The organism is Hoylesella marshii DSM 16973 = JCM 13450 (assembly GCF_000146675.1).
Classification (GTDB): Bacteria; Bacteroidota; Bacteroidia; order Bacteroidales; family Bacteroidaceae; genus Prevotella; species Prevotella marshii.
Genome location: NZ_GL397214.1, coordinates 2373783 through 2431453 on the forward strand (window position 1 = coordinate 2373783; position 57671 = coordinate 2431453).

Genomic DNA, 57671 nt, shown 5'->3' on the forward strand with positions numbered 1-57671 from the left:
TGTTAAAGGACCGGGTAACGGACGTGAATCAGCGATTCGTGCAGTGCACTCTTCGGGTATTGAAGTAACTGAGATTATTGATGTTACACCGCTGCCCCACAATGGTTGTCGTCCTCCTAAGCGTCGTCGTGTATAATTATCAACATCAATCAATAAGCACATTTAAATATTATGGCAAGATATATAGGTCCGAAATCTAAAATTGCACGTCGTTTTGGTGAACCCATCTTCGGTGCAGACAAAGTTTTGTCCAAGAGAAACTTCCCTCCTGGACAGCATGGCAACAATCGTCGCAGGAAGACTTCCGAGTACGGTGTCATGTTGGCAGAGAAGCAGAAAGCTAAGTACACGTATGGTGTGCTTGAGCGTCAGTTCCGTAATATGTTTGAGAAAGCAGCCAAGGCCGATGGTATTACCGGTGAAGTATTGTTGCAGAATTTGGAAAGCCGTCTCGATAACGTCGTTTTCCGTATGGGCATTGCCCCCACACGTGCTGCGGCTCGTCAGCTCGTAGGACATAAGCACATTGTTGTCGACGGACAAGTGGTAAACATTCCTTCTTACGCTGTAAAGCCTGGGCAGGTCATCGGTGTTCGTGAGAAATCGAAATCTCTCGAAGTCATAGAAGAGGCTTTGGCCGGCTTTAACCATAGCAAGTACCCGTGGATAGAATGGGATAACAACTCCAAGAGTGGCAAGTTCCTGCATAAGCCCGAACGCGCCGATATCCCTGAAAGCATTAAGGAACAGTTAATCGTTGAGTTGTACTCTAAATAAATCATTGAATTAATGGCGATATTAGCATTTCAAAAACCTGATAAAGTAGTAATGCTGGAGGCTAATGACAAGTTCGGCAAGTTCGAGTTTCGTCCTCTTGAGCCTGGTTTTGGGGTTACCATAGGTAATGCCCTGCGCCGCATTCTTCTTTCATCGCTGGAAGGTTATGCCATCAACACCATGCGTATCGGTAGTGTTGAGCATGAATTTTCTTCCATTCCCGGTGTGAAGGAGGATGTTACCAACATAATCTTGAATTTGAAGCAAGTAAGATTCAAGCAAGTAGTAGAAGAATTCGAGAATGAGAAAGTCAGCATTACCGTAGAGAATTCCACGGAATTTAAAGCCGGTGATATTGGCAAGTATTTGACTGGATTTGAAGTGTTAAACCCTGATTTGGTGATTTGTCATTTAGATGCCAAAGCCTCCATGCAGATTGACCTCACTATTAACAAAGGCCGCGGTTATGTAACGGCCGATGAAAATCGTGAGTTCTGCACTGATGTGAATGTCATTCCCATCGATTCTATCTACACCCCTATCCGTAACGTCAAATACACAGTAGAGCCATATCGTGTTGAACAGAAGACAGACTATGACAAACTCGTGATAGAAGTCGATACGGACGGTTCCATTCAGCCGAAGGATGCGCTGAAAGAAGCAGCAAAGATTCTCATCTATCATTTCATGTTGTTCTCCGATGAAAAGATTGCACTCGAAAGTCCTGATGTCGAAGGCAATCAGGAGTTTGATGAAGAAGTCTTGCACATGCGTCAACTGTTGAAGACACGCCTTGTGGATATGAACCTCAGTGTGCGCGCCCTCAACTGCCTGAAAGCCGCCGATGTCGAAACATTGGGCGACTTGGTGCAGTACAACAAGACCGACCTGCTCAAGTTCCGCAACTTCGGTAAGAAATCGCTTTCAGAGCTTGATGATTTGCTCGAGAGTCTGAATCTTACGTTTGGAACAGATATATCCAAATATAAATTAAACCAAGATTAAATGGAGTAGAGTAGGGCAGTAGGCAGGCAATCCTACCTTTCCATGAGGGTGGAGTGGGGCGATTCCTCCGCTGCTTTGACTACCTAAAATTGTAGACAAACAATGAGACACAATAAGAAATTCAACCATCTGGGTCGTACTGCATCTCATCGTGATGCCATGCTCGCAAACATGGCTATCTCGCTGATTATGCACAAAAGAATCACTACGACCCTTGCCAAAGCCAAGGCTTTGAAGAAATATGTGGAACCGCTTATCACGCGTTCAAAGGATGATACCACAAATTCGCGCCGTGTAGTATTCCGCTATTTGCAAAACAAGTATGCTATCACCGAACTCTTTAAGGAGGTGGCAGCCAAGGTCGGTGACCGTCCGGGCGGATATACACGTATCATTAAGCTCGGTACACGCCAAGGAGATGCCGCTCAAATTGCGTTTATCGAGCTGGTAGACTTCGACGAGAATATGGCGAAGACTCCTAAAGCAGAGGCTAAGAAGACACGCCGCAGTCGCCGCAGCAAGGCAACAGCTGAGCCAGCAGCCGTAGCAGAATCCAAAGCTGAGGCACCTGTCGAAGAAGCACCTGCAACAGAACGGGCCGAAGCACCTAAGGCAGAATAAATCGCTGTAGAGAAAGCTCATTATTATAAAATCCCTCAAGGACATTAGTTCTTGAGGGATTTTTTGTCCTTCCAACTCTCACGGAAGACCCTACTTTTCATATCTACACGAGTTCGGGATAAGAGAATTTCATCCAATAGCCTCTTTGGGACTTACAGTTTGGATAACCTTATCCCGAATTCGCGTAAGTGATGGAGGATTGAAGAGTACCCCACCTCCGTCGCCCTGTCGGGAACTATTGCGCTTCGCTGGATGGCAGCGGTTGAAAACAAAGGCTTGTAGGCTTCGCATCAATTGCATGGTGCCGGCAGAGGCTCAATCCGTTCCGTAGAGTGCGCGACTTACTCTGCCCACAAGTCGTATCCCGTTCCGGTGGTCTGCTCGCCGTCTTCCCAATCGTCGTCATCGAAGTCGTCGGGCTTGGCCAGAACTTCGTCCTCGCCAACGGAGTGCGATGCGATACATCCTTATTAATCATGCATATGGAAATGAAATAAAATAAAATAAAATGGTCGTCCGCATCTACAAAAGATATGATTTGTGACGAGAAAGATTGCCGACCTTTCCACGGACGAACTGTGTCTGTACCACGGACAAATGCCATCTGTATAGGGTACGGATGCCGACATCAGCGTTTGAGTATCAACATGCCCAAGCGATGGGTAACGTGTTTCCGGTCGAGCGTGCGAACGGTGTACACGCCATTTTTAAGCATCGACACGTGGATGATGCCCGCTTGAATGGGGCGCGTGGCTACGATCGTTCCTGTCATACTTTCTATGACGACGTATTCGGCATCGACCAGCTTCACATCGTCGGGCAGACGGAGCGTCCGGCCATCGGTTGGCAAAAATGTCAACGTCGGCGAAAGTCGTTTCTCGCTCATCTGCAAGGGCTCGCTTTCGTTTCCGTATCTGTCCATGGCCGTCACTGCAAAATAACGGTTGGCTGCCGAGGGAATCTGCAAATACGGTGTCGTCAGCCGCGGGGCTATTAGGTTTCGCGCATCGACAACATCCACGGGGTAGACCGACGAGGCATACACATTATATAATAGATAGGGCGCGCCGCTGTGGTCGGTTGCCCCGCTCCATCGCAACGTGATGCTGCCTGCGGATTCCACCGTCTGAAACCGAGTGGGCGCAGCTGGTCTGCGGGCATAGAGCCATGGCATCGACGGTACGAGAGCAGGATAGAGGTCGAAACGGTCGGCAGTGAAATCGTATATTCCTTTCACGTTGTCGGTGAGGAATTTCCCGCGGAAGAAAGCATGCCCCAGACCATTTTGCCGCAGCACAGCCATCTCGCGCGTGATGACATCCGGTGCCCAATTCTTTTCTTTCGGATGCAGGAAGTAAATACCCAAACCGGGGGCTACTATCTTGCCTGCGGCCGACTCTGCCCAGTCAATAGCGAAAGGATAGAACTGCTCGTCCTTGAAATACATCATGGGGAAGACCTCGTCCATCCAGCCCTCACGCATCCAGCCTTGCACGTCTTGGCAAACCGTGGTGTAGGCATTCCACCCGTGACTCCAAAAGCGGGTTAAGTCATCGCGCTTGCCAATAGGTGCACAGCTGAGCTTAACCCAAGGCTTCAATGCCTTCACACGCTCATGCACGGCGCGCACGATATGGGTGATATGCGCCCTCCCCTGCGCTTTGTTCACTTTCGCCGGCCATGTCTCCGGGTAGCGGATGTAGTCGAGATGAATGCCGTCTACATCATAATTCCTTGTCACTTCCGCGCAAAGGTCGGCAAGGTAGTCGGCGGTCTCGGGAAGTTCGGGGTTCATGAATCCCTCTGCGCCTGCTTTGCGAAGCATCTTGTGACGATGGCGACGCAGTTGCCGACACCCGTAAGCATCCCACTTTCCAATGGGGATTGTCACTATCCACGCATGTAGTTCCATGCCGCGTTTGTGGCATTCATCAATAGCAAACTGCAGGGCATCATACCCCGGCGATTTGCCCGGGAGTCCCGATAGGCATCCATCCCACGGCTCTATCTGAGAGGGGTATATCACCGTTGCGCGGATGCGTGTCTGCAAAAGTACGGTGTTGATGTTGGCGCGTCGGTATCGGTCGAGCAACTGTCGCAGTTCCTGCTTCTGCCGCTCGGCCGAAGTGGAAGATTGGGCATAGGAATGCGGCCAATCCAAACCACCGATGGTTGTCAGCCATACGGCGCGAACCTCCCTTTTGGGATATGAAGATTGAGAGAAAAGACTGAGGAAAAAGAAAAGAGATGCGAGGGTTGCTGATAAACGCTTCATGCTGGAAAAAGAGAACGAGATGTGATTATTGCATGCAAAGTTATGAATAAATTCCGGTATCTCAAATTAATTATGTACTTTTGTGCTGGCTTCAAAAACGTCTTAGACGCAAGAGCCATCCACATGAAAATTAATTTGAAAACGCATCATGAACAGAAAAATCTTATTGCTCTCGGCCTTGTTAGCCCTTACGCTGACAGCCAACGCACAGTTTGAAGAAGGACGGAAGTATGCCGGAGCCTCGCTCTCGGGCTTTGACCTGAGTTATAACAGTTCGGAAAAGATGAATCTCGGCGTGGAAGCTCTGGCCGGCTATTTCTTCACAGACGACTGGATGGTGTTGGGTAAAGCCTCGATACAACATTCGGGTAACAAAGACGTGCCGACTTATTTAGCTGCCGGTATCGGTGCGCGCTATTATATCATACAAAACGGCCTCTATCTCGGTGCCAATTGTAAACTTGTGCATGCCCGGCATAACTACAACGACGTGATGCCCGGCGTAGAAGTCGGATATGCTTTCTATATCAGCAAAACGGTAACGATTGAGCCGGCTCTTTATTATGATATGTCGCTGAAAAGTCAGAAAGACTATTCCACCGTTGGCGTGCGAGTAGGCTTCGGCATTTATATCTGACCTATTAAAAGAGAACGCCTTGAGTCTCTCTATCGGTATGTTGTTGTCGTCACTGACTTTGTTTTCTTCGCCCGTGCACTATTCTATCGCTCTGGCGGGTAACTTCGGCGAGCCACGTCTGAACCATTTCCACGGCGGTATCGACATAAAGACCGGACAGGTGGAGGGGAAAGCTGTCTATGCCATCGGCAACGGTTATGTGAGCAAAGCCATTGTGGGGCTCTATGGATTGGGCTTGGCCGTTTACGTGAAGCATCCGCAAGGGCAGACCAGCGTTTATTGTCATCTGAACCGTTTTGCCACTCCCATCGCGGCATGCGTGAAGCAGTGGCAATACCGGCATCATTCCGATAAAGGAGAAATGCAGTTCCGACCTACAGATTTACCGGTGGCGGAAGGGCAGTTGATTGCTTTCAGTGGCAACTCGGGTGCTAGCCAAGCTCCGCATCTTCATTTTGAGATACACGATTCTCAAAGTTGGGATATGTTAGACCCGTTAGACTTTATCGGCGCATCCGTAGTCGATTCCATGGCACCGCTTGCTCATGCGTTCATAGCCTATCCCATGGGTGGCACCTTTTGCGGGTCGACTAAGAAACAGAGCTTTGGCTTCTCTTCCCAGCATCTTACGCGTAAATTCACGGCATGGGGAAAGGTGGGTTTCGGCCTTTGGGGCAACGACTACATGGAAGCAACTTACAATAGATACGGGTTGCGCGAGATAAAGCTGTTGATGGATGGCCGGCAGGTGTTTCATAGCAATCTTAGCAGGATTCCCGTTGGTGTTAGTAGGCAGGTAAACGCTTGGGGAGATTACGACCATTTCCTACGTTACAAGATATGGTATCTGCGTGCTTTCGTGCCGGAGGGCATTACGTTGCCAGCCCTTTCCACCGATAAGGATAGAGGTATCTGCAACTTCAACGAAGCGCGCGACTATCACATGACATTCCTTGTGGCCGATGCAAAGGGAAACAGTCGTGAATATACATTCACAGTAACAGGGAAGGAAACACCTGCGCCTGCAGCGAAGACCTTCGATACATTCCGGCAATTGCGATACAACGTGACGAATCTTATCCAACAGCAAGGTGCCTATCTCATCGTTTCACCGCATCGTCTACCACACGACGTAGAGTTATCTCCCACACGTTTGCCTCAGCCCCATTCGCTCTCAGATGCTTACCGCTTCCATAACGTTTCGCTGCCACTGTTCGGACGGAGTTCTATTTGCATACGACTCAACCGAAAAGTACCCGACAAGTCTAAACTCTACATCCGCAGCAAATTCATGCCTACCCGTTTCTTGGGTGGTATATACAAAGACGGTTGGGTAACGACCGGCGTGCGAGAATTGGGCGACAGCTACGAGATTGCCTACGACGATGTTCCGCCTCTTATCCATCCTGTTGCCATGCATACATGGAATGGCAGCCATATCCTAAAGTTCGGTATCACCGACACGGGTAGCGGCCTCAAGCATTACGAGGGATACATAGACAACCGCTTTATACTCTTCGAGCAAGTTCCTAAAAGCTCGTGGGTGAAATGCAATCTCAGCGATACTCCAATTACACCCACCGGAGGGTTGCATACTTTAAAGTTCATAGCTACAGACAATAGAAACAACAAACAAACGTTTATAACAAAAGTCATCTATTAAAAACAATACTAATCCATCAAAACATGAAAAAACTTTTATTATCCGCTTGCATGCTCGCAGCGTTCACAGCTGCCAATGCGTGCACGAACTTCATCGTAGGTAAGAAGGCCTCAACCGATGGTTCCGTTATCTGTTCCTACAATGCCGACGACTACGGCCTCTTCATAGGCCTCTGCCATTTCCCCGCCGGTAAACATGCCAAGGGCGAGATGCGTAAGATTTACGATTGGGACAACAAGAAGTATCACGGAGAGATACCCGAAGCTCCTGAGACCTACAACGTGATTGGCAATATCAACGAGTATCAGGTAACCATTGGCGAGACTACCTATGGAGGCCGAGAAGAAATGAGAGACTCCACCGGTATTCTCGATTACGGTTCGCTTATCTACGTGGCACTCCAGCGCTCGAAGACAGCTCGTGAAGCCATTAAGGTAATGACCAGCTTGGTAGAGAAATACGGTTACAACTCCGGCGGTGAGACTTTCACCATTTGCGACCCCAACGAGGCGTGGATAATGGAGATGATGGGCAAAGGCCCGGGCAGTCGTGGTGCCGTATGGGTAGCCATTCGCATTCCCGACAATGCTATCTGCGGACATGCCAACCAAAGCCGTATCCGCACATTCAACCAAAAAGACAAAGAAAATGTGATGTTCTCCAAAGACTGCATCTCCTTCGCACGCTCTAAAGGTTGGTTTACCGGAAAGGACAAAGACTTCTCTTGGAACGAAACCTATGCAGCCCCCGACTTCGGCGGCCGTCGCTTCTGCGATGCACGCGTGTGGAGTTTCTTCCGTCACTTCGACAAAGGTTTCGACCGCTATCTCCCGTGGGCAGAAGGCAAAGACCCCAACGCCGAACCGATGCCCCTGTGGATTGTTCCCGACAGAAAAGTGAGTGTGCAAGACATCGAAGCCTGCATGCGCGACCACTACGAGGGAACAGCCCTCAGTCTCGACCGTGACCTCGGACAAGGCGTGTGGGAAATGCCCTATCGACCCACTCCGCTGCAATATGAAGTGGACGGGAAGAAGTATTTCAACGAACGTCCTACCTCTACCCAGCAGACCGGCTTCTCATACGTTAGTCAGATGCGTTCGTGGCTGCCCCGCCAGATTGGAGGCGTGCTGTGGTTTGGTAACGACGATGGCAACATGGTTGCCTACACGCCCATTTACTGCGGTAACACCATTCAACCCGAATGCTACAATACCCCGGGAGCCGATGCCGTTACTTTCTCAGACAAGAATGCTTTCTGGGTATGCAACTGGGTGAGCAACATGACCTACCCCAGATACTCCCAACTCTTCCCCTCTCTCAAAGCCGTACGCGACAGCCTTGAGCAGAGCTACTTCGCACAGCAAGCCGGCATAGAGGAAAAGGCACAGGCTCTCTACCGCCAAAGCCCCGCGCAAGCTGTTGCATATCTCAACAACTACAGCAATACCAAGGCACAGCAGATGCTTGACAGATGGAAAAAACTCGCTACGTATCTCATCGTGAAATACAACGATATGGCCGTGAAGCCTGAGAAGAACGGCGTGTTTGAACGCACACCCGAAGGACTCGGAGCACGCGTATCACGTCCCGGCATCCCTGAGAATGTAGCAAGACAGCTCGTGCGCCAAACCGGCGACCGCTATGCCGTGCCCGAAGCAAAGAAATAAGAAAACAAACGTTCGACCCTCAACGCTGCTATCAACGACCTCAAACACGAGGCAGCAGTTTCCAAGGCTCTTCTTCCAACAATCAGTCGCAAAGCAGCAATGCAGACGGCACCGTCCAAGACGCCGACGTTGAGGAAGTGAAGTAAGAATAAGTTTAACTCATCCAACTCGCTTAGCCCTATACCATGGGCTAAGCGAATTCTTTCGATATTCAGGTTATGGAGCAAGCAAACACAGCAAATCCCCTCCTCGCCACCCTCCGCGAACAGAAGGCGATGCAGTTGAAAGGTGGCATCTACCACAAAACGCAAATCGACTTAACCTACAATTCCAACCACATCGAGGGCAGCAGGCTAAGTCACGAGCAAACGCGCTATATCTTCGAGACCAACACTGTCGGCATTGCCGAAGATGCCATCAATGTCGACGACATCGTCGAAACGATGAACCACTTCCGTTGCATCGACCTCATCATCGACACGGCCGAACAGCCCCTCTCCGAAGCCAACATCAAACAGCTCCACGCCACGCTCAAATCCGCCACTTCCGACAGTCGTAAGCCCTGGTTTGCCGTAGGCGAATACAAGCAGCTGCCCAACGAAGTAGGCGGCACCGAAACCTGTGCACCCGAAGATGTTCACAACGCCATGGCAGGCCTCCTGACCGAGTATAACGCCAAGCCCACCAAAACGCTCGACGACCTGCTCGATTTCCATGTGCGTTTCGAGCGCATTCATCCTTTTCAAGATAGTAACGGTCGCGTCGGTCGCCTCCTCCTGTTCAAAGAATGCCTGGCCAACAACATCGTGCCGTTTATCATCACCGACGAACTCAAGATGTTCTATTATCGCGGACTGCGCGAATGGCACCACATCAACGGCTACCTCCTCGACACCTGCCTCACCGCGCAAGACAACTACAAAGCCACGTTGGACTATTTCAGAATTCCTCACAACTAACATCACGAATATGAACAACATCGAAAAGCTCTACAAGCAGTGGCAGGCACTTCAGCCCATCAGCCAGCAAGCCCAAGAGCGGCTCAACCAGAAGTTGATGTTGGAGTTCAACTACAACTCCAACCACATCGAAGGCAACACGCTCACCTATGGGCAAACCGAACTACTGTTGCTGTTCGGAAGAGTTGCCGAACCCGCCATCATGCGCGACTTGGAAGAGATGAAGGCGCACAATGTGGCGTTGCGAATGATAGGAGCAGAAGCCCGTGAGGAGGGCAGACCGCTTACCGAAACCTTTATCCGCACATTGCATCAAACCCTTTTGCGCGAAGACTATCAGGTAACAAATCCAGATGGTACTACCTACACCATACATGCCGGGCAATACAAAACGCGCCCCAACTCGGTACGAACCATCACAGGCGAACTCTTTGAATACGCTTCGCCCGAAGAGACGCCGGCACTGATGGCCGACCTCATCGCGTGGTATAACCGCGAAGAAGTCGCTGCCACGCTATCACCCATCCAACTGGCTTCGCTCTTCCACTATCGTTACATCCGCATCCATCCCTTTGAAGACGGCAACGGTCGCATGGCCCGCCTGCTGGTTAATTACATCCTCTGCAAACACGGCTATCCGATGATTGTAGTCAAGAGCACCGACAAAAATCAATATCTCTCCGTGCTCAATCAGTGCGACGTCGCAGTAGGCCTCATCCCGTCCGACGGAGCCAATGCCCAGCTCAACCAAATCACCCCCTTAACCAACTATCTTTCCCATTGCCTCGAGCAATCCCTCACGCTCAGTATCACAACCGTTACTTCGGAAACGAAGCAGCAAAAATAGCGAAATTTATTGTAACTTTCGGGTGTTAATATTCAGATAATTAACGTGAATTCGTCGAACTCACGTTACAGTTATATCTGCTTCGACCGTTCTTACAGAATTTTGCACACAAAATTGCTTCCCGACAATCCGCTGACAGAATTTTGTACACGAAATTGCTTCCCGACAACCCGCGGAACAAAAATCGTAAACAAAACAAGACCTCTACATTGAAAATGAGATACCCTCGGTGTCGTACTGAGGTATCTTGAGGGTAAACATAAAGAAAGGGAATGGCTGGAGGTTATTCCAGACTGATATGCTCCACTTGCACGTCTTCATGAAGAAACATGCGGGCGGTTTCTTGGAAACGTTCGGGACTTTCGGTGGTGAGATACCGGCATGTGCCTCCTTGGGTGCATCGCGAAGCTATCTCGGGATGGCGGTGCAGATAGTCGTCGAGACTGCGGGCGACGTAGCAGCCTTGGGGAATGATATGCACGGAGGCGGGCAGATGTTTGCGTATCTTGGAGAGGAGCAGGGGATAGTGGGTGCAACCAAGTATCAGGCTGTCGATGTGCGGGTCTTTGCTCATCAGTTCGTCGAGGCGCTTTTTGACGAAGTAATCGGCACCCTTGCTATCGGCTTCATTGGCCTCTACAATGGCAGCCCAAAGGGGACATGCCTGCCCCGTGACGATGATGTCGGGATAGAGTTTGCCGATTTCCATCTCGTAACTCCTGCTCTTGATGGTGCCCGGTGTGGCCACAATGCCTACGTGTCGGGTAGTGGTGATGTCGCCGATGACCTCCGCTGTGGGACGAATTACGCCCAATACGCGTCGCGAAGGATAGGTGGTGGGTAAATCGTGCTGCTGAATGGTGCGCAATGCCTTGGCTGATGCCGTGTTGCAAGCTAAGATGACGAGACGGCAACCTTGTGCAAAGAGCTTCATGACGGCCTGTCGCGTAAACTCATAGACCACATCGAACGAGCGAGAACCATAGGGGGCACGGGCATTGTCGCCAATGTAAATGTAATCGTACATGGGCAGTTGCTGCCTGATTTCATGCAGAATGGTGAGTCCGCCATAACCGGAATCGAATACACCGATGGCTCCTGCGCCGGATGAATGGGTCATTTCAATGCTTCTCTGACGAGGTTGTTGATGTCTTCCGCAAAACTTTGGTCGATATAGGGGCATGCGTTGCTGTCGGTATTGATAATCAGCACGTAGCCTCGCTCTGCTGCAATGCGTTTCAACAGGGCATTGAGCTTGTCGCGTAAGGGTCGGTAAGCGTCTTGCTCGGCTTGGGAAAGGAGGCGCGCGGCCTCTTTTTTAAAGGCGACGTTCTTGTCCATCAATTCCTGCAACTCTGCCTGTCGCTTCTGCAAAATGGTGGAAACGAAAGTGCGTTGGCCGTCTAAGAAGGCCTCGTATTTGGCGTTAAACTCGTCTTCTGCCCGCTTTGTCTCGGCATCGTATTTTGCTTTCAGGGTTTCGAGGTTCTGCTGCACGGTGGCATATTCGGGCATGGAACGGAATGCGCCGTCGTAGCTGAAACAGGCAATTTTCGTCTGTGCGACAGCCAAGAGCGGCAGTGCAAGAAACAGAAGGGGAAGGATTGATTTTTTCATATCGTGTGGCGGTGTAATGAAAAAGGGCAGACCCTCGAGTCTGCCCTTATGGTTATCGTTTTGTTATTTCAGTTTCAGCAGCTCGGCCTTTACCTCAGCGGTAACGTCTTTGCTAAGGGTGTCGCTGATATAAGGTATTCCGCTGGCTTGGTCCATGATGTAAACGTAGCCTCCGGCTTTGCCTACATTCTTAATGGCTTTGACCAATTTCTCGGTAATGGGCTGCATTTTCTCTTGCGAAGCCTTGCTGAGTGCCTGCTGATTGTCCTGATAGGTCTGCTGAATCTTTTGATACATTTGCTGCAAAGCAGTCTCTGTTTCTTGCTGCTTGGTAGCATTCATCGTGCTCTTTGTTTTGTCGTATTCCTCCGATTTGCGCTGTAGTTCGTCCTGCATCAGCTTTAAATCGTTCTCATACTGCTTCTGTTGAGCATCTATATCGCCCTTTGCTTTGATGAATTCGGGCATTCCTTGCATAATGCTCTGTGCGTCGATATGTCCGAATTTCTGTGCAAATATTGACAGAGGAGCGAACAGCATCAACATCAAAATAAGTTTCTTCATTTCTATTCTCTTTTTAAATTAACTGTATTCTTTACGTTTTCGTGTCATTGCTTCCCGCTTTCTTACCTGCGGAAAGCGAGTTTGCAAATATACGCATTTTAGTTGGAATAACCTAACTTTTGCAAGATTTCGTTGCTAATATCTATCCTCGGCGATGCGAAGATGATGCCATTATCGCTGGCTCTGTCGAGCACGAGAGCATAGCCGCGCTGTTCCGAGATTTCTTTCACGGCGTTGTAAATCTCGTCTTGGATAGGGGAAATCAGACTTTCGCGCTTCTTAAAGAGTTCGCCCTCTGGTCCGAAATACTTCTTTTTCAGGTCGCTGGCCTCCTTTTCTTTCTTCATAATGGCCTCCTGACGCGTCTTTTTCTGCTCTTGAGAGAGGAAGACGACTTCATTCTGGTAATTCTTATACAAGGCGCTTGCTTCGTTGTTGAGGGCTTCGACCTCTGCCTGCCACCTTTTCGACACTTGATTCAACTGCTCGTTGGCACGTTCATAGGCAGGGATATTCTTCAGAATATACTCCATGTCCATCAATGCGAACTTCTGTGCACTGGCCGTCAGCGATATGAGAGCTACGGCCATCATCATCAATCGTTTTTTCATCGTTTCTGCTTTTAAGTGATTTTATCTGTAGATGAGTGAGTATTCTCCTCTTCCGAGATTAGAATTCCTGTCCCAGATAGAAGTGGATATGCCCGCCGCCTTTGGTTCCAAACACTTTGTCGAATCCGTAAGCCCAGTCTATACCCATAAGTCCCACCATAGGAAGGAAGATACGTATACCCAAACCAGCACTGCGTTTCATGTCAAACGGGTTGAAATGCTTGGTATCGTTCCACGCATTACCGGCCTCGGTAAATGCCAAACCGTAGATGGTTGTATTGCCGAGCATAAACGGATAGCGCAGTTCCAATGTGAAGCGGTCATAGGCATAGCCTGCATATCCATTGGGAGTGAGCGAACCGTTTTCATATCCTCGCAAGCCGATAATTTCTTCTGCATAGCCTGTAGAGTAGCCGCTCATGCCATCACCACCCATGTAATAGGTCTCGAAAGGCGATTTCTTATATTTATTATAACTGCCTAAAAGACCCATTTCCACACGTGTCACGAGTACAAAGCACTTCTGTGCGCCCGAGAGTGCCGTGAAAGTCTTCGATTTGAACTTCCATTTATGGTATTCCACCCAGCGGTATTTCTCCTGCTGTTCTTGCAGATAGGTGGCCGATTGAGGGTTGTTAGCCAGATTTCTATAATCCTTTCTGTCCCATTTCGACCAAGGCGGAGTGAGCGTAACCGAAGCTGTAAACTCCGACCCGCGGCGGGGAAAGAGTTGGTTGTCTGTGGAAATGCGCGACAGAGAGATACCCACGTTCAAACTGTTGGAATTTCCTGTGGACAGCAAGAAGTATCTCCAATTCTTCAGCATATAACGGGTGTACGACAGCTGGAGCGACAATGTGAAGTAGTCATCAGGCCAACGAAGTCGCTTTCCCCATCCTATCGAGGCACCAAGCAGCTTCACATACTTATCGGGGTCATAGTAATTCTCATAATTGTTGTAGTAACTGTTGCCATAACCATACATATAGTTATAGTAGTTATTCATGTAGCCATTGTTATAATAGTTACTTGAAACATCCGTCTGCTTGGAATAATACACGCTGAAACTAAACTGAATCGGGCGTTTCCCACCAAACCAATTGGTGGAATATGCAGCATTATACGACTGATAATACTGGGCATTGGTCTGTGCTCCCAAAGAGAGTGTCTCGCCATCACCCACCGGCATGATGCCGCGATGTTCCTTATTTTTGTTGAAAAGGTTTCTGATGGAGAAGTTAGTGAGCTTTAATCCGACACGTCCGATAAGTCCCGTCTGTCCCCAACCTAAGGAGAGTTCCACTTGGTCATTGGCTTTCTGTTGCAAATCCCAATTGATGTCCACGGTTCCATCTTCGTAATTGGGTTTTACGTCGGGGGCTATTTTCTCTGGATCAAAGTGCCCCATAGAGGCCAACTCTCTGGCCGAACGCATCAAAGCCTCTTTAGAAAACAGGTCACCGGGCTTTGTACGCAGTTCACGCCTTACCACATTCTCATAGAGTCGGTCGTTTCCATTGATTCTTACGTGATTGATGTGTGCCTGTTGTCCCTCGAATATGCGCATTTCCAAGTCGATGGAATCTCCTACAATGTTTACTTCCGTGGGTTGAAGGTTATAGAAGATATAGCCGTTATTCCAATAGTTATTGCCCACGGCATCGTCGTCTTCGGTCAAACGCTTGTTGAGCAACTTTTGGTTGTACACGTCTCCTTTCTTCATTCCTAAGACCGCCATGAGATAGTCGGTAGAGTAAACGGTATTGCCGACCCATGTGATGTTGCGAATATAATACTTCTGGCCTTCATCTATCTTCACATAGATATCTACGTGCTTCTTATCGTAATTGCTGACACTGTCTTTTACGATAACGGCATCTCGGTATCCATATTCATTGTACTTGTCTATGAGTTTCTGCTTGTCTTTCTTAAAGCGTTCAGGGGTATATTTTTTCGACTTCAAAAAGGTAGACAGCTTGCCGGCTTCGTGTGTCTTTGAGAACGCACCTTTTTTGAGTAAACCTCCTTTTATTTTAGAATCAGACAGGGCATGGTTGCCTTCGAGAATGATTTGATGCACTTTTATCTTCTCTTGCTTGTCCACATCCACATCCAGAATCACTTGCCCTTTATTCGTTAAATCATCGTGTTGACGAATGGTTATCTCTGCGTTCTTATAGCCCTTATCATCGAAATACTTCTTTGCAAGCTTCTTGGCGCGGTCTATCATGTTGGGCGTAATCTGCGACCCTTTGATGATACCGAGCTTTGTCTCCATGTCTTCACGTTCCGATTTCTTCAATCCCGTGTAGTTGATGGTAGACACCCTCGGCCTTGTCTTCAAGTGAATATTGAGATAGATGCGACTGCCCACGATGGAATCGGCTGTGATGGAGACCTCGGAAAACAAGCCATGACGCCAATATCGCTTCACGGCATCGCTGATTTCGTTGCCCGGCACGCTGATTTCCTGCCCTATCGAAAGTCCTGAAATACCTGTCAGTATGTAGTCTTCATAACCTTCTATCCCCGTAACGGTTATGCCGCCGATGGTGCAAGAACGGGGTGTTCCGGCGTAGGAGATGTCGGGGTTCACGATTTTATCTTGTGCCATGCCCTGCAAAGCGATGCCGGTGGTCACGAGATTCAGAATGAATATCTTCTTTATAAAATTCATATATCTATAATATGTCTTGTCTTATTGAGGGGCTGTCATCTGTTCTTCGGTCTTCCCGAAGCGACGTTGGCGACGTTGATAGCTTGCTATGGCCTCGCGTAACTCCTGCTCCGAGAAGTCCGGCCAATAGGTATCGCAGAAATAAAGCTCGGCGTATGCGATTTGCCAGAGCAGGAAATTACTGATGCGAAGTTCTCCGCCGGTACGTATCAGCAGTTCGGGGTCGGGCATAAAGGCGGTATTCAGATGCTTTGTTACTGCTTCTTCGTCGATGGCCTCGAGAGCCATCTGCCCCTCTTTCACTTCCTTTGCGATATTGCGAACAGCGTTGGTTATCTCCCATTTGGAAGAGTAGCTCAAGGCAACGACCATGGTCATCGCCGTATTCCCTGCCGTGTGTTCCATTGTTTCCTGCAATTTGCATTGCACCTCTTCGGGCAATCGCCTCATGTCTCCTATCACTTGGAACCGCACGTTGTTCTTCATAAAAATCTCATCTTCGAGCGACGAGAGCACCAGACCCATGAGGGCTGAGATTTCTTCGGCAGGTCTGTTCCAATTCTCGGTAGAGAACGTATAGAGCGTAAGATACTTCACTCCCAATCGGGTGCACTCGGATGTGATGCGTCGCACAGTCTCCACACCCATCCGATGTCCGTAGCTGCGAGGTTGTTTGCGCTCTGCCGCCCACCGCCCGTTGCCATCCATGATAATGGCAATATGGCGTGGAATGCGTTGCATGTCTAATATCTCAGTCATCTGTATCTTTGTTACACGTTCTACATTTGGGAGAGAGGCTATAGGTAAGTGTGAGACGGAAGAGCGAATAGCCATCGGTATTCTTGAAAAGACCGGTACTCTTTACGCCGTAAGGGTCTTTCACACCGTCTAAACGGTCGCTCATAGAGAAATGCACAACCCATTCCCATCCCATGTTCACCCGTTCCGAAACCTTATATTTTGCACCTATCCCGATGGGAATACTGCCCGTAAACACATTTGTTCCTGAGCCTGTGACGGCCGTAAAACCTATTCCGCCGAAGACGAAAGGTGTCAACCTTCGCGACCCGCGATAATCCCGACCTGTTCCGTAAGGAAAGAAGTTGTATTCATACGTCAGGCTTACGTCTGTCAGCGTATTGCTGAAAGTATATCGTCCGGAAGCGACGGCGGGATAATACGTGCTGACATCGGCGGAGGTTCCTTTCAACTTTCCGGTTGTAACGGCCAACCTGAAGGCCATATAAGGGTCTAACACATACTTGCCCGCTAAAGTGACGGCCGGTTGCATATGCCGGAGGGGATGCCCGTTGAAGTCTCCTTCGTAGGTCAAAGCTCCCACGCCACCTCCTATCTCCATACGATATTCGGGGTCGTCTTGTGCCTGTACGGGACAGGCCATGAGCAAGAGGAGCACAAACCCTGCGAGATGCTTCATGTGTCGATATGTAAACGCTTATTCGGTAAACGTCTTTTGTTCGGTCGCCCAGCCGAGTTTGTTGAGCCGCCCGCGCCAGATTTGCCCCGTAGAGCCGCAGATAATCCACAAGCAATGGTTGCTATCGCTCGCCAGCGTGAAAGCGGTGGCGCTACTACTGAAGCCCTTTGGCAGTTTGAAACGGGCATCTTTCACCCACGTCAGCCCTTCGTCGATACTGTAATAGAGCTGTGAGAAAGCGGCGACGGAAGAGCCTCCGAAGCCTGCTCCGCCAATGGCTATAATGCCGGAACCGTAGTTCACGGCAGTGAGGTTTGTCAGACGAGGCAGGGGAAAACGGCTTCCATGACCGAAAGGCATATAAGCCCATGCGTTTTCTGTAGTGCTTCCGTCGTATGCAGCCATTTTATTCCATACCATAGCGGTCTTTTCCGAGGCGCTGGCAGCCATGCTCCGGTTGCCTATGAGCAATACCTTATCGGTATTCCGGTTGGTCGTCATGGGCTTTGAGAAGCAGCTGATGTCCTGCGAAGGCAAGTAGGCTGCATCGGTGTCAAGGGTTTCTGCCACCCATGTAGCACCGTTGTCTTTGGATAGATACAGAGCGTTTGTGCTCGTAAGGCCATATAGTTGTTTGCTGCTTGCCCCGATGAGCCGGCTGATAGCAGGCGTTGCCACCTGTGTCCATGTGGTTCCATCGGCTGATTTCAGTAGTTTCCCGCCTGTCAACAGATAGAGAGAACCGTTGAGAGAGGCCATGGTAGCACCGGCATCGATGCCTCCGGATATGTTGGAAGAGAGTTCTGTCCAGCTTCGCCCATCGGTAATGGCACTACAATAGAGCCGTCCTGAAGTGCCATCGGGCGTTCCCAACACAAAGAGATGTGCGTTGTTCTCAATAGCTCTCATAGCTTGCAGTGCACTGAAATCAGCGTTGATGCCAAGCGAAGTCCACCGAAACGAGTCGGCCTCTTCTTTATGTATATTTACACTCACCTGATATGCCCTGTAACCGCTGCCATCTGAGGCATAGGCTCTTACTTCCCGCGGTTGCGAAAAGTCGATGGAATCTTTAGGGGCGTAAAAGAAGAGTGAGTCGTTAGACACGTGCTTAAAGACGATAATACTTTTATTCTTGCCTTGAATGGAAGCAATGACATGTTTCATGTCTGTTCCGCAGGGCAGAGAGTCGGGGTTGTATATCTTTTTCTCCAACTGATTGATATACATTTTGTAATTGCTGCCTTTTACAGAGACCTTATAGGTACTGTCCACTCCTTTGGAGGACTTGGTCGTCAGGTAACGGTTGAGCGTGCCCAAAGAGAAAGAGGAAATGGCCGTATCGCTGTAAACGGAAAGTTCTGTCCCGTCGTTTTTCAGACAAGAGGTAAAGAAACTCATGACGGACAACAGGAGAATAAAGGCTGCAAACTTACTTTTCATTGGGCGATTGATATTATTTTTGGCTGCAAATTTAATCAGAATTCTGCAAATAGCTCTGTTTTTGCACACTTTATTATATAAAATAGGGTTTGTAAACGCATTTTTAACCCAAATCGGTCATGAGAGTCTGTCAGATTTTGTTTGATGGTTGTTCAGATTGTTTGCCGTCCGCTCGAAGGCGTAGCGGGCTACGTCAAGAGAGGACGGCAGGCAAGATGCCGACAAGCAAATAAAAGATGACAGGAAGCTATGTCATCCACATTGAAAGGATTGATAAGCAGTCTCATGACCAATTTTGGGTTTAAGTTCTGTTTACGCAAGTGGGGACAAGGGCTGCCGATAAGCGAATGAACCACACTGAAAATGCGTCGACGGACAGGCAGACCGACGATTGGGAAAAGCACACAGAGGAGGGAACTTGCCGGAGCTATGCTTTAACAGCGTAAAAGGATAGCTCTAACCTCCTAAAAGCATAGCGTTTACACGCTCAAAGCACAGCTTTTGCAAAACAATCTGTATCCTATTGATTATCAGAAGTTTGCATCCGTTCCGCAGGCAACTTCCTTGTCGTGGATTGAAAGGCGCTCTGTGATGCCTCTCATCCTACGGCTTGCGACCATTCTCCTTGCATTTCACTCCCATAAAAGAAAAGCCTGCTATCCGTAAGAGGATAACAGGCTATGGATTGTTGCGTGCGCCCAATAGGACTCGAACCTACACATCGCGAGATACCAGATCCTAAGTCTGGCGCGTCTACCAATTCCGCCACGGGCGCAAAACTTTCATTTTAAGCTGTGCAAAGGTAGCGGTATTTCTCGGAACGACCAAATTATTCATGCAATAATTTGCGGGCGTATTCTATCAACGTGTCCTTTCCGTCTTTCAAGTCTTTATCGGCGAGGGCTACATAGTGGTCGGGGGCGATGCCAAACTCCGTGTGCCGACGGTCTCGGTCGTATGTGGGGCATGCGCTGAACCTGATACTCCAGCCGTTGGGAAGCTCGCCCGAAAAGGGCAATCCTGCCCCTCCGCCGGTACGGTCGCCCACCGTTTGCACTTGGGGACAGCATTTCATGTACTTCACAAATTCGTTGGCGGCACTGAACACCTTGCGGTTGGTGAGCACAACGACGGCTTTCTGCCATCTGATGCCTCGTCCGGGTTTGAGTCGTTGTTCCTGCATAGGCGAAAAATCGCTGTGCCCCGGCCCTCTTTTATGTTGCATATAGCCCACAAGCAGGTTTTTGTTGGTAAAACGGGAAGCCAGCATCTCTGCCGCTGTCAGCAAGCCTCCACCGTTGCCACGCACGTCGATAATGAGTCCGTTGCAGGGTGCGAGATAGAGCAGTGCATGGTCTAAATTACCGGCTCCAATGCCATTGGCAAAGTTAGGGCACTGGATGTAGCCGATATTATCGTCAAGAATGCGGTAGCGAAGACTGCCGGCTATGTGATAGCCGGTGCCTAAATATTTGCGGATGAGGGTATCGCTTTGGTTGGAAGGGTAGTTTTCGTGGTACGACCAGTTGCGTGCCACATCGAAAGGAGAATAAATATTCACATGCCCGTCTTTGAGTTCGGCCAGCATGTGGGTAAGTACCTCGAAGAGTTGGCTGTTCGTCATGCTCTCGTCCACTTGCTTCGCATAGCGTGCATGCACCTCGTTCCAGTCCAGTCCGTAGGTTTCTTTCTTGTAGTCGAAGAAGCAGTAATGCTCGTCTACTTGCTTCCAAAGCGATTCGAAGTTGCCTCGGGCGTTGTCTGAGAAGGTTTCTTCACGCACGCACGCTGTGAGAATGGCGAGCAGCCATACGTATAGAAATAGGTGTTTCATGACTTATTAACGTTTGATGGAAAAGCGTTTGACGTAGCCCAGCAAAAAGGCATGGGTATAGGTGTGTTGTTTCAATGCGTTGACGGCAGCTTGGCGATAATCGCCGAGGTAGCCTACAGTGAAAGTGGATTTGCCAAGAGGAATATCGAAAGTCAGCATCTGTCGCAGCGATGGGGTGGCAATGAAGGTAGTGGGCACGATGTTGCGGTCGTAGTTTCCTTTGTTGAAGATTTCATAATAAGACTGTCCGTAACGGGGAGAGAACATCAGCCCTGCCAGCGGAGCTGCCGCTTCGTAGCGCAAGAGATAGTGTCGGCCGTGGAAAATGAAGGAATAGCTCGCGGTCACCGACGGCATTATGTGGAGGGCGACCTTGGCTTGTGCGGGATTGTTGCTGTTGCGGGTGTTGTAAAGAAAACCTATTTGGGCATCCAACAGACCGCCGACCTTGATGCGAAGCCTGCCTTCGAGCAAGCGCCAATGATAGTGCCAACCGTAATCGAAGGTGTACATGCCACTCAGTTCGTTGCCGTCCTGCGACCTCGGAGCAGCTTTGGCCACTTCTCCCCGATGGCTTATCTCGCACGAAAAAGGGGTTCCCGACTTGTGGTAGACCGTGTGTGAGAGGAAGCTGAGCGAGGTTCCACGATATTGTTCGGGCGAGAGATAGGTGTCGAGGATAAGCGTATGCCCTATGGCCAGCATCTTGCGGCGGGTGACCGGAGCCTCTTCGTAGGGGTCGAGTCCCTCTCGTCCTCCTTGCAGCAGCATGGCAATACTGTCGTGAACCTCAACCGACAACGTGTCCGAGCTTTGTGCATGCAGGCTTGTTGCCCAGCAAATAAAGGCTGCGAGCAGGACTGCCATCCCCATAAAATGCGAGCGGGTAGCAACCGGAGAGAGAGGGTTACGCATCTGTTTCATCGTCGAATAAATTGAGCTGACCCGTGATTTCATCCCTTATTTGTTGCTCACTTTTTCCCTTGTCGGGGTCTAAATCCTCCGTATCGGCCGTCTCTTCTGCCTTATCGGCTTGAGTTTCGTCTGTCTGCGGGGCAACTTTGAGCGGCTTCAGTTCTTCTATCTTTGCCACGTTCCATGTGGAAATGCGCTTCCCTTTGGCCTTGAATCCCTTGACGGAGATAAACTCCTCTACATCGATTTCCAACGGGTCGCGGAACGCATCGGTACTTCCGAAGGTTACTTTGATACGTGGATAGGGTTCATCGGTCAGCAATACGGGGATGGTTTCAGGGTTATCGCCCAAATAATTCTGATGCTTTCGGGTGGCCTCCATGAGGAAACGCTTCACGTAAGGATAGCCTTGCTGGTCGGCATCGAAAAGGACGGCGCTCCAAACTTTATTCTCATCCCACTTTTCTATGCGCAGAATATTGTCTTCGTAATGGTTGTTGAGGTCGAAGTTTGTGGTATAGAACTCGCCGTTATCCAAGACAACAAGGATGGAATCGTCGTCGTTGAACTCGCCGAGCAGTCGTCCGTGTTCATCGTAGTTGAGCCGTCTCACATCGGTATCGAACCAAACCTTTCGTCCGCCCAGTGTGCTGTGTCCGTGGCTCTTCAATCCGATGCGATGGATGCTGTTCTTCGTGAGCAGATTGCCTTTGGAAGCGCGTCCTTTGATGAGAATGTTTGAGAAATCGGCTTCGAGAAACAACTTTTTCATCTTCGGCGATGGGTCGAGCGTTATCTTAATGGTTTCGGCCTCGCCGTTGGGATTGGCGGTGAAATACACTACGCGCGAGCCTTGCGTTCCCTGTGTGAGGTCGTACTCTTTATCGCGCGTCATGCTCGTGACGTTGAAGCGTTTAATGTAGTAAAAGCCTTGTTTCCCGTCGCGATAAACGGCGTTGTAGATGGTGCGTTTGTCGTTTTTCTTGAACACTTGCAGGTGGATGATGTTCTTCCCCACGAATATCTTGTCGGCGACCCTTATCACTTTGTACTTGCCGTCGCGGTAGAAGATGATAATATCGTCGATGTCCGAGCAGTTGCAGACGAACTCGTCGCGTTTCAACGCTGTGCCGATAAAGCCGTCGGCTCTGTTGATATAGAGTTTCTCGTTAGCTTCCGCCACTTTCACGGCTTCTATCGTCTCGAAGTTTTTGATTTCCGTAAGGCGCGGATGTTCGCTTCCATACTTTTCTTTGAGGTAGATGAACCAGTTGCAGGTGATTTCCACGAGGTTTTGCAGGTCTCTGTCGATGCCCGCCACTTCTTCTTTGATGCGTGCAATCAGTTCGTCGGCTTTGTCTTTATTGAACTTCAGGATGCGTTGCATCTTGATTTCCATGAGGCGGAGGATGTCTTCCTTGCGTACTTCGCGAACGAATTGGGGATAAAACGGCGTCAGCTTCTCGTCGATAAAGCTGCAAGCTGCATCCATGTCGGCGGCCTGTTCAAAGCGTCGCTCTTTGTAGATGCGTTCTTCGATGAATATCTTTTCGAGCGACGAGAAGAAGAGCTGTTCCATCAGTTCGTTGCGACGGATTTCGAGTTCGGTCTTCATCAGGCGCATGGTTTGCCGGGCCGACTGCCTCAACACGTCGCTGACGGTGAGAAACTTGGGCTTGTTGTCTTCTATCACGCAGCAGTTGGGCGAAATGTTTATCTCGCAGTCCGTGAAAGCATAGAGGGCATCCAGCGTCTTGTCCGACGACACACCCGGGGCGAGATGCACGAGTATTTCCACATTGGCAGCCGTGAGGTCTTCCACTTTCCGCACCTTTATCTTATTTTTCTCCACGGCTTTTGTGATGGAGTCGATCAGTGTTTCCGACGTTTTGCTAAACGGTATATCCTTAATCACTAAGGTCTTGTTGTCCTGCTTCTCTATCTTGGCACGCACTTTCACCGTTCCGCCGCGCTGACCGTCGTTGTATTTACTCACGTCTATGCTGCCGCCGGTGGGGAAATCGGGATAGACATGGAACTCCTCGCCGCGCAGACAGCTCACGGCAGCATCGCACAATTCGTTGAAATTATGAGGAAGAATTTTTGAACTCAATCCCACGGCGATGCCCTCGGCTCCCTGCGCCAACAGCAACGGAAACTTCACGGGCAGCGTGATGGGTTCTTTGTTGCGACCATCGTAGCTGAGTTGCCATTCGGTCGTCTTGGGATTAAACACCGTTTCCAAAGCGAATTTCGACAGGCGGGCTTCTATGTATCGCGGTGCCGCAGCCGAAGAACCCGTCAAGATGTTGCCCCAATTGCCCTGCGTGTCTATCAGCAAATCCTTCTGACCCAACTGCACCAACGCGTCGCCTATGGAAGCATCGCCATGGGGATGAAACTGCATGGTATGCCCCACGATGTTTGCCACCTTGTTGTATCGACCATCGTCCATCCGTTTCATCGAGTGCAGGATGCGCCGCTGCACCGGCTTCAGTCCGTCCTCTATGTGGGGAACAGCCCGTTCGAGTATCACGTAAGAAGCATAATCAAGAAACCAATTCTGATACATGCCGCTCAGATGCTTCACAGCCGAAGCATCAAAACGGTCTACGGGCTGATAATCGGAGTGTGCCCCTTCGCTCGGCTCCTCTGTTTCCGCATTTTGCGCGTAATTGTCTTTTATCTCGTCGTCCATCGTTAAAAAAATGTTTTTGCTCCCTCCATCGGGGAATGAGCCGTGCAAAAATACAAAAATAATTTCATTTCCTACGCATGAAATCACCCCCGAAGCGTTTCACCCCCTAAATGCCCGAGCGCAGAGCGGTCAGAATGTGAAAACTGCCATCATCCACGGCGGATGGCAGAAAATAACTCAAAAACTGCCATCATCCACGGAAGATGGCAGAAAATAACCAAAAAACTGCCATCGTCCACGGAGGATGGCAGAAAATAACCAAAAAACTGCCATCGTCCACAGAGGATGGCAGAAAATAACCAAAAAACTGCCATCATCCACGGTGGATGGCAGAAAATAACCAAAAAACTGCCATCATCCACGGTGGATGGCAGAAAAAATCTTCAAAAACTTTTGTAGATTGCTCAATTATGAATAATTTTGGGCATGCAAACCCGAAAATCTTGCGAAACAGACATTTTCAGATACCGAGAAACGAAAAATCACCATCAAAAAACAATTGAATATGGCCAAAAACAGTAAAACCAGCAAGCCCGAACCGCAATACAGCTTCGACGACCTTTATTTTACGCCGTTCAGCGAGCAGCGCAAGTTCGATGAAGAGGGCAACATCTATTACGTCCCCATTGAAAGGAATACCCATCCCACCGGCATCAGAGCATTCGACAATTATTTCAACCGCCTCAATGAGGGGCACTACAACATCTGGTGGCATTGCAACGAAGAGGGTATCTCGGAGTGCGACTTCTACGCCATGTGTCGTGTGCTCACGGGTATGCAATTCATTGAATTCAAACAGAAATGGGTGGAACACAATGTGCTGGAGTTGTTGCGCTACACCGACCTCTCGCTCGAAGAAGTGACAGACCGCAGCGGCGCAGGATCGATTCGCAACATGCATCGCGCCTGTAAACGGGCATCGCGCGTCTCGCCCCACTTTTACCGTCGCCGGTTCTGCGACGAAGACGATGTGGGGAAATTCCGGCTGTAAAAGAACGCGAATGCACGAATCGCACTATCAAGTAAATGAATAATTTTTCGTAAGTTTGCACGCGAATAACCGAAACCCTTCACATGAGAGAGAAAATAGATTTCTTCCTGCCCTGCACCGACCTCGCAGCAGCAACCGAATTGATAAAGACGCTGCGCGAAAGCCTCGTCATACGCCGCATCCATCTGATGGCGACAGCCGATTTCACCCTAACACACAGCCTGCCCGATGGATGCACATGGCTCCCGACCGACAGCTTGCAAGCCTCCGCCACCGTGGAACGCATCGCCCGACACGCCGAAGCCGACTACACGATGCTTTGCACAAAAGCATCGCCCGTCGCGTTGGGACTGCACGCCCTCGAGCGATTCCTCCTTACGGCCGAAGACACCCATGCAGCCATGATCTATGCCGACCGCCTTTCGGTGGAAAACGGCAAAACCGTGCGCCATCCCGTCATCGATTATCAAACAGGAAGTCTGCGCGACGACTTCGACTTCGGGTCGCTCCTGCTCATCAACACGCAGCTCCTCCACCGCTACGCCTCGCAACCCTCAATGCCAAGCTACGCCTACGCCGGACTGTACGACCTGCGATTGTATCTCAGCCGGCAAGGCACCCTGTTTCATCTCAACGAATTTCTCTATACCGAAGAAGAGACCGACACCCGCCAAAGCGGCGAGAAACAATTCGATTACGTCAACCCACGCAATCGCGAAGTGCAGGTCGAGATGGAACAGGCAGCAACAAACCATCTGCAAGAACTCGGCGCACTCGTGGATACCGACACTTACACAGAACCCGATTTCGCAGAGCAGGAGTTCCCCGTGGAGGCCTCCGTCGTCATACCCGTTTACAACAGAGAGAAAACCATCTGCGATGCCGTCGGCTCGGCGTTGGCACAGAAGACCTCGTTTGCTTACAACGTCATCGTCGTAGACAACCATTCCACAGACCGAACCACCGCCCTTCTACAAGCCTATACCGACCCCCGGCTGGTGCATATCATTCCTTCACGCACCGACTTGGGCATCGGCGGATGCTGGAACACAGCCCTCGACGACAAGCGATGCGGCCGCTTTGCCGTACAGCTCGATAGCGACGACCTCTACTCCTCCGAACAAACGCTGCAAACCATCGTAGAAGCATTTCGCAAACAACATGCCGCCATGATTGTCGGAGCTTACCGCATGTGCGACTTCCACTTACAGACACTTCCCCCCGGGCTCATCGACCATCGCGAATGGACAGACGATAACGGCTGCAACAATGCACTCCGCATCAATGGCCTGGGAGCCCCAAGAGCATTCTTCACACCGCTGGCACGCCAAATACGTTTCCCAAACACGTCTTATGGCGAAGATTACGCCATGGGACTGGCTTTCTCCCGCCGCTTCAGAATCGGTCGGATATACGACGAACTCTATCTCTGTCGGCGATGGGGAGGAAACAGCGATGCGGCACTCTCGGTCGAGAAAGTAAACGCAAACAACCTATATAAAGACCGGCTACGCACCATCGAGATAGCCGCACGCCGACAAATGAACGAAGGAAAGGCAGACCTGCTGCGCGAAACACCCTTACAACGATTCTTCGACCGCCAGCTTTCAACATGGGAAGAAGCACGCCTGCGCTATAAAGATTTGCAAAACGTACAGACAAAAGAGTGCACCGTGGGGCAGCTGACAATCCGCGTGCAGCACAATCCCGCACGTATGGTTTCAACGGGAGCAGCTATCGACACCGAGAGTCTTCGCCGTCGCCCTTGTTTCCTCTGTGCAGAGAATCGCCCCGAACAGCAAATCGTCAAGATATTCGACCGCCATTTCGATTTTCTGGTGAATCCTTTCCCCATCCTACCGGTACATTTCACCGTAGCCGGACATCACCACGAACCGCAACATATCTTAGGAAACTACGAAGAAATACATGCTATCTTGGGCGCACACGCCGAGCTAACGGTGTTTTACAACGGCCCTTTGTGCGGCGCATCAGCACCCGACCACGTGCATCTTCAGGCCGTCGCAGGCGATGTCCTGCCGCTTCAAAGTGCGTGGCAGCGGTTGAGTCGCAATCTGCAAACCGTGTTCTCTCGGAATGAAAACGAACAAATAGCCCTGATAACAGACTACCCTTGTCCGGCATTTGCTATCAGAAGTCGCTGCAAAGAGAGTGATTCTGCACTGTTCAAAAGACTCTACAACGCCATGGAAAAGCAAGACGAGGCCATTGAGCCGAGCATGAATATCGTGAGCTGGCGCAACGGCGAGGAGTTTATCTCTGTGGTCTTCCCCCGCGGGAAACATCGTCCGGCCTGCTACTACGAAGAGACGGGTGCGCAATTGCTGGTCAGTCCGGGGGCGTTGGATATGGCCGGCCTCATCATTACGCCGCGTCAAGAGGACTTCGAGCATATCTCGGACGACGACATCGCCCGCATCTTACGCGAGGTCAGCATCACGCCCGAGGAAGCAGAGCAGCTCACGAAACGGCTGAAAACCAGCATTCCCGTTCTGAAAACCTTCCCCCGCGAACCCGAAGTGAGCGTTGGCATCATGAGCGGAGAACAGCTGCATTTCCTTTTAAACAAACCTTATACGGCAAAAGGAGAGAGCGTGGAAGGAGAGCAGACGGTGGCATTGGCCGACGGAGCAATACTTTGGAACGGACAGACGTATAAGGAACTCACCTTCTCACCCCTGTCAACAGACGCTTCTTTCTCGCTCTCCGATGTCACGATAGGTGTGCATTTCCATTGGGAACGCAAGGAAACGCAGGTTTTTCAAGGGACATTGAAACTCGTGGTCGAAGCCGATAACATCGTTGCCATCAACCTCCTGCCCGTAGAACGCTATCTGACGAGCGTTATCTCCAGCGAAATGAGTGCCACGAGTTCTTTGGAATTGCTGAAAGCCCACGCTGTGATTTCGCGCAGTTGGCTGCTCGCCCAAATGGAGAAACGCAGGCTGGCGGGGAAAGAAAGTGCTGCTTTCTTTTCGTTCATAAAGAGCGATGACGAATGGATACGCTGGTACGACCGCGAAGACCACAGCATTTTCGACGTCTGCGCAGATGACCATTGCCAACGATACCAAGGCATCACCAAGACAACGGATAAGCGTGTGGCACAAGCCGTCAAAGACACAAAGGGAGAAATCCTTGCCTACAACGGCGAGATATGCGATGCACGTTTCAGCAAATGCTGCGGAGGCGTGACCGAGGAGTTCGACTGTTGCTGGGAAGACAAGCAGGTTCCGTATCTCATTGCCTTGCGAGATAATCCCGACGGACTACTGCCCGACCTCACAAAAGAAGAACAGGCAGAGGCGTGGATACGAACTCCGGAACCGGCATATTGCCATACGACCGACCCGAAAATACTCTCTCAAGTACTCAATGATTACGACCAAGAGACACATGACTTTTATCGGTGGCGCGTGGAAATGAGCCAAGAACGCATGGCTGCTCTCATCTCAAAAAATACCGGCATAGATTTCGGTCTGATACAAGACCTTATACCTGTAGAGAGAGGTAAGAGCGGACGTATTAAAAAGTTGTGCATTGTGGGAGAGAAAAAGACTTTTACCATTGGAAAAGAACTCGAAATACGGCGCGTTCTCAGCGAGACACATCTTTACAGTTCGGCCTTCGTGGTGAAAAAAAACAACCTCTCGCCCGATGGCACACCGGCTTCTTTCACACTGATAGGTGCCGGTTGGGGACATGGAGTTGGTCTCTGTCAAATCGGAGCAGCTGTGATGGGCGCACAAGGACATAGTTATGACGATATTCTTCTGCACTATTACCGTGGCGCAGAGATAAAAAAAGCCTATAGATAATGAAGAAATCCAACCCTTGGAGCTGGGTTCCATCCCTCTATTTCGCAGAGGGATTGCCCTACGTAGCTGTGATGACAATCTCGCTTGTACTGTATAAACAAATGGGATTGAGCAACTCCGAAATCACATTTTATACCTCATGGCTGTATCTGCCTTGGTTTATCAAACCGTTGTGGAGCCCCTTTGTAGACATCATAAAAACCAAACGGTGGTGGATTACCTCAATGGAAGTACTCATAGGAGCCGCTTTCGGAGGAATCGCCTTTACCATTCCGACCCACTTTTGGCTACAAGGCACATTGTTCTTCTTTTGGGTGATGGCCTTTGCAAGTGCCACCCATGACATTGCGGCCGATGGATTCTATATGTTAGGACTCAGCCAACATAAGCAAGCATGGTTCGTTGGCATCCGTTCCACTTTCTATCGATTAGCTACCATCTTTGGTCAGGGCGTGTTGGTCATGATTGCCGGTAATTTGCAAGTTATCTATCGCGACAACATTGCTTTCTCTTGGAGCCTCATGTTCTATGGAGTTGCGGCGTTGTTTATCGGTCTTTGGCTGTGGCATTGGTACAGTCTGCCTACTCCAAAAGAGGATGGAGAGACAAAAAGGAGAGAACGGGGCGACGTATGGGAAGATTTTCTACAGACTATCGTCACCTTTTTCCGCAAACCACAAGTAGTTGCAGGCATCTTGTTCATGCTCTTTTACCGTATGCCCGAAGGATTATTAGCCAAGATTTCAGCCCTTTTCCTCATCGATTCCATACATAATGGCGGATTGGGGCTGTCACCCCAAGAATACGGACTTGTGCAGGGAACAGTCGGGGTAATCGGTCTGACGTTAGGAGGAATACTCGGCGGTATCGTAACAGGTAAACACGGGCTGAAACATTGGCTATGGCCGATGGTCTGCGCCATTACCTTGCCCGACATCGTTTACGTGTATCTGAGTTATGAAATGCCGTCGAATCTTTTGATTATCAATGCTTGCGTCTTTATAGAACAATTCGGCTATGGGTTCGGATTTACCGCTTACATGCTTTATCTCATCTATTACAGCCGCGGAAAATTCAACACAAGCCACTACTCTCTTTGCACAGCATTCATGGCACTCTCAATGATGATACCCGGAATCTATGCAGGCGATTTGCAGGAACTCGTAGGCTACAGGTGGTTCTTCTTAATCGTGATGGTTTGCTGTAGCGTCACTTTCATCGTGACTTACTTCCTTCGCATAGACCCGGAGTTTGGGAAGAAGCAACCCGAACTGAGTCTTGAGGAGGAAGAAGACAGGCTCTGAGTCCATCGCACGCATACGGTTAAAAAACATAAAATAAGCAACATATACAATGTTGTATGAACTTTTTTCCCTACTTTTGCACACCAAAGTATATAAGAGCTGAAAAGCGTGAAAATAAAAGAAGTGGTTTCCGCCCTTGAACTGTTCGCGCCTCTGCCTTTGCAGGAAAGCTATGATAATGCTGGCTTGCAACTTGGACTAACAGAGACGGAGGTATCAGGGGCTTTATTGTGTCTTGACGTCACGGAAGAAATGGTCGATGAAGCCGTGGAAAAAGGTTGTAATCTCATCGTTTCCCATCATCCGTTGATTTTCCACAAACTGAATCGTATCACGGAAGACGACTTCGTGCAGCGTATTGTCATGAAGGCTATCCGTCGAAACATCACTATCGTATCTATGCACACAAACCTCGACAATGCTCGGGGCGGTGTAAACTTTAAAATGGCGGATAAGTTGGGACTGACCGATGCCGACTTTTTCGCTTCCCGAACGATAGAGGGCGTGGTATGTGGAAGTGGCGTTATTGGGTCGTTATCCGAACCTTTGTCGGCCGAACGCTTTATACAAAAGCTAAAAGACGTATTCCACGTATCCTGTGCACAATGCAATCACCTCCTGTCGCGTCCTATCCGGCGGGTAGCTCTCTGTGGAGGAGCCGGCTCGTTTCTACTCGAAGATGCCGTAAAAGCCAATGCTGATGCATTTGTGACAGGAGAGATGCACTACCATGAGTTCTTCGGACACGACGACGAAATACAGATAGCTGTCATCGGACACTATCAAAGCGAACAGTACACAAACGAAATTTTCAAATCAATCATTGAGGAACGGTGCCCCGAAGTCAGATGTTTCCTGACCCAAATCAACACCAATCCTATAATCTACTTATAATTATGGCAAAGAAAGATCCCACAGATTTATCGGTAGAAGAGAAGTTGAAAACTCTCTATCAGCTACAAACCATGCTCTCATCTATTGATGAAAAGAAAGCGTTAAGAGGCGAATTGCCCCTTGAAGTACAAGACTTGGAAGACGAAATAGAAGGTCTCTCCACACGAATCGAGAAGATTGAAACAGAACTCAATGAGTTCCGGAAAGCTATCTCGCAAAAGAATACCGAGATACAAGAGGCTCAAAGCAGCGTAGAACGTTACAAGGAGCAGTTGAACGATGTAAAGAATAATCGCGAATACGACACCTTGAGCAAAGAGATAGAATTCCAATCACTCGAAATAGAACTGTGCAACAAGAAGATAAAGGAAGCGATGATGAAGATAGATGAAAGAAGTCGTGACCTGGAAGCAGCACAGGCATTGGTGGAAGAACGTAAGGCTGCCTTGGAAGAGAAAAAGGGCGAGCTGTCGGAAATCATGCAAGAAACACGAGAAGAAGAAGAAAAACTAAAAGAGAAGGCCAAAGATTTGGAAACAAAAATCGAACCTCGACTCCTTCTCAGCTTCAAACGCATCCGCAAAAACGCCCGCAACGGTCTCGGTATCGTTTATGTTCAGCGTGATGCCTGTGGCGGTTGCTTCAACAAAATACCACCCCAGAGACAATTGGATGTGAAGATGCACAAGAAAATCATCGTGTGTGAATACTGTGGACGCATCTTGATCGACCCTGAATTGGCTGGTATTAAAACCGCAGCAACTGCAGGAGAAGCCAAACCGAAACGAAAACGTGCGACGAAAAAAGCAACGAAAGAGGAAACAAACTCCTGACCACACCACAAAGGAGACTATCTCCTCATGATGATAGAATCCCTATTAAGTGAGACCTCTGTAAAGGAAAGAGCCTAACGGTTCTCCTTACAGAGGTCTCTCTGCGTAAGTTCTTATCATACAATGACATACAAAGTTTATCGAAAAAGCATAGCTCTTACCTTCTGAAAGCTGTCCTTTCATGCCTTAAAAGCTATCTTTTTATCTTTCCAAAGCATACCTTTTTCGCCATAGGCACTGCGTCTTCGACAGAACAACAAACAATCAGAACGACCATCCAACAAAATCTGAATAGGCTCTCATGACAGATTTGAGATAAAAGTAATGAGACTTTCAGGTGGCAGATACGACAAATTTGATTATCTTTGCGACATGTGTACTGCGGTCGCATTGGTGCGAGTTGCAGACATATATCACCGAAAATCTAAGAGTATCATGCTGAAAAAGAATTTCTGTCTATTGTTGTTTTGCGCTTTTGGGGTATATGCCACAGCATCGACCGCCGACAGAGCGGCAACAAAAAAGCAAAGTAATACCGGTATATCAGTCTCTGTTTCTTCCTCTGTCGACGTGGGAAGCAAACCTCTTTCACCAGCTCCGGCCGACGAACACACCCCTGCCATCAGCCTTTCTACGACGCTCACGGCAGGCAGTCGCATCTCACTCAACGTTACATCGGCCACAGGAAGCTATCGCCTCGACCTTGGTGATGGCAATCAGATAGAAGTGTCGTCGGGAATGTATAGGGGCAAGGTGGTCGGAAACGAGATAAAAATATACGGTCAAGTGACTGCCGTAGCGGCAAGCAGTTGTAAGATAAAGGGCGTGACGGTAAACACGCACGACCTGACTCTGCTGAATCTGACCGACAACCTGTTGACTGAATTCACATTGCCGGCCAACAATCAGCTGACCTCTCTGTCTTTGCAAGGTAACCGGTTAAAGGAAATGGTATTGCCGGCAACGCTTCCTGCACTCTCCACTCTGAACATCAAAGGTAACAAGTTTACCGCCCTGCCATCGACAGACATGCCGTCATTGGCAATACTGATAGCAGGCAACAACCTTTTCGAGACGTTGGAGTTGCAGTCGTACACCCATTTACAGAGCATTCGTGTAGCAAATTGTAAACTGACGCAACTAATGCTGCCTGCCTCGTGTACGGAACTGCATGCCGAGAAAAACCTGTTGAACTTTCCCGAAGACTATTTTACGGCATTTCCCGCTCTGCAATCCCTGCGCTTGAGCAGCAATAAGGTGCGTGCACTGAACGTAACCGCATGCCCTAAACTGAAAGAACTCGAATTGAAAGACAACGGCATGCAGCGGCTGACAATTGCCGATTTACCTTCACTCAACTACGTAGACCTTCGCACCAACTTGCTGTCGGCAACCCTTCTGGATGCCGTTTATCAGGCTTTACCCTCCGTTGCGAGAGGTTCTGTAAAGGTGACAGGAAACGCTGAGGCTGCCGATGCTCACGGATATATTGCTACCGATAAGGGGTGGAAAATCGACGTGGTCGGCCTTCCGAAGGAGCCTACAGGTATAGACCATCCGGCAGCAATGTGCTTGCAGACCGTGTATGATGGCTATACAAACCAGCTGTATATCACCGATGCTTCTGCCGTGGCATCTATTGAGTTGTATGCGGAATCGGGTGCCAAACTCGGTTCGTTAAAGGCAGAACCGGTTATTGACTTCTCACACTTGGCCAAAGGCTTGTATTTAGTGGATATACGTACAACGAACGGAGAGAAGAAGATGGTGAAAATTTGTAGGTAAAAATAAATAAAAAACAGATAGAATAGAAGGCAGACATGGGAAAAACACTATCTTTGCAGCCGTATTAACAGTAAAAAGAACGTATTAAGTAACAAGATTCATTCAGATTTTTATGAAGAAGACTAAGATTATTTCTTTGCTGATGTGCGGTAGTGTACTGCTGTTCAGCTGCGGTTCCAACCTGAAAAACGGCGCTTTGATAGGAGCCGGTGGCGGAGCTGTGCTCGGTGGAATTATCGGTAAAATTGCCGGAAACACGGCTGTTGGTGCTGCCATGGGTACTGCCGTAGGTGCAGGAGCCGGTGCTCTGATAGGCAAACACATGGACAAGGTGAAGGCGCAAACACAGGCGCAGGTGCAGAATGCCAAGGTTGAAGAGGTGACGGATGTCAATGGATTGAAAGCCGTTAAGGTGACATTCGATTCAGGAATCCTCTTTGCACTCAACAAGGCCGAGCTAAACGCTACGTCGAAAAACGAACTGATGAACTTCTCAAACGTATTGAAGAAGAATACCGATTGCCAAGTAGACATACAAGGATATACGGACAGTACGGGTAACGACGACATCAACCTGCCGCTCTCTAACAGTAGAGCACAGGCCGTAGTGAGCTATCTTGCCCAATGCGGTGTGCCCTACAGTCAGTTCAAAAACGTAAAGGGCTATGGTTCATCCAACCCCGTGGCAGACAACAGCACAGAGGCCGGTCGCAAACAAAACCGACGCGTGGAGGTATATATCTACGCCGGAGAAGCTATGATTCAGGCTGCTAACAACGGCACATTGAAATAAGCCCTCATTGGTCGTAGGAGCCTCTCATGACCGATTGGGGTTAAACGATCGGAGTCATCGGCTACCGGTGCTCTTATGCCCATGAATCAGACAGGTAGGCTGTGTGGTTCATGGGCATTGTTTTCATCTATCGACAAGGATATCACCTTACTTTTCATAGAAATGAAGAACCTATTGAAACTATTGCGAAAGATAACGAAATGGCTTGCCGTGGCGTTTTTCGGAACATCTATTCTAACTGTTGTCGTCTACAAGTTCCTACCCGTCTACTTCACGCCGCTGATGTTCATACGTTGTTCTCAGCAGAAGTTCAAGGGCGAAGATATGAAGATGAGCCACCACTGGGTGCCCATGCGGGAGATTTCTCCCCACATGCCCGTAGCCGTGATGGCAAGCGAAGACCAGCGTTTCCTGCTACACCATGGCTTCGACTACGATGCCATACAGAAAGCAGCCCTACGCAACATACGGGGAAGTGGGAAGAAATTGGGCGCGAGTACCATATCTCAACAGACAGCAAAGAACGTTTTTCTATGGCCGGGACGCAGTTGGGTGCGCAAGGGATTCGAGGTGTATTTCACTGCACTCATAGAATTGATATGGAGCAAACAGCGTATCATGGAGGTCTATCTTAACTCCATAGAGATGGGCGACGGTATCTATGGGGTAGATGCCGTGGCTATGGAGCATTTCCATACCACAGCCGCACGTCTCTCGCGTGCCGACTGTGCCCTGATTGCTGCCACACTGCCCAACCCGCTACGCTTCAACTCTGCACATCCAAATGCCTACATGCGGCAACGGCAATTACGTATACAACATGAAATGAGGTACATTCCGGCCTTTCCAAAGGAGGGTGAAGACTATGACCCCTCTACAGCGTCGGGTGGCGTGTACAGGAAAAAGAAAAGATAAAACAGAGAAAAAGACATGGAGAAAAGCATACTCGAAACATTGAATGACAGTCAACGTAGGGCTGTAGAGCATATCGACGGCCCCTCTATCGTCATAGCCGGCGCAGGGTCGGGCAAGACCCGTGTGCTGACTTACAAGATAGCCCATCTGCTGAACAACGGTTTCGAGCCATGGCATATCCTCGCTCTCACCTTTACCAATAAGGCTGCTACGGAGATGAAAACGCGTATCGGCCATCTCGTGAGTATGGAACGGGCGCGATATCTCAACATGGGAACGTTCCACTCTGTATTCTCGCACATCCTTCGTACTGAGGCCGAACGGATTGGGTTCGGCAAGCAATACACCATCTACGACGAAAACGATTCGCGCTCGTTGTGCAAGGTCATCATCAAAGAGATGGGATTGGATGACAAAATATACAAACCGGCTACCGTGCACGCCCGTATCTCGATGGCAAAAAACCATCTCATATTGCCAGCACAATATGCAAAGGATAGCCACGCCTTGCAGCATGACCGCGACAGTCGTATGCCTGCCATGAGCCATATCTACACAACCTACTGCGAACGATGCCGCAAGAGCAATGCCATGGATTTCGACGATTTGCTCGTCTACACCCATCAGTTGTTCAACGAGCATGACGACGTGTTGCAGAAATACCGAGACCGCTTCCGTTTCATCCTTGTAGACGAATACCAAGATACCAATTTCGTGCAGCAGAGCATCGTTACCCGATTGGCCGAAGCACACCGGCGTATCTGCGTGGTGGGCGACGATGCACAGAGCATCTATGGCTTCCGAGGAGCGAACATCGACAATATTCTCGACTTCCAAGAGAAGTTTGCCGATGCCGAAATGTTTAAATTAGAGCAGAACTATCGTAGTACGCAGCGCATTGTATTGGCTGCCAACAGCCTCATCAAGCACAATCGACGACAAATACCTAAGGATATTTTCAGTCGTAATGACAAGGGTGAACGGCTCACGCTTAAGCCCGCATACAGCGACACAGAGGAAGCGATGATTGTTTGCAACGACATCCGGCGCATCCACCGTGCCGATGCTTGTGCATATAGTGACTTTGCCGTGCTCTATCGTACCAACTCTCAAAGCCGCAGTTTCGAGGAGCAGTTGCGCAAACAAGGCATTCCCTACCGCATCTATGGTGGGTTGAGTTTCTATCAACGTAAGGAGATAAAAGACGTGATTGCCTATTTCCGGCTTGTTGCCAATCCCGATGATGAAGAGGCATTCCGCCGTATCATCAACTATCCTGCCAGAGGAATCGGCGATACGACCGTAGGTAAGATTCTTTCGGCAGCGAACGCGCATGGCGTCAGTCCGTGGACGGTTGTCAAGTCGCCGGCACGCTACGGTGCAGATGTGCGAGGAACGACAGTCACGAAGATAGAGACCTTTCGCACACTCATCATGAACTTTGTCGAGGCGATGCCCCAAACGGATGCTTACGAGTTGGGGAAAAATATCATGAAAGATAGCGGTATTACGGCCGACATCTTTGGCGATACCACGCCCGAAGGTCTTTCGCGTCAGGAAAACATCGAGGAGTTTCTCGGTGCCATGCAGGATTTCGTGAGCATAAGGCAAGAAGAGGGGCGTGGCGAAGAGGTGTCTATTGCCGATTTCCTGCAGGAAGTGGCGCTGTTGGCAGACCTTGACAGCGACGACGGGAACGACTCCGACCGCGTGGCGCTCATGACCATTCACAGTGCCAAAGGCTTAGAGTTTCCCAACGTGTTTATCGTGGGAATGGAAGAGAATATATTCCCCAGTCCCCGCGCCTGTGATTCGCAACGCGAATTGGAGGAAGAACGACGTCTGCTCTATGTCGCTATCACGCGTGCCGAACGCCGTTGTATCCTTACCTGTGCCCGCAACCGATTCCGCTACGGTCGGGTAGAGTTCGATACGCCAAGCCGTTTCCTCCGTGAGATAGACCCTCAATACATGACCGTGGAGAGCGAGATGTCAGCATCTTACGGGCAGCAACGATATGGTCGACGCGGGGGATACGACGAGAGCCGATACCAAAACAGCCGTCCCGTAGCCGACAGATTTCGTGCCGACCCTCAACCCCGCATCACGGCGCATCGCCCTATCGAGCCGGCAACTCCCCCCGCATCATTCCGACGTGCTCCCGCATCCCAGCCTATTGAAACTCCATCGGTAGGGTCGACGTTTGCCATCGCAGTGCAAGAGGGTGACGTGATAGAACACGAGCGGTTTGGCATCGGGCGTATCTTGCGTATGGAGGGGACGGGCGAAAATACGAAAGCAACGGTGGAGTTCAAACATGCCGGTGCCAAACAACTCCTACTGAAATTCGCCCGCTTTAAGAAAATGAACACCATTTCGGAATAGTCTCATCCAATAACCCTAAAGGGGCGACATACCTTACATAGAGGTAAGCGGTAGCACAACAGTCCCAATACCCTTATCTCGAACTCGCATCTCTATTGGTACAAGGCGCAATGTAAGCTCCGAGAAAGCCGTTTTGTAGGGTACATTGATACCATAATTATATGCGAGTTCGGGATAGAGAATATTTAAGCCGTAAGAGAAGAGGCGGCTGTGGAGTACAGCGGAACGATAAAAGTGACCCTCACTATTGGGAAAAAGACACCCCATTTCTCTAATTTCGCAGCACAGGACTTAGGCTGATGCTTAAACCGAACTCACATATATTATAATGGTATGAGGTGCAACTTAGACTCTAAGAGAGCGCAAGATATGAGCCCAGCGCGTAGCACTGGATATAGGGCAATTCCACGGCACTGAAACGAAGTTCGCCGTGCGAAGCAAAGGCAAAATACGACATTGACGAACACCAGATGCCTGTTGCGCTGAGAAAGGTTGCCGACCTTTCCTTGTACAAACTGTATCTGTACACCATACAAACGCCATCTGTACAGGGTACGAATGCCGACTTATCAATCGTAACTTTACGTCCCTTAAACTCCAATCGGTCATAAGAGCCTTACTGGTTGAGGTTAAATTAGTTAAAAGGTATTGATATGTAAGGATAAAAATGTATATTTGCATATCATTCGATGAGAACAAGATTTATTTTCTTTTTACTAACCTTTTAATTTTAAACTCAATGATGAAACATTTGTTCATGACCACTTTGTTGGCAACGGCATGTACACTTGGAGCCTCGGCACAGAGTATCAAAGTGACCGATGCAAAAGGCGTGGCGTACAAGTTTGCAGCCGAAAGGGTGAGAGACATCACCTTTGCCAAAGTAAATGCTTCTAACGTTATCGACTTTAGTTCCATCACGGCACGTGCCTATTCGTCTGGTGCTGTAGAGGCTACCTTTTCTTCGGCCGACAGTCCCAAGACTGTGACGCTGTGGATTGTGGGGCCGTCGATGGGAAAGTATCTGTATGACGGGGTGTACACGGTGTCGTCTGCAGCCGGAGCTATGACGATTGATGCTGCTCCGTCGTATTCTTTCGTAAAAGAGAACGGCGCTTCCACAGCTTTGAAATCCGGAGTGATGAACGTGGCTATCTCTGGTAAGGAATATACCATCACATTCGACCTGATATTAGCCGACGATAGCGGACTGAAAGGAAAATATATCGGCGAAATGCCGGGGACGGTAGGCAAGGACTTCACATTGCCTGTATGCGAGGCACCCACCGTGAAAACCACAGAGGTGAACGACTATGTAAAGGGAGAGTTTTATGTGAAGATGAACGATGCGGCATGGAGCTATGAAATGGTGATAGACTTCTTTGCCGACGCGAATGCCACAAAACTGCCCGCCGGAACCTATACTTATGCAACAGACAAGTCGGCCGGAACATTCGGCACACGTAGTTCCATCGACATCTATAATCCCAGCTGTAACTACAAATTCGCCACGGGCAGCACGGTGAAAGTGTCATATGACGGCGACAACATCGTCATGGAAATAGTACTTGTCACAACAGATGGCCGCAAGATAGACATGACCTATTGAGGTGCCATCGCGTTCCCCGCCCCCGCATCATCTAAAAGTGCGCTCACGGCATCCGTTGCATCGGCAACATCCATTACAAAATCTCATTTTTAAATACCGATAGATATGAAAAACGTTATAATAGCTCTTTTTGTCGCCTTTACCACTGTCCCATCGGCCATGGCGCAGCATATAGACAGAGATTATGCCATGCACGTAAACACGGCCGACGGGAAAGCCATAGAGTATAGGTTTGATATGGAACCCGTTGTCAGCTTTAGCGATGGACAAATGGTTGTTGAAACCAACGGAGATGCCCCCGTGAAGTTTATACTCGACCATGTGGTCAAAATCACATTCAGCGGCGAAACGACAGGCATAGGCCATGCGGTCGACAAGAGGCCGTCACTGAGTGTGTCTGTTTCCGCAGACGAGCTCATCATCAATGGTATGAAGGCGTTCGACAAAGTGACGGTATATGGCATAGACGGTAGCCTGCTCACCTCCACGAATGCCGATGCCAACGGACATGCAGTTATGAATGTCAGCCATTTCGGTAATGGCGTGTTTGTCGTACATACGACGACAAACGCTTTCAAATTCATTAAATAAACGAATACGTGATATGAAAGATATGAAAAGATTGATAGTAGTCGCTTGTGCAATTGCCACAACGACATCGCTGTTTGCACAGAATTATCAAGTGATTGTTACGACCAAAGATGGCGAACGCAAGGTGTTTGCAACAAACGAAGTGTCTAACATAGCGTTCAGCAACGCCCCTGAATATATCAAGGCGAATACCTTTATTGAGGGCACATACAATCCGAAGGCCGACAACGCCGTATACAGTCTCACCATCGCTACCGAGGAGCCTGACGCACAAGGGCAACCTTCCTTGGTAGGAGGTTTGCAGTTAGGGTTGAGCATGTATGCTCCCCTCAGCGCAGAAGCACAGAAGGCCGTTCTCCCCGAGGGGTATTATCGCGTCGGCGGTGGGAATGCACCCTATACGATAAATGCATCGAAATCGGCAGTGTGGGTGCGCAAGTCGGAAGGCGAGAGCGGAGTCGTGGTCGGCTATGTCGTGGGTGGAACTGTCGATGTGCGCCATGTCGGAGGCAATTATGATATGCGTGCCGAAATAGACTTGATAGATGGTACACACATAGATGTATCTTACTATGGCAACATGACGTTTACGGTGGGTGCATCAGGCTCGAGTGAATTTAAGACAGACCAGAATGTGACGTTTACCGAAGGCCAAGGCAGAGTGTGGGCAAATTGGTTTAATCCCTTCTGCGACGACGCGGCGTTGCAGTTCTTTACCGGTACGTTTACCGAAAGTGGCAAACAAACAGAAGGTTATTGTCTCTATTTACCTGTCTTCATGACGAAAGACGACAGCCATACGTCGCAATGGTCACCGGTTATACCGGATGGGGAATATAAGATGGATCCCCGTACCGTCATCTCGGGGCAGACATATCTGCCTAATACGTTGCAGCGAGGTGCCGTATTGAATGTGTTCGGAACGACAACGATTACCGGGTCTTATCTGACCTATCTTGCGGTCGATGGCAGAACGTCTTTGGCAACGATTTCCGAAGGCTCTATGACTGTGTCTGAGAACGGGACGAAGTTCTTGTTTCATTTTACGGCAAGCAACGGCATCAAAATCACGGGAACATACACCCGAAAACCGTATATCGTCAATATGATTGACAACAGTAAGAAACCAGAATTTCCGGATAAACTGACAGGGGATTATCAGCTTAAGAAGTTTCCTGCGGATGTAGCAGTCCTCGACTACAATATGGGCGATTACATCGTTCAGGGACTCAATTCGCACATACTGATGTTTACCGATCCTGAACAGAAAGAAGGCGACTATCTGGAACTCGACTTATTCTCTGATTCAGATAAACTGAAAGACGGCGTGTACACGATAGATAATTCGCTTGTTAATATGTCTGGCATAAAGGGTGTTGTCAATTACCAAGGAAGTATGGTCTTCTCGTGGTATGGCGATTTAGACTCTACCGACGGTGAAGGCTATCAGTCCATTCTTGCCCCTATATCCGGTGGAACGCTGACTGTCTCTACAGTTGAGGGCGATAAGCGTAAGTTCGACTTCGATCTCCGCGACCTTAAAGGCAACAAGATAACCGGTTCTCTTACGCATGCTGTACACTACGCTTCTAAAACAGGCTCAAATGACGCCAAGGTGGAGCGTAGCCACGCACGTGCACTCGGAAGTGTGAAGCGTAAGTGGGATATAAGAAACACAGACATTGAGCCACGCGTATTGATGCTACACAGATAAACGATTCGTATGAATCTACTCATAAAGGAGGGTATGTCAAAACAGGCATACTCTCCTTTTACGTTGTGTACCACCAACATTTACCGTCTTATATGAACAGAAGCCGTCTGTGTCAAGAAAGGTTACCGACCTTGCCTTGTACAAACCGTATCTGTGCCACGTACAAACGCCATCTGTACAGGGAACGAATGCCGACTAAAAGCGAAAGGGATAAGCGAGTCAAACACCTGCCAATACCACGAAATGAAGTCGCCCCTGTCACCACAACATGAGACATCGTGCACCTGATAAGGACATCATTCCCTACGCGAGTTCGGGATAAGAGGTCTCGTCTAATACCCCCGTCGGGGCTTACAGTCCGATAGCCTTATCCAGAACTCGCGTAGTTAGATAATCAAGTCGATGAAACATGGTTTATCATCGTCTTTACGATAGGAAATACAAATTCCCAAACGTGGATAACGACTTATCCAAACGTTGGTAATGACTTATCCAAACGTGGAGAATAGATTATCCAGACGTGGATAACAAATTATCCAAACGTGGAGAACAGATTATCCAGACTTGGAGAACAAATTCTCCAAACGTGGATAATGAGTTATACAGACGTGTATAATGAGTTATACAGACGTGGATAAGGGATTATAAGGATGTGATGGGAATTTAATATTCCTTATATCTCGTGAGGTGAAATCATATTGTAAAGGCGGTTGCCCTCTAACTATCTACGTGGGTTCGAGATAAGAGAATCTCATCCAATAACTCCAAAGGGGCGACAGAAAACTAAACTCAATCCTCTGTCACCCCTGCGGGATTCATCTTTCTGCACATGCTTGTCAGGGGTGGCGCTCTTACGAGCTTCACACCCTGCTTAAGGTCTTACGCCCCGTTGGGGCTTATCGTTCGATAGCCTTTATCCAGAACTCATGTATTCCCTTACAGACGGTTGCAGATTGGGGGTTAAATAAAATAAAATACAGGAGCAAAGTCGTTGATTCAACTTTTATTATTATCTTTGCACCATATTATTTAAATCATTATTCGTATGAAAATCTCACACATTGAACATTTAGGAATCGCAGTTCCTAACATCGAAGAAGCTCTCCCTTACTTTGAAAACGTATTGGGACTGAAGTGTTATAACGTTGAAGTGGTAGAAGACCAGAAAGTAAAGACGGCCTTCTTGAAGTGCGGTGAGGTAAAGTTGGAACTCTTGGAGCCGACTTCTCCCGAAAGCACTATCCAGAAATGGCTTGATAAAGGCAATCGCGGTGTTCATCATGTGGCATTCTGCATTGAAGACGGTGTAGCCCATGCCTTGGCAGAATGTGATGAGAAGGGCATCAGGCTGATTGATAAAGCCCCGAGAAAGGGTGCAGAAAACCTGAACATCGCCTTTTTGCATCCGAAATCGACGGCAGGCATCTTGACCGAACTTTGCGAACATTAAACAAAACATACATCAAAGAAAAGACATATAAGTCTAACAATCAATTATGAGCAGACAATTGGAAAAGATTAAAGAGCTGATTGCGAAACGCGAACAAGCTCGTTTGGGCGGTGGCGAGAAAGCCATCGACAAGCAACATGAGCGTGGAAAATATACCGCCCGTGAACGTATTGACATGCTTCTTGACGAGGGTAGTTTCGAGGAATACGACATGTTTAAGCTCCACCGTTGCTATAACTTCGGTATGGAAAAGAAACAGTATTTAGGCGACGGTGTCGTAGCAGGTTCGGGCACCATAGATGGGCGCCTCGTTTATATCTTCGCTCAAGACTTTACGGTCAACGGTGGTTCGTTGTCCGAAACCATGGCGCAAAAGATATGCAAGGTAATGGATATGGCCATGACCATGGGCGCACCCTGCATCGGAATCAATGACTCCGGTGGTGCACGCATACAAGAAGGTATCGGTGCCCTATCCGGTTATGCCGAGATATTCGAACGCAACATCCTTTCGAGTGGCGTAGTACCCCAGATTTCCGGTATCTTCGGCCCCTGCGCCGGTGGTGCTGTGTATTCTCCGGCACTGACAGACTTCACGTTGATGATGGAGAACACCTCCTACATGTTCCTTACCGGCCCCAAAGTAGTGAAGACCGTAACGGGCGAAGATATCGATGCAGAAGGTCTGGGTGGTGCATCCGTACATGCCACAAAGAGCGGTGTAACCCATTTCACCGCCAAGACAGAGGAGGAAGGTCTGCAAATGATTAAGACCCTTTTGAGCTACATTCCCTCCAACAACATGGAAGAGGCACCGCGCAAAGACTGTACCGACCCCATCGACCGCATGGAAGACAGCCTGAACGAAATCATTCCTGAAGACCCCAATCAGGCTTACGACATGTACAAGGTTATCTCTGCCGTGACCGACGATGGCGAGTTCTTTGAAGTACAACCCAAATTTGCCAAGAACATTATCACGGGCTTTGCCCGGTTCAATGGACAAAGCGTGGGTATCGTTGCCAATCAGCCGGCCTGCTATGCCGGTGTGCTTGACGTAAACGCTAGCCGCAAGGGTGCACGCTTCGTGCGTTTCTGCGATGCTTTCAACATACCCATTGTTACACTTGTCGACGTTCCCGGCTTCCTGCCTGGCACAGGTCAGGAATACAATGCCGTGATTCTGCACGGTGCACAGTTGCTCTATGCTTATGGCGAAGCCACCGTGCCCAAGATTACCGTTACGTTGCGTAAGAGCTACGGCGGCAGTCATATCGTGATGGGTTGCAAGCAGCTCCGCTCAGACCTCAACTACGCATGGCCTTCAGCCGAGATTGCCGTGATGGGCGCATCGGGTGCCGTGGCCGTGTTGTATGCCAAGGAAGCCAAGTCGCAAGAAGACCCGAAAGCCTATCTTGCCGAGAAGGAAGACGAATACACCGAGTTGTTTGCCAATCCTTATCAGGCTGCCCGCTATGGCTATATAGATGACGTGATAGAACCGCGCAACACCCGTTTCCGCATCTGTCGCGGTCTGGCACAGCTGGCTACCAAACGTCAGTCGCTGCCAGCTAAGAAACATGGCTGTATACCCATGTAATCAGGCTAACCCTTAACAATAAAAACATGGCAAAAAAAAGTAATGAAGTGTACGCCGCTATAGCGATGGCACTGCATGAATTCAAAGGCAATAACGTACACGATAAGGAGACGGGAATCATCACCATACGGCCGCGCCACACTCAGTGGAACAACCGTATCCTGACAATGACCCAGCACCCGTGAACAATCACGCACAGGCATGCGGGAGAAATGCTGTGTGCCTGTGCAAAAAAATATAATGATGAAAGCATATAAATATACGATTAACGGCAACAAATATGAGGTTGCCATCGGCGACATCGTAGAGAATGTGGCCGACATCACCGTCAATGGCGAGTCTTTTAAGGTAGAGATGGAACCGGAGGCTGTGCCCGAGAAGAAAAAAGTAGTATTGAAAAAGCCGACTGCTGCCACATCTGCCGCCGATGAAGCCCCTGCTGCAGGTGGTAGCGTGAATACCTCAAACGCCATCAAAGCCCCGCTACCCGGTGTGGTAACGGAAATCAAGGTAAATGTAGGCGACACTGTTTCGGCCGGCGATACCGTACTCATCCTCGAAGCCATGAAGATGGCCAACAATATCGATGCCGAGAAAGACGGCAAGGTAACGGCTATCTGCGTGAAAGTGGGCGAGAGCGTGATGGAGGACTCTCCGCTCATCGTCATCGAATAACCCTCACCTTACGAGGACACCTTATATTATAGGGGATGCGTCTAAGCAGACGCATCCCCTATAATATTTCGTTTTGCCGGCAGTCATTCTCTATGTTTTGCTCTCCCATGTCGGTTCTTTTATCCCGTTCTTTCCGATTTGCCGAGAAAGGGTCGTAAAGTTGCGATTAATAAGTCGGCATTCGTACCTTGTACAGATGGCGTTTGTACGTGGTACAGATACGGTTTGTACATAGAAAGGTCGGCAACCTTTCAGGAAGCAAATCGTATATGTGGAAAATCATATATGCGTATCGGGCAGTAAGAAGTCTACTTCTCGATACGGTTGTTTTTAGGAAATACCACTGTGGGTTTGAATGTTTTGGCCTCTTCAAAGTCCATCAAGGCATACGAGATAATGATAAGAGTATCGCCCACATAGGCTTTGCGTGCCGCTGCACCGTTGAGACAGATGCAACCGCTGCCCCTTTCGCCTTTGATAATATAGGTTTCGAGGCGTTCCCCGTTGTCGTTATCCACGATTTGAACCTTCTCTCCTGCCACCATGTTTGCGGCATCCATCAGGTCTTCGTCTATGGTAATGCTGCCTATGTAGTGCAAATTGGCCTCCGTCACTCGCACGCAGTGCAGCTTCGACTTCAATACTTCTATTTGCATCTTCCTACTTTAAAATTTAATATGGTCTATAAGGCGGATAGGCGTATAGCCACAATAAACGGTGATACATCCCACGATGGCATCAGACGCAGTCCAATCCGTGATGTTCAGCAGCGTATGGCCGTCTACGATGGAGAAGTATTCTACCTCTAAGCCTTCCACAGCGTTGATGTCGCTCACCACACGGTCGTGTACCTCGGTCACGGTCATAGTCTTTGCCCATTGGGGCGCTTCTTTCAGTACGCGGTAGATATGAGGGGCTATCTTCCGTTCCTCGGTCGTAAGCAGTGCGTTGCGCGAACTTTTCGCTAAGCCGTCTTCATCTCTCACGATGTCGCACTCCACAATTTCCACGGGCAGATTCAGATACTTCACCATCGCTTTTACGACCGCAATCTGTTGCCAATCTTTTTCACCGAAGTAGGCTCTGTCGGGTTTTACAATATAGAACAGGCGGGACACCACTTGGCATACACCGTTGAAATGTCCGGGTCTGTAAGCACCTTCCATGACCGTTGTCACAGGCGGAAAGTCGAACCGGCGGGTATCGGGTGTGGGATACATCTCCTCCACGGTGGGCGCAAAAACGTAGTCGGTGCCGAGGATCTCAAGCAACCGACAGTCATCTTCCAATGTCCGAGGATAGTTTTTTAGGTCGTTCTTATCATTGAACTGCGTGGGATTTACGAAGACGGAAACCACTGTTACCCCATTTTCTCTCACGCTACGTGCCACTAAGGACGCATGTCCCTCGTGCAACGCACCCATGGTAGGCACCAGTCCGACTTGCTTCCCTGCCTTACGGACATCAAAAAGCTCGTTCTGCAATTCAACGATACTCCCAAATACTTTCATGATGTGTATATCGCTTATAATCGTTTTCTTCTATTGGCTTGCAAAGTAACAACATTTTTCATAAACGAGGAAGAATAATCTTAAAAATATGCCAATAGGCTTGTCCATTTCTCTAAATTAAACAAAATAAGCCCTCCATACCATTTTTTTTTCGTACCTTTGCAACATTAAACTACCACGATATGAAGGCAAAGAAAGTATTGTTTATCAATCAAGAGATTGCTCCTTACGTACCCGACAGCGAAATGTCACTCATGGGCAATCAACTCCCTCATATGATGCAGGAAAGCGGATGCGAAATTCGCACGTTTATGCCTAAATGGGGAAATATCAATGAGCGGCGCGGACAACTGCACGAAGTAATACGTCTATCGGGTATGAATCTGATTATCGACGATACAGACCACCCTTTAATCATTAAGGTAGCCTCTATTCCCGTATCGAGAATACAAGTATATTTCATAGACAATGACGACTATTTCATGAAGCGTCGCATGACCGAAGACGAAGAAGGTAAGGAATATGAGGACAACGGTGAGCGTGCTATCTTCTTCGCCCGTGGAGTATTGGAGACAGTAAAGAAATTGCGATGGGTGCCCGACGTGATTCATTGCCAAGGCTGGATGAGTGCTGTGGTGCCGCTGTATATCAAGAAAGCCTATCACGATGAACCTTCGTTTGCCGACACTAAGGTAGTGACAAGCCTTTTCTCCTCACCATTCAAGGGAATCCTCGACACCAATTTCAAGAAATGTCTTGAGTTTAAGAACGTTAAGCCGAAGCTGTTATCGGCTTATAACGACACTTTCGACTTCTTCGAACTAAGTAAAATGGCCATTGATTACTCCGACGGAGTGATTGAAGCTACCCCCAAAGTAAATAAAGAACTGATGGCATATGCCGATAAGTGCAAGATGCCATTGCTGCGATATGAGAACAGAGACGAAGCCGGACGCTATACAGCATTCTATGACAGTCTGTTTTGATAAGTGACAAACGGCAATACCTCCACAGCCTTTCCTAAGAGAAACGAATTCCTCATATCCATCATATCCCTTTCAATCAGTATTAGAAAATGAGTATCAAACGATTCGCTGCCATCGCCTTCGCAGCTTGTGCATTGGCAGCTTGCGATGACAATACCGATGTGCTCGGCTCCTCTCTCATCGGCGATGGCGACCACCTTACCGTAGCTGCCGATACGTTTAACATCTCCACCTCATCTTTTGTAGCCGATTCCGTGCTTTCGAGGAGCACCATCGGCTATCTCGGACGTATCAGAGACCCTGAAACTGGAGCGACCATTACGGGAGACTTCATGACACAGTTCCATATGCAAGAGAACTTCCAATTCCCTCCTATCGACAGCATTGTCAGTAAGGTGGGCGGACAAGTGGTGGCTGACTCCTGTGAAATCAGGCTCTTCTTCAACCAATTCTATGGAGATTCCACCATAGCAATGAAACTTACGGCCTATGAGATGGATAAACCGCTGGAGGAAGGAGTGCAATATTACTCTAATTATAACCCACAAAAAGAGGGTTATCTGCGCACCGCAGGACTGACACTCCCCCATGGCTATGCCCTAATGGACATCAATGAAAAGGATTCTCTGCGCAAGTCGAAAGGCTATGTTCCCAGCATCCGGCTCCTGCTCAACGACCCCTATACCGATAAAAACGGCGTAACATACAACAATTTCGGTACTTACCTGATGCGTACCTACTACGCCCACCCTGCTTATTTCAAAAACTCTTACAACTTCATTCACCATGTGGCACCGGGATTCTTCTTTAAATGGAGCTATGGAGAGGGAGCAATGGCCTACGTCAATCTAAGTCAGCTCACAGTCCATTTCAGAGAAATCGTTAAAGGAAAGCCCGTTAAGGTAATGGTTTCATTTGCAGGTACCGAGGAAGTGTTGCAGACAACGACCGTCACCAACGACAAGAACACCATCCGCACATTGGCTACCGATAATACCTGCACCTATTTGAAAACCCCCGCAGGTATATTCACAGAGATGACCCTACCCATAACCGGTATCGTCACCGGTCACGAAAACGACAGTATCAACGCGGCAAAAGTGGTGTTACACCGTATCAACAATACCATACATAGCCCCTATACGCTTGAACCGCCTAAGACTTTGCTGATGATTCCACGTGATAGCCTTTATTCTTTCTTCGAGAACGGACGCGTCACCGATTACCGCACATCGTTCATCTCCACCTACGGGAAGCCCACAGCGAATGCCTACACGTTCAGCAATATCAGTGGGCTCATCACCCACCTCAACAGCATGAAGACAGCCGGTGGTACGGGATGGACAACCTTGCATCCTAATTGGAACAAGGTAGTGCTCATACCCGTTACTGTGACAACCAACTCCACAGGTACTATCACAAGGGTAGTCCACGACATGTCTATGAAGAGTACCAAGCTCGCAGGCGGCACCGGTAATCCGCATGCTCCTTTAGAGATTAGCGTGATATATAGCAAATTCAAATAACACTTCCCGATGGCAGGCAATTTCGATTGTCTGCCATTATTGTTTACAAGCATGGCCGACAATTTCTTAGAGCGACACAAAGAGGAGTACGAACAGCGAAAAGCATCGTTACAAAGTCGCAAACAAAGTGTTTCAAGAGTGAAGAGAAACATTCAAAAACCTGATGACGAGGCGCTGTAACTGCCGGTTCCAGCTATCTCGTACCCCGACTGAATATTTTGCCCAAAGGCTGCATCGTGTCCACAGGTAGCGCACATCACAATAGTTCAATCGTTTTTGATGCTCAAAAGTTCAGGATTGTAACTTCTACCCCCAATCATTCATGAGACTGCTTTTCTACCATTTGATAGGGATGACATCGCTTCCCGTACAAGCACTCATGACCGATTTGAGTTTCAGGGTCGTAAAGCTACGATTGATAAGTCGGCGTTCGTCCCCCACACAGATGGCGTTTGTACATAGAAAGATCGGCAACCTTTCTCGGCGCAATTGCATTTGCCGATATAACCAAGGCAAGCAATGAGCTAACATCCTGCGCTCTTGCAGAGCTTATTCCTATATTATAAAAAAGAGGTGGGAACGGAGCTATTGTCTGATATATTGCGCATTGAAAAGCCGCTTTGTGCAGAATAGGAGCGGAGAGACATCAGCTGTTTTTCCGGTAGCTTATCACAGCCCAGACGTTCATCACGGCGGCATAAACGGTGAGCAGCAGGAGTTGTGGGGCGATACTGTGCAGATTGCCACCACGCACGAATACCGTGCGAATGCCATCGATGAAGTGGCGCACGGGGTTGAGGAGCGTAAGCGTTTGCGCCCAGTCGGGCATGCTACTCACAGGCGTGAACAATCCACTGAGCAGCATGGAGCATACGAGAATAAACCACATGACGAACATCGACTGTTGCAAGGTGTCGCTATAGTTGGAGATGACGAGGCCGATACCGCTGAAGATAAAGGCCAGCAAGATGGAAACAGCATAAACGAGCAACAGGTTTCCTTGAGCGGTGATGCCATAGACGAGCCACGCGATGATGAAGCAGGCGGTGATGACCACCATGCCTATCAACCAGTAGGGGATGAGTTTGGCCAGAATGAATGTGCCTTTGCTGACAGGCGTCACGTTGATTTGCTCAATGGTGCCTTTCTCCTTCTCGTTTACGATGTTGAGCGCTGGCAGAAATCCGCACAACATAATCATCAATACCCCCATTAAGGCCGGTATCATAAACACTTTGTAGTCTAAATACGGGTTGTAGAGGTTCAAGGTGGAGACGGGAGCAATCGGCTTGATAGGGGCAGGCATGCCCATTGCGGAAGACGAGACAGGGTGGGTGTTTTGCCATGCTGTGGCGTTTTGTTGCACGATAGCGGCGAGATAGGCACTTCCGATACCGCCTTTGGTGCCGTTCACAGCGTTGGCTGCGATGAGCACTTCCGGCTGCCGACCGTTCACTTTGTCGCGTTCGTAGCGTGGTGGAATGACCATCACAATGTCGGCCTTTCCCCGTTCTACGTCGGTCAGTGCCTCGGCATAAGAGGAGCGCATGCCATTGAAAACGAAATAATGAGACGATTCCACGCTTTGCACCATGCGACGCGACGTGGTGGAATGGTCGTTGTCTACAACATCGATGGAGACGTTTTGCACCTCAAGATTCATCACCCATGGCATGACAAGCATAATCACGATGGGATAGACAACAATCATCTTGGGCAGAAAACTGTCGCGTCGCAGTTGTAAAAGCTCCTTTTGTATGAGGTATTTCAGTATCATACGTCTAATCGTTTATTGAATTTACCGAGGGCGATAAGCAACAAAACAGCCGTCATAGCCGAAAGGATGGTGAGTTCCTGCCGCACGCTTCCTACATCAACCCCCATAATCATGAGTTTGCGCATGGCTGCAATATACCACCTCCCCGGGATGGCAGCCGTCATGTATTGCAGTATCTCCGGCATACTCTCTACGGGGAAAATCATGCCCGACAGGAGAAGGTTGGGCAATAGAAATACAACACCCGATACGAGCATGGCGGCTACTTGGGTGCGAACTAGAATACTGATGAGCAGCCCGAGGGCTAACGATAGGAAGATATAGAGCAGCGAAAGCGCGAAAATCCAGAAAAGACTGCCCGCTACAGGCACTCCCAACAGGTAGACAGACAGCAGGAGAATCATCACGAGTATGATAACGGAAAGTACCAGATAGGGAACGGCCTTGGCTAAGATAATCATCACGGGACGCACCGGCGAGACCAGCAAGACCTCCATCGTGCCGCGCTCCTTTTCACGAACGATACTCACGGAGGTCATCATGGCGCAGATAATCATGAGCAGCAACCCCATGATGCCGGGTACAAAGTTGTATGTACTCTTCATTTGTGGGTTGTAGAGCATGCGCAGGTTGACTGACGGTTGCATGCTGCTGCCGACGAGTGCGCCGGCAATGATGCGTTCGGCATACGACGTGCGCTGTATGGCCATGTTGGGGTCGGCAGCGTCGGCGATGAGTTGTACCTTGGCTGTGCCGTCGTAACGGTGGTTGGCCACATTCGGGGCAAAGACCACAGCCATATCGGCCTGCTGGTTGCGAATGAGCTGTTCGGCTTCTGCGGGCGTGGCAACTCGGTGGGTGACGGTGAAATATTCCGAGGCATCGAGCTGCTGTATGATGCGCTGCGTCAGGTTGTCTGTCGATGAGAGCACCGCCACTGTACGAACGTTGCGCACGTCGGTACTGATGGCAAAACCGAAGAGCAGCATCATGACCATCGGAATGCCGAAGAGAATCATCATCGTGCGGCTGTCGCGCAAGATATGCTTGGTTTCCTTCACGATAAAAGAGGCGAATGTATTCACTGTGCGTTGCTTTTAGAATAACGGAAGACTTGCAAACATGAAGCATTCAATCGGCCTTGCGCACCGATTGTCGTGCCAGATGGGTGAAGACGGCATCCATGTCCGTGCAGCCAAACTCGGCTTTCAGTGTTTCAGGCGTGCCCAATGCGCGAATCTTTCCATCGACCATGATGGAGATGCGGTCGCAGTATTCGGCCTCGTCCATGTAGTGGGTCGTCACGAAGACTGTGATGCCGCGATGGGCAGCGTCGTAGATGAGTTGCCAAAACTGTTGCCGCGTGGCAGGGTCTACTCCGCCGGTGGGTTCGTCGAGAAACACGATACCCGGCTCATGGAAGATGCTCACCGAGAAGGCCAGCTTCTGTTTCCACCCCAACGGCAGCGATTTCACGATGGTATCGGCATGCTCTGTAAAGCGGAGCCGTTGCAGAAGGTCGGTCGTCTTGCGGGCTATCTCAGCATCTTTCATGCCATAGATGCCGGCGAAGAGGCGGATATTTTCCCTCACAGTAAGGTCTTCGTAGAGCGAGAAGCGTTGGCTCATGTAGCCGATGTGTTGCTTGATTTGCTCGTGTTGCGTGGCGATGTCGAAGCCCATCACCGTACCCCGTCCGCCGGTAGGTTGCGACAGGCCTGTGAGCATGTGCATGGCCGTGCTTTTGCCGGCGCCGTTGGCACCGAGAAAGCCGAATATTTCGCCCTTGCGCACGTTGAAGGTGATGTCGTCTACGGCACGGAATGTGCCGAACGCTTTTACGAGATGTTCGACGCGTATGACGTCGTCGGTCGATGCAGCATGCGTCGTATGCACGGGAGCGGGCGGGGTAAACACATGGGCGAAGGCGGCGAGCACTTCGTCAGGCGTGCCCGTTCCTTTCACCGAACCTCGGTCGAGGAAGGCCACGCGCTCGCATCGGCGAATCTCGTCGATATACGGTGTGGCGGCCACGATAGTGATACCGCGCTCTTTGAGCATGGCGAGCATGTCCCAAAACTCCTTGCGCGAGACGGGGTCGACGCCCGTGGTGGGTTCGTCGAACAGCAGGATATCGGGGCGATGAACGAGGGCGCACGAGAGTGCCAGCTTCTGTTTCATGCCGCCCGAGAGTGCTCCGGCCTTGCGTTTTCTGAACGGTTCTATCTGCGAGTAGATGGCGCGGATGCCGTCGTAGCCCTCCTCGACGGTGGTGCCGAAGAGGGTGGCAAAGAAGCAGAGATTTTCTTCCACGGTGAGGTCTTGATAGAGCGAGAAGCGGCCGGGCATATAGCCGAGTCTGCGCCGCAGCGGTTTCATGTTGTTCACCACGTCGAGTCCGAAGAGCGATGCGCGCCCCGCGTCGGGCACGAGCAGGGTGGCGAGGATGCGGAAGAGTGTGGTCTTGCCCGCTCCGTCGGCACCGATGAGGCCGAACACCTCGCCCTTGTCCACGTGGAAGCTGACGTCGGCGAGCGCGGTTGTTGCCCCGTAATGCTTTGCGAGGCGGTCTGCTTGGATGATATGGTTCATTGTTTTCATGATTGTTGAAAGATGGGGGTCGCAAAAAGTGACTTTCTTAGGCTGCCGGAGTTCATTTACTCCGAGAAAGTGACTTTCTTAGGCTGCCGGAGCTCATTTACTCCGAGAAAGTGACTTTCTTGCGTTGCCGGAGTTCATTTACTCCGAGAAAGTGACTTTCTTGGGCTGCCGGAGTTCATTTACTCCGAGAAAGTGACTTTCTTGAGGTCATGACAGTTATTTTTTTGATGGCGTTGTCAATTTACACCGGTATCTCGAAGGGTCGGCACGTCCACCCGTCCCATTGTTTCAGAACTTCACCTTGCCGTACATGCCTATCTTAATGCCGCCGTCGTTTCTCACGGCTATCTTCACGGCATAGACGAGGTCGGCGCGTTCGTCGTCGGTGACGATGGTCTTGGGAGTAAACTCCGAACGGTCGGAAATCCATACGACGATGCCCGAATACGTCTTACCTGCATGGTGTCCGTAGTCGCTCGTCACGCGCACCCTTTGTCCTATTTTTACGCTTGAGAGCTGTTCGGACGTGATGTAGGCGCGGAGAAACATGCGGTCGGTGTCGGCCATCTTGAACAGCGGTTTGCCCACAACGGCAAACTCGCCCCGTTCGGCATACGTCTCCAGTACCGTACCGGCAATGGGTGCTCGTACATGGCATTTCTGCAATTGGTCTATCACCTCGGCACGCTGTATGTCGGCTGCCGTCATCTGACTGTTCAGGCTCTGTGTGCTGTTGCCGATGGCCGATATCTGCGCCTCCAATTGCCGGCGCAACACGCGCACAGCATTGTCGGCATCGTCGAGTTGTTTGCGGCTGGCGGCACCGTCGGCCACAAGTCCCGCAAAGCGTCGGCGCTCCATTTCGGCGTTACTGAGTTGCTCACGGAGTGTGGCTATCTGTTTTGAAAGGTCGGGACGCTGGTTGGCATACACGGCTCTCGTGGCTCCAAGCTGCCGTGCCTTGAGCATCAGCGGCACGGTGTCGATGAGGCCTACCTGCTCGGCTGCCTGCAATCGGCTGCCCTCCATCACGTCGAACCCGATGAGGCGGCCGCTCTGTTCGGCCGAGACGGTTACTTCCGTGGCCTCGAAAAGGCCGGTCGCGTCATAGTCTTTCTGCCTGTTGCCACATGCCGTGAGCAGTGCCAAGGCCATGAACGGGAGTAAAAGGATTGTTCGTTTCATATCGCTTGTTTTTTATGTTTTGTCTTAGTTGCCAGCCTCGCCGACGGCAAATCGCAGGTCGTAAAGTGCCTTGAGCATCTCCATCTCGTGTGCCGACCTGCGGTTGCGGGCATCGTTCTCGCGTGTGAGTTCCTGTATCAGTTGGTTGACATCTATGATGCCATGGTCGAGTTTCGATTCCGCAGCTTTCCGCACAGCACCGCGCAGCCGTATGATTTCCTCGTCGTCGGCCATCAGTTGCCGATAGGTTTCCATCAGCTGTCGTTGTCTTACCTGTTCGATGCTGTTGTTGAAGAGGAACACTTCGCGACTGTTTTCTGCCATGCGCCGTTGCGATTCCAACTTCCGTTGCTCGTTTTTATGGGTGTATAGCGAGGCGATATTCCACGTCAGACGCGCACCGATAAGCCCGTTGAGTCGCCAGCGGTGGGTCATGATATCGTCGAACATGTTGTAGCTCGGATAGCCGTAATAGCCCTGAACGAACACAGAGAGGCGAGGCATGAGGTCGGCTTTCAACGCGCGTTCCGCCGCCTCTGTCCATTGGATGCGCCTGTCGATAAGTTGCAGCTCGGGACGCTCAACCGTTTGTGCAACCTCCGCTACCGGCGGCTTGCTCAGCATCTGCACTTCGTATCCGCAGAAGAGGCTCAACATCCGCAATGCGGCACGGCGCACACCCTTCAACTCCGTCTGTTGCTGCATCGCTTTCATGCGTTCAGCCTTCACCGCATCCACATCGCTCTGCGTAGCCACTCCGTTGCGGAGCATGGCAGACAGTTTCTGCTCGTTGGCGGCAAGCAATGTCAGCAAATCATCGGTGGCCTTCATGCGTTCGTCGGTTGCGAGAACAGAGAAAAACAACTCATTTACGCGTCCGCGCACGGCATACATCGTTACATTCTCTTCTGCCGTCTGCACGTCTCCTAACCTGTTTTCCATCTGTTTCCGGTTGCGTATCCGTCCGCCGTCCCATATCGTTTGGCTCACGTCTATGCCTACTTTGTATTGGTCTTTCTTCAATCCTTCGGGCGCATATCCCATGCTTGTCATCATGCCACCCAACGCATCGGGCAGTTGCGCCACTCTGTTTTGCCATGTGGCTTGTGCCAAGGCAGATACTTGCGGCAACCATCCCTTGTTGAGATTGGCCACCGTGTAGGCCGTAGTTTGTCGTATGAGGTCGTATTTCCTGATAAGAGGATAATTGCGTGCGGCCGCTTCCTGGCAATCCGACAAAGAGGTCTGACTCCATGCCGGTAGCACAAGCGCCGATAGCAGAGCCATGAATAGTTTCTTCATATCTTATGCTTTGATTTCGGAAGCAAAGGTAGGACGTTTCGGGCAATCAACAGTTATCTGTAGAAAGGATAAAATGTTCTTTTCGTACAAAAAACCTTTGTCTCAGAAAGGGATAGCGAAATAATGCTTATCTTTGCCACATTATTATATGAAAGGCAATGGAAAGGGAACAACTCTACAATCTGACATTCTCTGAAGCGAAGAGCATTATCGAAAAGGACGACAGAAAAACGCTGGCTCATACGTATGTTGCCGAAGGATTTGGCATTTCTATCGGTGTGTCGGATTTGTTCCGTCGCAGAATCAGCGAGAAGCCCATGCGCATTGAAGGCCTGCGATTGGTACTCGTCAAGAGCGGACAGGCACGTGTCATTATCAACCTTATCACATACGAAATCACGGCGGGCAGCCTCATTATGGTATCAGACGACAGTATCGTGCATCTGCAATCCTATTCCGACGACATAGATATCATGGGGCTGGTGCTTGTAGACGAACTGTTGAATCTCTTTTTCCACGGTTCGCCGCCCGAGACATTTTGTCGGAAGATGAACGGCTTCGTACTCCGACTTACACCCGATGAATGCGATATAATGGAACGGATGCTTCATCTCATTTGGTCTGTGGCCAGACAAAAAGGGGCGGGATGCGAGACCGTGGGCGACCTGATGGCTGCAAGTATCCGCTTTTGCGATGAATTGAATATAGAGAAAGTGAAGGAGGAGCGACAGCACAAAAGTCGTAACCAGCAACTCTTCGACCGTTTTATTGCCCTCATCAATACCCATGTTGGCGAGCACCATCGCCTCGCATTCTATGCCAACGAACTCTGCCTGACACAACGCTATCTCAGCACTCTTATCAAACAAACAAGCGGCGTGACGGCAAAGGCATGGATAGAGCGTGCCCTCGTGATGCGCATCAAGGTGATGTTGCGCCACTCAGACATGCAGATAACGCAAATATCCGATAGCCTTCATTTTCCTAATGTCAGTTTCTTTTGCAAGTTCTTCAAGCGTCTTACAGGCCTCACACCCACCGAATACCAACACGCACAATAGTCTTTTCCTCCAGCGGATTCACTCCGTCTCTATATATATTTAACCCATTGGACATTAAGGAGTTATATGTCACCTCGTCATCTCTTAGCTTTC

48 protein-coding genes and 1 tRNA gene (1 of these 49 only partly in view) are annotated in these 57671 nt (G+C 49.6%); 29 read left to right on the forward strand and 20 right to left on the reverse strand.

Annotation, left to right across the window (positions count from 1 at the left end; all coding sequences use genetic code 11):
- The 4 genes from rpsK to rplQ form a co-directional block, all read left to right on the forward strand.
- Window positions 1–136: the 3' end of a 30S ribosomal protein S11 gene (gene rpsK / locus HMPREF0658_RS09825; RefSeq protein WP_006950531.1), read on the forward strand. The gene continues 254 nt to the left of window position 1, outside the view; 136 of the gene's 390 nt are visible here — the last part of the coding sequence; the start codon falls outside the window, past its left edge; the stop codon is at window positions 134–136.
- 35 nt (window positions 137–171) lie between these two features.
- Window positions 172–777 carry a 30S ribosomal protein S4 gene (gene rpsD, locus HMPREF0658_RS09830; RefSeq protein WP_006950532.1) on the forward strand — a complete coding sequence of 202 codons (606 nt, stop codon included), beginning with the start codon at window positions 172–174 and terminating at the stop codon, window positions 775–777.
- A gap of 12 nt (window positions 778–789) precedes the next feature.
- Window positions 790–1782 carry a DNA-directed RNA polymerase subunit alpha gene (locus tag HMPREF0658_RS09835; RefSeq protein ID WP_006950533.1) on the forward strand — a complete coding sequence of 331 codons (993 nt, stop codon included), beginning with the start codon at window positions 790–792 and terminating at the stop codon, window positions 1780–1782.
- Between the two features lie 102 nt (window positions 1783–1884).
- Window positions 1885–2403 (forward strand): 50S ribosomal protein L17, encoded by a 519-nt coding sequence (gene rplQ / locus HMPREF0658_RS09840; RefSeq protein WP_006950534.1) that lies wholly within the window; start codon window positions 1885–1887, stop codon window positions 2401–2403.
- Between the two features lie 628 nt (window positions 2404–3031).
- On the opposite strand, the gene HMPREF0658_RS09845 is transcribed toward rplQ, so the two are convergent.
- Window positions 3032–4678, reverse strand: a complete 1647-nt coding sequence (locus HMPREF0658_RS09845; protein WP_006950537.1) for a glycoside hydrolase family 10-like protein — start codon at window positions 4676–4678, stop codon at window positions 3032–3034.
- A gap of 148 nt (window positions 4679–4826) precedes the next feature.
- On the opposite strand from HMPREF0658_RS09845, the gene HMPREF0658_RS09850 reads away from it, so the two are divergent.
- From HMPREF0658_RS09850 to HMPREF0658_RS09870, 5 genes are all read left to right on the forward strand, one after another.
- A complete protein-coding gene (locus HMPREF0658_RS09850) occupies window positions 4827–5315 on the forward strand; it encodes an outer membrane beta-barrel protein (RefSeq protein WP_006950538.1) in 489 nt (162 codons plus the stop codon).
- A gap of 19 nt (window positions 5316–5334) precedes the next feature.
- Window positions 5335–6978, forward strand: a complete 1644-nt coding sequence (locus HMPREF0658_RS09855) for a M23 family metallopeptidase (RefSeq protein ID WP_024990910.1) — start codon at window positions 5335–5337, stop codon at window positions 6976–6978.
- 23 nt (window positions 6979–7001) lie between these two features.
- The gene (locus HMPREF0658_RS09860; protein WP_006950542.1) at window positions 7002–8648 is read left to right on the forward strand and encodes a dipeptidase; all 1647 of its coding nucleotides are present in this window, start codon (window positions 7002–7004) and stop codon (window positions 8646–8648) included.
- Window positions 8649–8866: 218 nt separating this feature from the next.
- Window positions 8867–9607, forward strand: coding sequence for a Fic family protein (locus HMPREF0658_RS09865; RefSeq protein ID WP_006950544.1), 741 nt, complete (start codon window positions 8867–8869; stop codon window positions 9605–9607).
- Between the two features lie 10 nt (window positions 9608–9617).
- A complete protein-coding gene (locus tag HMPREF0658_RS09870; RefSeq protein ID WP_006950549.1) occupies window positions 9618–10454 on the forward strand; it encodes a Fic family protein in 837 nt (278 codons plus the stop codon).
- Window positions 10455–10737: 283 nt separating this feature from the next.
- Here HMPREF0658_RS09870 and murI read toward each other — a convergent pair whose 3' ends face one another.
- From murI to HMPREF0658_RS09930, 12 genes are all read right to left on the reverse strand, one after another.
- Window positions 10738–11574: a glutamate racemase gene (murI, locus tag HMPREF0658_RS09875; RefSeq protein WP_006950551.1), complete on the reverse strand. Its 837-nt coding sequence runs from the start codon at window positions 11572–11574 to the stop codon at window positions 10738–10740.
- On the reverse strand, window positions 11571–12071 hold the full coding sequence (locus HMPREF0658_RS09880; protein ID WP_006950553.1) for an OmpH/Skp family outer membrane protein: 501 nt from the start codon (window positions 12069–12071) through the stop codon (window positions 11571–11573). Before HMPREF0658_RS09880 ends, murI begins: the two co-directional genes overlap by 4 nt.
- A 63-nt stretch (window positions 12072–12134) precedes the next feature.
- Window positions 12135–12635, reverse strand: coding sequence for an OmpH/Skp family outer membrane protein (locus tag HMPREF0658_RS09885; RefSeq protein WP_006950555.1), 501 nt, complete (start codon window positions 12633–12635; stop codon window positions 12135–12137).
- Window positions 12636–12733: 98 nt separating this feature from the next.
- Window positions 12734–13246, reverse strand: a complete 513-nt coding sequence (locus tag HMPREF0658_RS09890; protein WP_006950557.1) for an OmpH/Skp family outer membrane protein — start codon at window positions 13244–13246, stop codon at window positions 12734–12736.
- Window positions 13247–13304: 58 nt separating this feature from the next.
- Entirely contained in the window at window positions 13305–15923 is a 2619-nt protein-coding gene (locus HMPREF0658_RS09895; protein ID WP_006950561.1) for a BamA/OMP85 family outer membrane protein, read from the reverse strand.
- Window positions 15924–15944: 21 nt separating this feature from the next.
- Entirely contained in the window at window positions 15945–16682 is a 738-nt protein-coding gene (locus HMPREF0658_RS09900; protein ID WP_006950563.1) for an isoprenyl transferase, read from the reverse strand.
- Window positions 16675–17361 carry a type IX secretion system protein PorG gene (gene porG / locus HMPREF0658_RS09905; RefSeq protein ID WP_006950565.1) on the reverse strand — a complete coding sequence of 229 codons (687 nt, stop codon included), beginning with the start codon at window positions 17359–17361 and terminating at the stop codon, window positions 16675–16677. The genes HMPREF0658_RS09900 and porG overlap by 8 nt, the downstream gene beginning before the upstream one ends.
- Before the next feature lie 18 nt (window positions 17362–17379).
- Entirely contained in the window at window positions 17380–18804 is a 1425-nt protein-coding gene (locus tag HMPREF0658_RS09910; RefSeq protein ID WP_006950567.1) for a DUF6242 domain-containing protein, read from the reverse strand.
- Between the two features lie 693 nt (window positions 18805–19497).
- A tRNA-Leu gene (locus HMPREF0658_RS09915) sits at window positions 19498–19579 on the reverse strand.
- 54 nt (window positions 19580–19633) lie between these two features.
- The gene (locus tag HMPREF0658_RS09920) at window positions 19634–20638 is read right to left on the reverse strand and encodes a S41 family peptidase (protein ID WP_006950569.1); all 1005 of its coding nucleotides are present in this window, start codon (window positions 20636–20638) and stop codon (window positions 19634–19636) included.
- A 6-nt stretch (window positions 20639–20644) separates the two neighbouring features.
- Window positions 20645–21562, reverse strand: a complete 918-nt coding sequence (locus HMPREF0658_RS09925) for a DUF3316 domain-containing protein (RefSeq protein WP_006950571.1) — start codon at window positions 21560–21562, stop codon at window positions 20645–20647.
- On the reverse strand, window positions 21546–24251 hold the full coding sequence (locus HMPREF0658_RS09930) for a DNA gyrase/topoisomerase IV subunit A (protein WP_006950572.1): 2706 nt from the start codon (window positions 24249–24251) through the stop codon (window positions 21546–21548). The genes HMPREF0658_RS09925 and HMPREF0658_RS09930 overlap by 17 nt, the downstream gene beginning before the upstream one ends.
- Before the next feature lie 505 nt (window positions 24252–24756).
- On the opposite strand from HMPREF0658_RS09930, the gene HMPREF0658_RS09940 reads away from it, so the two are divergent.
- The 16 genes from HMPREF0658_RS09940 (at window position 24757) to HMPREF0658_RS10010 (ending at window position 45629) form a co-directional block, all read left to right on the forward strand.
- Window positions 24757–25242, forward strand: a complete 486-nt coding sequence (locus tag HMPREF0658_RS09940; protein WP_006950575.1) for a helix-turn-helix domain-containing protein — start codon at window positions 24757–24759, stop codon at window positions 25240–25242.
- Between the two features lie 83 nt (window positions 25243–25325).
- Complete coding sequence (locus tag HMPREF0658_RS11180; RefSeq protein WP_006950576.1) at window positions 25326–29081, forward strand: DUF4922 domain-containing protein; 3756 nt, start codon at window positions 25326–25328, stop codon at window positions 29079–29081.
- Entirely contained in the window at window positions 29081–30385 is a 1305-nt protein-coding gene (locus HMPREF0658_RS09950) for an MFS transporter (protein ID WP_006950578.1), read from the forward strand. Before HMPREF0658_RS11180 ends, HMPREF0658_RS09950 begins: the two co-directional genes overlap by 1 nt.
- A 108-nt stretch (window positions 30386–30493) precedes the next feature.
- Window positions 30494–31279, forward strand: coding sequence for a Nif3-like dinuclear metal center hexameric protein (locus tag HMPREF0658_RS09955; protein ID WP_006950583.1), 786 nt, complete (start codon window positions 30494–30496; stop codon window positions 31277–31279).
- 2 nt (window positions 31280–31281) lie between these two features.
- The gene (locus tag HMPREF0658_RS09960) at window positions 31282–32112 is read left to right on the forward strand and encodes a zinc ribbon domain-containing protein (protein WP_006950584.1); all 831 of its coding nucleotides are present in this window, start codon (window positions 31282–31284) and stop codon (window positions 32110–32112) included.
- Window positions 32113–32547: 435 nt separating this feature from the next.
- Entirely contained in the window at window positions 32548–33897 is a 1350-nt protein-coding gene (locus HMPREF0658_RS09965; RefSeq protein WP_139047757.1) for a leucine-rich repeat domain-containing protein, read from the forward strand.
- Between the two features lie 112 nt (window positions 33898–34009).
- Window positions 34010–34690 carry a YiaD family glycine zipper/OmpA-like lipoprotein gene (locus HMPREF0658_RS09970; RefSeq protein WP_006950586.1) on the forward strand — a complete coding sequence of 227 codons (681 nt, stop codon included), beginning with the start codon at window positions 34010–34012 and terminating at the stop codon, window positions 34688–34690.
- A gap of 162 nt (window positions 34691–34852) precedes the next feature.
- Window positions 34853–35605, forward strand: a complete 753-nt coding sequence (mtgA, locus tag HMPREF0658_RS09975) for a monofunctional biosynthetic peptidoglycan transglycosylase (RefSeq protein WP_036883850.1) — start codon at window positions 34853–34855, stop codon at window positions 35603–35605.
- A 15-nt stretch (window positions 35606–35620) separates the two neighbouring features.
- Complete coding sequence (locus HMPREF0658_RS09980; protein ID WP_006950588.1) at window positions 35621–37990, forward strand: ATP-dependent helicase; 2370 nt, start codon at window positions 35621–35623, stop codon at window positions 37988–37990.
- Window positions 37991–38729: 739 nt separating this feature from the next.
- Window positions 38730–39599 carry a hypothetical protein gene (locus HMPREF0658_RS09985; RefSeq protein ID WP_024990913.1) on the forward strand — a complete coding sequence of 290 codons (870 nt, stop codon included), beginning with the start codon at window positions 38730–38732 and terminating at the stop codon, window positions 39597–39599.
- A gap of 105 nt (window positions 39600–39704) precedes the next feature.
- Window positions 39705–40190, forward strand: a complete 486-nt coding sequence (locus HMPREF0658_RS09990; RefSeq protein WP_006950591.1) for a hypothetical protein — start codon at window positions 39705–39707, stop codon at window positions 40188–40190.
- Between the two features lie 13 nt (window positions 40191–40203).
- Window positions 40204–41904 carry a hypothetical protein gene (locus tag HMPREF0658_RS09995; RefSeq protein WP_006950593.1) on the forward strand — a complete coding sequence of 567 codons (1701 nt, stop codon included), beginning with the start codon at window positions 40204–40206 and terminating at the stop codon, window positions 41902–41904.
- A 1045-nt stretch (window positions 41905–42949) separates the two neighbouring features.
- Window positions 42950–43354 (forward strand): methylmalonyl-CoA epimerase, encoded by a 405-nt coding sequence (gene mce, locus HMPREF0658_RS10000; protein WP_006950596.1) that lies wholly within the window; start codon window positions 42950–42952, stop codon window positions 43352–43354.
- Window positions 43355–43400: 46 nt separating this feature from the next.
- On the forward strand, window positions 43401–44954 hold the full coding sequence (locus HMPREF0658_RS10005) for an acyl-CoA carboxylase subunit beta (protein WP_006950598.1): 1554 nt from the start codon (window positions 43401–43403) through the stop codon (window positions 44952–44954).
- A 26-nt stretch (window positions 44955–44980) separates the two neighbouring features.
- The gene (locus HMPREF0658_RS11700) at window positions 44981–45139 is read left to right on the forward strand and encodes a hypothetical protein (protein ID WP_006950600.1); all 159 of its coding nucleotides are present in this window, start codon (window positions 44981–44983) and stop codon (window positions 45137–45139) included.
- A gap of 58 nt (window positions 45140–45197) precedes the next feature.
- Window positions 45198–45629: a biotin/lipoyl-containing protein gene (locus HMPREF0658_RS10010; protein ID WP_024991139.1), complete on the forward strand. Its 432-nt coding sequence runs from the start codon at window positions 45198–45200 to the stop codon at window positions 45627–45629.
- A gap of 308 nt (window positions 45630–45937) precedes the next feature.
- Here the strand turns inward: HMPREF0658_RS10010 and panD are convergent, their stop codons facing one another.
- Together panD and panC are read right to left on the reverse strand one after the other, a co-directional pair.
- Window positions 45938–46285: an aspartate 1-decarboxylase gene (gene panD, locus HMPREF0658_RS10015; RefSeq protein ID WP_006950606.1), complete on the reverse strand. Its 348-nt coding sequence runs from the start codon at window positions 46283–46285 to the stop codon at window positions 45938–45940.
- A gap of 9 nt (window positions 46286–46294) precedes the next feature.
- Complete coding sequence (panC, locus tag HMPREF0658_RS10020; RefSeq protein ID WP_006950608.1) at window positions 46295–47140, reverse strand: pantoate--beta-alanine ligase; 846 nt, start codon at window positions 47138–47140, stop codon at window positions 46295–46297.
- 182 nt (window positions 47141–47322) lie between these two features.
- Between panC and HMPREF0658_RS10025 the strand changes: the two genes are divergently transcribed.
- The 3 genes from HMPREF0658_RS10025 (at window position 47323) to HMPREF0658_RS11190 (ending at window position 49832) form a co-directional block, all read left to right on the forward strand.
- Window positions 47323–48126 (forward strand): glycogen/starch synthase, encoded by an 804-nt coding sequence (locus tag HMPREF0658_RS10025; RefSeq protein WP_006950610.1) that lies wholly within the window; start codon window positions 47323–47325, stop codon window positions 48124–48126.
- Between the two features lie 89 nt (window positions 48127–48215).
- Window positions 48216–49652: a DUF4270 domain-containing protein gene (locus HMPREF0658_RS10030; protein ID WP_006950612.1), complete on the forward strand. Its 1437-nt coding sequence runs from the start codon at window positions 48216–48218 to the stop codon at window positions 49650–49652.
- 9 nt (window positions 49653–49661) lie between these two features.
- Window positions 49662–49832, forward strand: coding sequence for a hypothetical protein (locus tag HMPREF0658_RS11190; protein ID WP_006950614.1), 171 nt, complete (start codon window positions 49662–49664; stop codon window positions 49830–49832).
- 466 nt (window positions 49833–50298) lie between these two features.
- Here the strand turns inward: HMPREF0658_RS11190 and HMPREF0658_RS10035 are convergent, their stop codons facing one another.
- The 5 genes from HMPREF0658_RS10035 to HMPREF0658_RS10055 form a co-directional block, all read right to left on the reverse strand.
- A complete protein-coding gene (locus tag HMPREF0658_RS10035; RefSeq protein ID WP_006950616.1) occupies window positions 50299–51429 on the reverse strand; it encodes an ABC transporter permease in 1131 nt (376 codons plus the stop codon).
- Window positions 51426–52514 carry an ABC transporter permease gene (locus tag HMPREF0658_RS10040; protein WP_006950618.1) on the reverse strand — a complete coding sequence of 363 codons (1089 nt, stop codon included), beginning with the start codon at window positions 52512–52514 and terminating at the stop codon, window positions 51426–51428. The genes HMPREF0658_RS10035 and HMPREF0658_RS10040 overlap by 4 nt, the downstream gene beginning before the upstream one ends.
- A gap of 46 nt (window positions 52515–52560) precedes the next feature.
- Window positions 52561–54021, reverse strand: a complete 1461-nt coding sequence (locus HMPREF0658_RS10045) for an ATP-binding cassette domain-containing protein (RefSeq protein ID WP_024991140.1) — start codon at window positions 54019–54021, stop codon at window positions 52561–52563.
- Window positions 54022–54318: 297 nt separating this feature from the next.
- The gene (locus HMPREF0658_RS10050; protein ID WP_006950622.1) at window positions 54319–55215 is read right to left on the reverse strand and encodes an HlyD family secretion protein; all 897 of its coding nucleotides are present in this window, start codon (window positions 55213–55215) and stop codon (window positions 54319–54321) included.
- Window positions 55216–55239: 24 nt separating this feature from the next.
- A complete protein-coding gene (locus HMPREF0658_RS10055) occupies window positions 55240–56517 on the reverse strand; it encodes a TolC family protein (protein ID WP_006950624.1) in 1278 nt (425 codons plus the stop codon).
- Window positions 56518–56675: 158 nt separating this feature from the next.
- Here HMPREF0658_RS10055 and HMPREF0658_RS10060 point away from each other — a divergent pair, with 158 nt between their 5' ends.
- A complete protein-coding gene (locus tag HMPREF0658_RS10060) occupies window positions 56676–57578 on the forward strand; it encodes a helix-turn-helix domain-containing protein (RefSeq protein ID WP_006950626.1) in 903 nt (300 codons plus the stop codon).
- The last annotated feature ends 93 nt before the right edge of the window (window positions 57579–57671 follow it).

Excerpts from the sequence above, each read along its gene's own strand:
- HMPREF0658_RS09995 (WP_006950593.1), top strand. The coding sequence starts at position 40,204 with ATGAAAGATATGAAAAGATTGATAGTAGTCGCTTGTGCAATTGCCACA.
- HMPREF0658_RS09930 (WP_006950572.1), bottom strand. The coding sequence starts at position 24,251 with ATGGACGACGAGATAAAAGACAATTACGCGCAAAATGCGGAAACAGAG.
- HMPREF0658_RS10005 (WP_006950598.1), top strand. The coding sequence starts at position 43,401 with ATGAGCAGACAATTGGAAAAGATTAAAGAGCTGATTGCGAAACGCGAA.
- HMPREF0658_RS09865 (WP_006950544.1), top strand. The coding sequence starts at position 8,867 with ATGGAGCAAGCAAACACAGCAAATCCCCTCCTCGCCACCCTCCGCGAA.
- HMPREF0658_RS09990 (WP_006950591.1), top strand. The coding sequence starts at position 39,705 with ATGAAAAACGTTATAATAGCTCTTTTTGTCGCCTTTACCACTGTCCCA.
- murI (WP_006950551.1), bottom strand. The coding sequence starts at position 11,574 with ATGACCCATTCATCCGGCGCAGGAGCCATCGGTGTATTCGATTCCGGT.
- HMPREF0658_RS09925 (WP_006950571.1), bottom strand. The coding sequence starts at position 21,562 with ATGAAACAGATGCGTAACCCTCTCTCTCCGGTTGCTACCCGCTCGCAT.
- mtgA (WP_036883850.1), top strand. The coding sequence starts at position 34,853 with ATGAAGAACCTATTGAAACTATTGCGAAAGATAACGAAATGGCTTGCC.
- HMPREF0658_RS09940 (WP_006950575.1), top strand. The coding sequence starts at position 24,757 with ATGGCCAAAAACAGTAAAACCAGCAAGCCCGAACCGCAATACAGCTTC.
- HMPREF0658_RS09980 (WP_006950588.1), top strand. The coding sequence starts at position 35,621 with ATGGAGAAAAGCATACTCGAAACATTGAATGACAGTCAACGTAGGGCT.
- HMPREF0658_RS10010 (WP_024991139.1), top strand. The coding sequence starts at position 45,198 with ATGAAAGCATATAAATATACGATTAACGGCAACAAATATGAGGTTGCC.
- HMPREF0658_RS10030 (WP_006950612.1), top strand. The coding sequence starts at position 48,216 with ATGAGTATCAAACGATTCGCTGCCATCGCCTTCGCAGCTTGTGCATTG.
- HMPREF0658_RS09960 (WP_006950584.1), top strand. The coding sequence starts at position 31,282 with ATGGCAAAGAAAGATCCCACAGATTTATCGGTAGAAGAGAAGTTGAAA.
- HMPREF0658_RS09920 (WP_006950569.1), bottom strand. The coding sequence starts at position 20,638 with ATGAAACACCTATTTCTATACGTATGGCTGCTCGCCATTCTCACAGCG.
- mce (WP_006950596.1), top strand. The coding sequence starts at position 42,950 with ATGAAAATCTCACACATTGAACATTTAGGAATCGCAGTTCCTAACATC.
- HMPREF0658_RS11700 (WP_006950600.1), top strand. The coding sequence starts at position 44,981 with ATGGCAAAAAAAAGTAATGAAGTGTACGCCGCTATAGCGATGGCACTG.
- HMPREF0658_RS10045 (WP_024991140.1), bottom strand. The coding sequence starts at position 54,021 with ATGAACCATATCATCCAAGCAGACCGCCTCGCAAAGCATTACGGGGCA.
- HMPREF0658_RS09845 (WP_006950537.1), bottom strand. The coding sequence starts at position 4,678 with ATGAAGCGTTTATCAGCAACCCTCGCATCTCTTTTCTTTTTCCTCAGT.
- HMPREF0658_RS09885 (WP_006950555.1), bottom strand. The coding sequence starts at position 12,635 with ATGAAGAAACTTATTTTGATGTTGATGCTGTTCGCTCCTCTGTCAATA.
- HMPREF0658_RS09835 (WP_006950533.1), top strand. The coding sequence starts at position 790 with ATGGCGATATTAGCATTTCAAAAACCTGATAAAGTAGTAATGCTGGAG.
- HMPREF0658_RS09970 (WP_006950586.1), top strand. The coding sequence starts at position 34,010 with ATGAAGAAGACTAAGATTATTTCTTTGCTGATGTGCGGTAGTGTACTG.
- porG (WP_006950565.1), bottom strand. The coding sequence starts at position 17,361 with ATGAAGCATCTCGCAGGGTTTGTGCTCCTCTTGCTCATGGCCTGTCCC.
- HMPREF0658_RS10050 (WP_006950622.1), bottom strand. The coding sequence starts at position 55,215 with ATGAAACGAACAATCCTTTTACTCCCGTTCATGGCCTTGGCACTGCTC.
- HMPREF0658_RS09910 (WP_006950567.1), bottom strand. The coding sequence starts at position 18,804 with ATGAAAAGTAAGTTTGCAGCCTTTATTCTCCTGTTGTCCGTCATGAGT.
- panD (WP_006950606.1), bottom strand. The coding sequence starts at position 46,285 with ATGCAAATAGAAGTATTGAAGTCGAAGCTGCACTGCGTGCGAGTGACG.
- HMPREF0658_RS11180 (WP_006950576.1), top strand. The coding sequence starts at position 25,326 with ATGAGAGAGAAAATAGATTTCTTCCTGCCCTGCACCGACCTCGCAGCA.
- HMPREF0658_RS09965 (WP_139047757.1), top strand. The coding sequence starts at position 32,548 with ATGCTGAAAAAGAATTTCTGTCTATTGTTGTTTTGCGCTTTTGGGGTA.
- HMPREF0658_RS09860 (WP_006950542.1), top strand. The coding sequence starts at position 7,002 with ATGAAAAAACTTTTATTATCCGCTTGCATGCTCGCAGCGTTCACAGCT.
- HMPREF0658_RS09850 (WP_006950538.1), top strand. The coding sequence starts at position 4,827 with ATGAACAGAAAAATCTTATTGCTCTCGGCCTTGTTAGCCCTTACGCTG.
- HMPREF0658_RS11190 (WP_006950614.1), top strand. The coding sequence starts at position 49,662 with ATGGCAGGCAATTTCGATTGTCTGCCATTATTGTTTACAAGCATGGCC.
- HMPREF0658_RS10025 (WP_006950610.1), top strand. The coding sequence starts at position 47,323 with ATGAAGGCAAAGAAAGTATTGTTTATCAATCAAGAGATTGCTCCTTAC.
- panC (WP_006950608.1), bottom strand. The coding sequence starts at position 47,140 with ATGAAAGTATTTGGGAGTATCGTTGAATTGCAGAACGAGCTTTTTGAT.
- HMPREF0658_RS09985 (WP_024990913.1), top strand. The coding sequence starts at position 38,730 with ATGATGAAACATTTGTTCATGACCACTTTGTTGGCAACGGCATGTACA.
- HMPREF0658_RS09950 (WP_006950578.1), top strand. The coding sequence starts at position 29,081 with ATGAAGAAATCCAACCCTTGGAGCTGGGTTCCATCCCTCTATTTCGCA.
- HMPREF0658_RS09895 (WP_006950561.1), bottom strand. The coding sequence starts at position 15,923 with ATGAATTTTATAAAGAAGATATTCATTCTGAATCTCGTGACCACCGGC.
- rpsD (WP_006950532.1), top strand. The coding sequence starts at position 172 with ATGGCAAGATATATAGGTCCGAAATCTAAAATTGCACGTCGTTTTGGT.
- HMPREF0658_RS10060 (WP_006950626.1), top strand. The coding sequence starts at position 56,676 with ATGGAAAGGGAACAACTCTACAATCTGACATTCTCTGAAGCGAAGAGC.
- rplQ (WP_006950534.1), top strand. The coding sequence starts at position 1,885 with ATGAGACACAATAAGAAATTCAACCATCTGGGTCGTACTGCATCTCAT.
- HMPREF0658_RS10055 (WP_006950624.1), bottom strand. The coding sequence starts at position 56,517 with ATGAAGAAACTATTCATGGCTCTGCTATCGGCGCTTGTGCTACCGGCA.
- HMPREF0658_RS09900 (WP_006950563.1), bottom strand. The coding sequence starts at position 16,682 with ATGACTGAGATATTAGACATGCAACGCATTCCACGCCATATTGCCATT.
- HMPREF0658_RS09870 (WP_006950549.1), top strand. The coding sequence starts at position 9,618 with ATGAACAACATCGAAAAGCTCTACAAGCAGTGGCAGGCACTTCAGCCC.
- HMPREF0658_RS09890 (WP_006950557.1), bottom strand. The coding sequence starts at position 13,246 with ATGAAAAAACGATTGATGATGATGGCCGTAGCTCTCATATCGCTGACG.
- HMPREF0658_RS10035 (WP_006950616.1), bottom strand. The coding sequence starts at position 51,429 with ATGATACTGAAATACCTCATACAAAAGGAGCTTTTACAACTGCGACGC.
- HMPREF0658_RS09880 (WP_006950553.1), bottom strand. The coding sequence starts at position 12,071 with ATGAAAAAATCAATCCTTCCCCTTCTGTTTCTTGCACTGCCGCTCTTG.